Origin of the sequence: Paenibacillus sp. RC67 (assembly GCF_030020805.1) — a bacterium.
Classification (GTDB): Bacteria; Bacillota; Bacilli; order Paenibacillales; family NBRC-103111; genus Paenibacillus_S.
Genome location: NZ_CP125098.1, coordinates 2329677 through 2387347, shown reverse-complemented (window position 1 = coordinate 2387347; position 57671 = coordinate 2329677). Strand labels below are relative to the sequence as shown.

58 protein-coding genes and 1 pseudogene (2 of these 59 cut by a window edge) are annotated in these 57671 nt (G+C 45.4%); 10 read left to right on the top strand and 49 right to left on the bottom strand.

The window, feature by feature from the left end; all coding sequences use genetic code 11:
• The 3 genes from QMA13_RS10750 to QMA13_RS10740 form a co-directional block, all read right to left on the bottom strand.
• On the bottom strand, window positions 1-819 hold the 5' portion of the coding sequence (locus QMA13_RS10750) for an aminopeptidase (RefSeq protein WP_282941365.1). The gene continues 297 nt to the left of window position 1, outside the view; the window shows 819 of its 1116 coding nt (coding positions 1-819); its start codon is at window positions 817-819; its stop codon lies beyond the left edge, outside the window.
• Window positions 820-1060: 241 nt separating this feature from the next.
• Window positions 1061-1504: a nucleoside-diphosphate kinase gene (gene ndk, locus QMA13_RS10745; protein ID WP_282941364.1), complete on the bottom strand. Its 444-nt coding sequence runs from the start codon at window positions 1502-1504 to the stop codon at window positions 1061-1063.
• Window positions 1505-1840: 336 nt separating this feature from the next.
• Window positions 1841-3661 (bottom strand): ABC transporter substrate-binding protein, encoded by a 1821-nt coding sequence (locus QMA13_RS10740; RefSeq protein WP_282941363.1) that lies wholly within the window; start codon window positions 3659-3661, stop codon window positions 1841-1843.
• A gap of 104 nt (window positions 3662-3765) precedes the next feature.
• On the opposite strand from QMA13_RS10740, the gene QMA13_RS10735 reads away from it, so the two are divergent.
• Together QMA13_RS10735 and asd are read left to right on the top strand one after the other, a co-directional pair.
• Window positions 3766-3912 carry a hypothetical protein gene (locus QMA13_RS10735; protein WP_282941362.1) on the top strand — a complete coding sequence of 49 codons (147 nt, stop codon included), beginning with the start codon at window positions 3766-3768 and terminating at the stop codon, window positions 3910-3912.
• Window positions 3913-4032: 120 nt separating this feature from the next.
• Window positions 4033-5100 (top strand): aspartate-semialdehyde dehydrogenase, encoded by a 1068-nt coding sequence (gene asd / locus QMA13_RS10730; RefSeq protein WP_282941361.1) that lies wholly within the window; start codon window positions 4033-4035, stop codon window positions 5098-5100.
• A gap of 71 nt (window positions 5101-5171) precedes the next feature.
• On the opposite strand, the gene QMA13_RS10725 is transcribed toward asd, so the two are convergent.
• Both QMA13_RS10725 and QMA13_RS10720 read right to left on the bottom strand, forming a co-directional pair.
• A complete protein-coding gene (locus QMA13_RS10725; protein ID WP_282941360.1) occupies window positions 5172-5726 on the bottom strand; it encodes a DJ-1/PfpI family protein in 555 nt (184 codons plus the stop codon).
• 97 nt (window positions 5727-5823) lie between these two features.
• Window positions 5824-6021 (bottom strand): alpha/beta fold hydrolase, encoded by a 198-nt coding sequence (locus QMA13_RS10720; protein WP_282941359.1) that lies wholly within the window; start codon window positions 6019-6021, stop codon window positions 5824-5826.
• A 231-nt stretch (window positions 6022-6252) separates the two neighbouring features.
• Here QMA13_RS10720 and QMA13_RS10715 point away from each other — a divergent pair, with 231 nt between their 5' ends.
• A complete protein-coding gene (locus QMA13_RS10715; protein ID WP_282941358.1) occupies window positions 6253-6396 on the top strand; it encodes a hypothetical protein in 144 nt (47 codons plus the stop codon).
• A 97-nt stretch (window positions 6397-6493) separates the two neighbouring features.
• On the opposite strand, the gene QMA13_RS10710 is transcribed toward QMA13_RS10715, so the two are convergent.
• The 8 genes from QMA13_RS10710 to ytaF form a co-directional block, all read right to left on the bottom strand.
• Complete coding sequence (locus QMA13_RS10710) at window positions 6494-7750, bottom strand: ATP-binding protein (RefSeq protein ID WP_282941357.1); 1257 nt, start codon at window positions 7748-7750, stop codon at window positions 6494-6496.
• Between the two features lie 27 nt (window positions 7751-7777).
• Window positions 7778-8170, bottom strand: a complete 393-nt coding sequence (locus QMA13_RS10705; protein WP_282941356.1) for an MmcQ/YjbR family DNA-binding protein — start codon at window positions 8168-8170, stop codon at window positions 7778-7780.
• A gap of 109 nt (window positions 8171-8279) precedes the next feature.
• Window positions 8280-9191: a sugar phosphate isomerase/epimerase gene (locus QMA13_RS10700; protein WP_282941355.1), complete on the bottom strand. Its 912-nt coding sequence runs from the start codon at window positions 9189-9191 to the stop codon at window positions 8280-8282.
• Window positions 9188-9676: an NUDIX domain-containing protein gene (locus QMA13_RS10695; RefSeq protein WP_282941354.1), complete on the bottom strand. Its 489-nt coding sequence runs from the start codon at window positions 9674-9676 to the stop codon at window positions 9188-9190. The genes QMA13_RS10700 and QMA13_RS10695 overlap by 4 nt, the downstream gene beginning before the upstream one ends.
• Complete coding sequence (locus tag QMA13_RS10690; protein ID WP_282941353.1) at window positions 9677-10528, bottom strand: alpha/beta fold hydrolase; 852 nt, start codon at window positions 10526-10528, stop codon at window positions 9677-9679.
• Between the two features lie 12 nt (window positions 10529-10540).
• Window positions 10541-11314 (bottom strand): DUF3891 family protein, encoded by a 774-nt coding sequence (locus tag QMA13_RS10685; RefSeq protein ID WP_282941352.1) that lies wholly within the window; start codon window positions 11312-11314, stop codon window positions 10541-10543.
• Window positions 11315-11329: 15 nt separating this feature from the next.
• Window positions 11330-11776 (bottom strand): NUDIX hydrolase, encoded by a 447-nt coding sequence (locus QMA13_RS10680; protein ID WP_282941351.1) that lies wholly within the window; start codon window positions 11774-11776, stop codon window positions 11330-11332.
• Window positions 11777-11997: 221 nt separating this feature from the next.
• Window positions 11998-12633, bottom strand: coding sequence for a sporulation membrane protein YtaF (gene ytaF, locus QMA13_RS10675; RefSeq protein ID WP_282941350.1), 636 nt, complete (start codon window positions 12631-12633; stop codon window positions 11998-12000).
• Between the two features lie 133 nt (window positions 12634-12766).
• On the opposite strand from ytaF, the gene QMA13_RS10670 reads away from it, so the two are divergent.
• On the top strand, window positions 12767-13447 hold the full coding sequence (locus tag QMA13_RS10670) for a DUF1232 domain-containing protein (protein ID WP_282941349.1): 681 nt from the start codon (window positions 12767-12769) through the stop codon (window positions 13445-13447).
• A gap of 44 nt (window positions 13448-13491) precedes the next feature.
• On the opposite strand, the gene modB is transcribed toward QMA13_RS10670, so the two are convergent.
• Window positions 13492-14151 carry a molybdate ABC transporter permease subunit gene (modB, locus tag QMA13_RS10665; protein WP_282941348.1) on the bottom strand — a complete coding sequence of 220 codons (660 nt, stop codon included), beginning with the start codon at window positions 14149-14151 and terminating at the stop codon, window positions 13492-13494.
• Window positions 14151-15005, bottom strand: a complete 855-nt coding sequence (gene modA, locus QMA13_RS10660) for a molybdate ABC transporter substrate-binding protein (RefSeq protein WP_282941347.1) — start codon at window positions 15003-15005, stop codon at window positions 14151-14153. Before modA ends, modB begins: the two co-directional genes overlap by 1 nt.
• 112 nt (window positions 15006-15117) lie before the next feature.
• On the opposite strand from modA, the gene QMA13_RS10655 reads away from it, so the two are divergent.
• A complete protein-coding gene (locus tag QMA13_RS10655; RefSeq protein WP_282941346.1) occupies window positions 15118-16068 on the top strand; it encodes a substrate-binding domain-containing protein in 951 nt (316 codons plus the stop codon).
• Between the two features lie 90 nt (window positions 16069-16158).
• On the opposite strand, the gene QMA13_RS10650 is transcribed toward QMA13_RS10655, so the two are convergent.
• From QMA13_RS10650 to QMA13_RS10565, 18 genes and pseudogenes are all read right to left on the bottom strand, one after another.
• Window positions 16159-16713, bottom strand: coding sequence for a ribonuclease FAU-1 family protein (locus QMA13_RS10650; protein ID WP_282941345.1), 555 nt, complete (start codon window positions 16711-16713; stop codon window positions 16159-16161).
• Window positions 16710-17504, bottom strand: a complete 795-nt coding sequence (locus tag QMA13_RS10645; RefSeq protein ID WP_282941344.1) for a phosphotransferase family protein — start codon at window positions 17502-17504, stop codon at window positions 16710-16712. The genes QMA13_RS10650 and QMA13_RS10645 overlap by 4 nt, the downstream gene beginning before the upstream one ends.
• Window positions 17505-17548: 44 nt before the next feature.
• Window positions 17549-18007, bottom strand: a complete 459-nt coding sequence (locus tag QMA13_RS10640) for an NUDIX domain-containing protein (RefSeq protein ID WP_282941343.1) — start codon at window positions 18005-18007, stop codon at window positions 17549-17551.
• A gap of 26 nt (window positions 18008-18033) precedes the next feature.
• A pseudogene (pgsA, locus tag QMA13_RS10635) lies at window positions 18034-18585 on the bottom strand (CDP-diacylglycerol--glycerol-3-phosphate 3-phosphatidyltransferase).
• Window positions 18586-18631: 46 nt separating this feature from the next.
• Entirely contained in the window at window positions 18632-19117 is a 486-nt protein-coding gene (coaD, locus tag QMA13_RS10630) for a pantetheine-phosphate adenylyltransferase (protein WP_282941342.1), read from the bottom strand.
• A gap of 123 nt (window positions 19118-19240) precedes the next feature.
• A complete protein-coding gene (locus QMA13_RS10625) occupies window positions 19241-20218 on the bottom strand; it encodes a phosphotransferase enzyme family protein (RefSeq protein ID WP_282941341.1) in 978 nt (325 codons plus the stop codon).
• A gap of 19 nt (window positions 20219-20237) precedes the next feature.
• Window positions 20238-20831: a GNAT family N-acetyltransferase gene (locus tag QMA13_RS10620; RefSeq protein WP_282941340.1), complete on the bottom strand. Its 594-nt coding sequence runs from the start codon at window positions 20829-20831 to the stop codon at window positions 20238-20240.
• Window positions 20832-20921: 90 nt separating this feature from the next.
• Entirely contained in the window at window positions 20922-21395 is a 474-nt protein-coding gene (locus QMA13_RS10615; protein ID WP_282941339.1) for a GNAT family N-acetyltransferase, read from the bottom strand.
• Between the two features lie 68 nt (window positions 21396-21463).
• Entirely contained in the window at window positions 21464-21637 is a 174-nt protein-coding gene (locus QMA13_RS10610; protein WP_282941338.1) for a hypothetical protein, read from the bottom strand.
• Between the two features lie 58 nt (window positions 21638-21695).
• Window positions 21696-21869 carry a hypothetical protein gene (locus tag QMA13_RS10605; RefSeq protein ID WP_282941337.1) on the bottom strand — a complete coding sequence of 58 codons (174 nt, stop codon included), beginning with the start codon at window positions 21867-21869 and terminating at the stop codon, window positions 21696-21698.
• Between the two features lie 40 nt (window positions 21870-21909).
• Window positions 21910-22434 (bottom strand): GrpB family protein, encoded by a 525-nt coding sequence (locus QMA13_RS10600; RefSeq protein ID WP_282941336.1) that lies wholly within the window; start codon window positions 22432-22434, stop codon window positions 21910-21912.
• Between the two features lie 29 nt (window positions 22435-22463).
• Entirely contained in the window at window positions 22464-23219 is a 756-nt protein-coding gene (locus tag QMA13_RS10595; protein ID WP_282941335.1) for a hypothetical protein, read from the bottom strand.
• Window positions 23220-23329: 110 nt separating this feature from the next.
• Window positions 23330-24301 (bottom strand): GNAT family N-acetyltransferase, encoded by a 972-nt coding sequence (locus QMA13_RS10590; protein WP_282941334.1) that lies wholly within the window; start codon window positions 24299-24301, stop codon window positions 23330-23332.
• Window positions 24302-24330: 29 nt separating this feature from the next.
• The gene (locus tag QMA13_RS10585; RefSeq protein ID WP_282941333.1) at window positions 24331-25794 is read right to left on the bottom strand and encodes an amidase; all 1464 of its coding nucleotides are present in this window, start codon (window positions 25792-25794) and stop codon (window positions 24331-24333) included.
• A 194-nt stretch (window positions 25795-25988) separates the two neighbouring features.
• On the bottom strand, window positions 25989-26756 hold the full coding sequence (locus tag QMA13_RS10580) for a DeoR/GlpR family DNA-binding transcription regulator (protein ID WP_282941332.1): 768 nt from the start codon (window positions 26754-26756) through the stop codon (window positions 25989-25991).
• A 323-nt stretch (window positions 26757-27079) separates the two neighbouring features.
• Entirely contained in the window at window positions 27080-27976 is an 897-nt protein-coding gene (locus QMA13_RS10575; protein ID WP_282941331.1) for a pectinesterase family protein, read from the bottom strand.
• A 294-nt stretch (window positions 27977-28270) separates the two neighbouring features.
• Window positions 28271-29422 (bottom strand): DUF2087 domain-containing protein, encoded by a 1152-nt coding sequence (locus QMA13_RS10570; RefSeq protein ID WP_282941330.1) that lies wholly within the window; start codon window positions 29420-29422, stop codon window positions 28271-28273.
• A gap of 162 nt (window positions 29423-29584) precedes the next feature.
• Window positions 29585-31591: a heparinase II/III domain-containing protein gene (locus QMA13_RS10565; RefSeq protein WP_282941329.1), complete on the bottom strand. Its 2007-nt coding sequence runs from the start codon at window positions 31589-31591 to the stop codon at window positions 29585-29587.
• A 235-nt stretch (window positions 31592-31826) separates the two neighbouring features.
• Here QMA13_RS10565 and QMA13_RS10560 point away from each other — a divergent pair, with 235 nt between their 5' ends.
• Window positions 31827-32450, top strand: coding sequence for an MmyB family transcriptional regulator (locus QMA13_RS10560; protein ID WP_282941328.1), 624 nt, complete (start codon window positions 31827-31829; stop codon window positions 32448-32450).
• A gap of 3 nt (window positions 32451-32453) precedes the next feature.
• On the opposite strand, the gene QMA13_RS10555 is transcribed toward QMA13_RS10560, so the two are convergent.
• The 3 genes from QMA13_RS10555 to QMA13_RS10545 all read right to left on the bottom strand — a co-directional run bounded on the left by QMA13_RS10555 (window position 32454) and on the right by QMA13_RS10545 (window position 37378).
• Window positions 32454-33518 carry a Gfo/Idh/MocA family protein gene (locus QMA13_RS10555; RefSeq protein ID WP_282941327.1) on the bottom strand — a complete coding sequence of 355 codons (1065 nt, stop codon included), beginning with the start codon at window positions 33516-33518 and terminating at the stop codon, window positions 32454-32456.
• Between the two features lie 327 nt (window positions 33519-33845).
• A complete protein-coding gene (locus QMA13_RS10550) occupies window positions 33846-35630 on the bottom strand; it encodes an ABC transporter ATP-binding protein (protein WP_282941326.1) in 1785 nt (594 codons plus the stop codon).
• Window positions 35627-37378 carry an ABC transporter ATP-binding protein gene (locus tag QMA13_RS10545; protein WP_282941325.1) on the bottom strand — a complete coding sequence of 584 codons (1752 nt, stop codon included), beginning with the start codon at window positions 37376-37378 and terminating at the stop codon, window positions 35627-35629. The genes QMA13_RS10550 and QMA13_RS10545 overlap by 4 nt, the downstream gene beginning before the upstream one ends.
• A gap of 332 nt (window positions 37379-37710) precedes the next feature.
• On the opposite strand from QMA13_RS10545, the gene QMA13_RS10540 reads away from it, so the two are divergent.
• Entirely contained in the window at window positions 37711-39297 is a 1587-nt protein-coding gene (locus QMA13_RS10540) for a sulfatase-like hydrolase/transferase (RefSeq protein WP_282941324.1), read from the top strand.
• 41 nt (window positions 39298-39338) lie between these two features.
• On the opposite strand, the gene QMA13_RS10535 is transcribed toward QMA13_RS10540, so the two are convergent.
• Entirely contained in the window at window positions 39339-40505 is a 1167-nt protein-coding gene (locus QMA13_RS10535) for an alginate lyase family protein (RefSeq protein WP_282941323.1), read from the bottom strand.
• Window positions 40506-40576: 71 nt separating this feature from the next.
• Window positions 40577-41533 (bottom strand): AraC family transcriptional regulator, encoded by a 957-nt coding sequence (locus QMA13_RS10530; RefSeq protein WP_282941322.1) that lies wholly within the window; start codon window positions 41531-41533, stop codon window positions 40577-40579.
• 261 nt (window positions 41534-41794) lie between these two features.
• Between QMA13_RS10530 and QMA13_RS10525 the strand changes: the two genes are divergently transcribed.
• Window positions 41795-42871, top strand: coding sequence for a Gfo/Idh/MocA family protein (locus QMA13_RS10525; RefSeq protein ID WP_282943367.1), 1077 nt, complete (start codon window positions 41795-41797; stop codon window positions 42869-42871).
• Window positions 42872-42931: 60 nt separating this feature from the next.
• On the top strand, window positions 42932-43780 hold the full coding sequence (locus tag QMA13_RS10520; protein ID WP_282941321.1) for a sugar phosphate isomerase/epimerase family protein: 849 nt from the start codon (window positions 42932-42934) through the stop codon (window positions 43778-43780).
• 73 nt (window positions 43781-43853) lie between these two features.
• Here the strand turns inward: QMA13_RS10520 and QMA13_RS10515 are convergent, their stop codons facing one another.
• The 10 genes from QMA13_RS10515 to QMA13_RS10470 all read right to left on the bottom strand — a co-directional run bounded on the left by QMA13_RS10515 (window position 43854) and on the right by QMA13_RS10470 (window position 56260).
• Complete coding sequence (locus tag QMA13_RS10515) at window positions 43854-44489, bottom strand: SGNH/GDSL hydrolase family protein (RefSeq protein ID WP_282941320.1); 636 nt, start codon at window positions 44487-44489, stop codon at window positions 43854-43856.
• Window positions 44490-44549: 60 nt separating this feature from the next.
• Window positions 44550-46640: a TIM-barrel domain-containing protein gene (locus QMA13_RS10510; RefSeq protein ID WP_282941319.1), complete on the bottom strand. Its 2091-nt coding sequence runs from the start codon at window positions 46638-46640 to the stop codon at window positions 44550-44552.
• A gap of 65 nt (window positions 46641-46705) precedes the next feature.
• A complete protein-coding gene (locus QMA13_RS10505; RefSeq protein ID WP_282941318.1) occupies window positions 46706-48349 on the bottom strand; it encodes an extracellular solute-binding protein in 1644 nt (547 codons plus the stop codon).
• Window positions 48350-48394: 45 nt separating this feature from the next.
• Entirely contained in the window at window positions 48395-50266 is a 1872-nt protein-coding gene (locus tag QMA13_RS10500; RefSeq protein ID WP_282941317.1) for a cache domain-containing sensor histidine kinase, read from the bottom strand.
• Entirely contained in the window at window positions 50267-51289 is a 1023-nt protein-coding gene (locus QMA13_RS10495; RefSeq protein ID WP_282941316.1) for a response regulator, read from the bottom strand.
• 288 nt (window positions 51290-51577) lie between these two features.
• On the bottom strand, window positions 51578-51904 hold the full coding sequence (locus QMA13_RS10490) for a DUF6506 family protein (protein WP_282941315.1): 327 nt from the start codon (window positions 51902-51904) through the stop codon (window positions 51578-51580).
• A gap of 35 nt (window positions 51905-51939) precedes the next feature.
• The gene (gene ku / locus QMA13_RS10485; protein ID WP_282941314.1) at window positions 51940-52815 is read right to left on the bottom strand and encodes a non-homologous end joining protein Ku; all 876 of its coding nucleotides are present in this window, start codon (window positions 52813-52815) and stop codon (window positions 51940-51942) included.
• Between the two features lie 78 nt (window positions 52816-52893).
• Window positions 52894-54147, bottom strand: coding sequence for a DUF445 domain-containing protein (locus QMA13_RS10480; RefSeq protein ID WP_282941313.1), 1254 nt, complete (start codon window positions 54145-54147; stop codon window positions 52894-52896).
• Between the two features lie 388 nt (window positions 54148-54535).
• On the bottom strand, window positions 54536-55498 hold the full coding sequence (locus tag QMA13_RS10475; protein ID WP_282941312.1) for a bile acid:sodium symporter family protein: 963 nt from the start codon (window positions 55496-55498) through the stop codon (window positions 54536-54538).
• A 147-nt stretch (window positions 55499-55645) separates the two neighbouring features.
• Entirely contained in the window at window positions 55646-56260 is a 615-nt protein-coding gene (locus tag QMA13_RS10470) for a fumarylacetoacetate hydrolase family protein (RefSeq protein ID WP_282941311.1), read from the bottom strand.
• A gap of 171 nt (window positions 56261-56431) precedes the next feature.
• Between QMA13_RS10470 and mraY the strand changes: the two genes are divergently transcribed.
• Window positions 56432-57388 carry a phospho-N-acetylmuramoyl-pentapeptide-transferase gene (gene mraY / locus QMA13_RS10465; protein ID WP_282941310.1) on the top strand — a complete coding sequence of 319 codons (957 nt, stop codon included), beginning with the start codon at window positions 56432-56434 and terminating at the stop codon, window positions 57386-57388.
• Window positions 57389-57454: 66 nt separating this feature from the next.
• On the opposite strand, the gene QMA13_RS10460 is transcribed toward mraY, so the two are convergent.
• Window positions 57455-57671, bottom strand: partial view of an adenine phosphoribosyltransferase gene (locus tag QMA13_RS10460; RefSeq protein WP_282941309.1) — the final stretch only. It continues 296 nt past the right edge of the window; 217 of the gene's 513 nt are visible here — the last part of the coding sequence; its start codon lies off the right edge, out of view; it ends in the stop codon at window positions 57455-57457.

Below are 57671 nucleotides of genomic sequence, written 5' to 3'. Positions count from 1 at the left end.
CGTATCCAAAATTTCGTTCAGCTTCTTCGTATTGTTGCTCGTTGCTTCTACGATTTTACCATTCTCAAAGCGCAGAACCACATTCTCAAAGGAGGTTCCTTGGTAGATCGTTGGCGTGTTGTAGGACAAGGTGCCGTTAACCGTATTTTTCACAGGTGCGGTGAATACTTCGCCGTCCGGGATATTATTTTTCCCTGCACATGGAATGGCCGGGATATCCTTGATGGAGAACGTCAGGTCCGTCCCTTGAGCTACGAGCCTTACTTTATCCGTACGATTCATCAGATTAACAAGCGATTCCATCGCCTTTCCCATTTTGCTGTAATCCAGGTTGCACACTTGGAAATAAAAGTCTTCGAAAGCCTCGGTGCTTGTATTCGCTAGTTGCGCCATAGACGGATTAGGGTAGCGCATGACACACCATTTGGTATGATTTACACGCTGATCCGTTACTGGACGCTGGTATTCTGTGACGTACAGCTTCATTTGCGCTTCAGGAACATCCGATGTTTCAGTAATGTTGTCACCGCTGCGAACAGCAATATAGGCTTGCATCTGTTTCATTCGGTTCAGTTCCAGCTCTTTAAGCGTATGATACTGCTCTTTGGTACCATGCAGCATCAAGCTGCGGGTTACGGCTGGGTCGCGAAGCTCGATAAACGGATGTCCGCCGGCAGCATGTACTTCTTCAATTAAGCATTTGGTTAACTCTTGATCTTTGATCCCAATCATTTCAATCAAAATATTTTCACCCGGCTGAAGGTTCACGGAATATCGAATTAAATTGCTTGCCAATACTTTTAATCTTGGATCTCTCATCTTACAAATCTCTCCTTATCGGTTCGTATAACATAGCGGGACTAACCATACAAAAGTATATTTTACTTACCTGATTTCTATGGCAATACCTACATATCAATGTAACCAATTTTTAATAAAACATCAAACGAGCATTTTTTAGAGAGAGAAATGAGCTGTATCCTGCCAGAAAAAAAGCCACTCCCGATGTTCCCATCAAGGAGTGACTTTACTTCGACTCACAGATAAGACCTATAAAAGTCTAAATCCAGGTTTGAATAGCCCGTTCGTAACTCAATAGCTCTTCCGGTTTAAAAAACAAGGAGATTTCCCGTTCAGCGCTTTCAGGCGAATCCGATCCATGAATAATATTGCTTTCGGTGCGGACCACATAATCCCCACGGATCGTTCCAGGAGCAGCCTCCATCGGTCTCGTCTTCCCCATCATTGACCTGGATAAGGCAACGACCTGTTCCCCCTGCCATACCATGGCGAATACGGGACCTGAAGTGATGAAATCCACGAGCTCACCGTAAAATGGTTTGCTTGCATGCTCCGCATAATGCGTCTGTGCTGTCTCCGTGCTTATATGGATTAGCTTAGCTCCTATGAGCTGAAATCCTTTGTCCTCGAAGCGTTGAACTATTTTACCTATTAATCCCCGTTGTACACCATCGGGTTTGACCATCAAAAATGTTTTTTCCAAGATTACTGCACCTCGTCCCGCCGTCATTGTTAATGAATGGATTAACCATTATTACCCAATCTCACCTTTATTATAATAAGACTCTCCCAAAAATGTTATTATGTCGATTGCGCAAAGCGATTGCCGCCTGTGCCGCTGCGATAAAGACAAGGAGTACACGGAATGGGGCTCGTATATAAAGTTACTTATTGTTGATGAATTCACATCATTTCAATCAATCCTACTTTTAAATCAAAGAAAAAAGGAGCTTAGCAAACTCCATAGGAGTCTTTAAGATCCTTGACTTCGTTCTCATTTTTGCATTCTCGAATTCATAACCATCGTAGTGCTCGCCAATTAGGCTTCACGATGCAGTGCAACCGGCTCAAACCATACATCGCGAAATGGCACCCAACCTAAGGCATTCAATGAAACTCCTCTTAATGACGGATGGTAAAAGGTCCTCTGCTGCCAACGATACATAAAAAATACTGCGGCGTTTTTTTTCACTAATCGTTCCAGCTCGTTTATCCATTCCATTTGACCATCTGAACCGTACTCTAAATCGATTCTAAATATATTCCCGATGATCTGCTTTAACTCTGCAAATAGTTCATCGCTAAGATGTCTGCGAACGAAGCTGTTATCTGCCAAAAACAATTCCAATATCGACAACACCAAATCATCATCTAATATGATGACGTACAAACAAAGATGGCTTCGCTCTACCGTTTCGATCCGCTGCTTAGGGTCGTCACTGAAAACCTCCAACTGCAAATGGATGCCCATTTCACCCATCAGCTTTTTAAGCGCCTCCGCTTCTTCCACATTAGCTTGTGATACAGCTAAGAGAATTGGTTCTCCTTGATACCCACTTTCCTTAAGCAACTGTTCCGACAACTCAGGATTGTACAGCATATCTTGGCTAGAAGTATCCTGTCGAGGGACAAACCAGTCCGCCAAATAGGCATCGTCAGAATTTAGAAGTTCACTCCTCCTGCGATCAATTCCATGTATAATGGCTTGACGGAAGCAAAGCTGCTGTTGAGGGCCTTTCAGCTTGAGATTAAAGGTCAGCATTTTGCTACAGCCATCTGATAGTATTTTTATGTTATTCCGCTGCTCCTGTGATTCTTCCCCTCCGCGGGTTCGAATCCGATACATGGTACGTTCTTCGCAGCTTACTTTGCATTGTAGATCGGGAGTATACCATATTTCAATCCGATCCAGATGAGCCCTTTTATCGAAATAGCGGTTAAACGCTTCACACACTAGCATATTATTGTCATGCGAAACGACTTGAAACGGCCCCGTTCCAACAGGGTTACGTCCGAATGCATCGCCAAGAGAAAGTACCATATCTTCAGGTACGATAGAAGCTCTATCAAAGCTTAAACAATGCAAAAATAAGGAATTCGGCTGTGAAAGCTTAATCCTGACGGCATACCGGTCATATACTTCAATCTTTTCCACATTTTCAAACATCCATCGGTAAGGGGAGTCTATACCTTCATCACGTATTCGATCTAACGAGAACTTGACATCCTGCGCTGTCATTTCTCTTCCGTGGTGGAACAGAACGCCTTTGCGAAGATAAAAGAGCCAGCTTGTTCCTGTCTTATCGTGGCACCAATGATGAGCCAGATGGGGTTCAATGGTTTTGGTTTGCCTATTGTAGCGTACAATGTTGTCAAAAATTTGTTTGGCCATATGGGACTCAACAACAAAGGTGATGAATGGAGGATCAAGACATTGAATCGGCTTGTGGTATGGAACGCGAAGGGTATCCGTCCTATCCTCATCATTTCCTTCCGGTCGGTATCCGAATTGGCTCTCCAGCCAGTAGACAAACTGATCCCTCAAATTAGGTAAGTAATCATGCTCATCGATACAGGCAAACGCTTTTTGCAGATCCCCTTTCCCCACATGGCCCTGGGCCATCCGCAGAATGAGTGTCTCGCGACTAATCTGGAATACGATTCTGGAACGATGTCCTCTTCCTCGACCCGGAAGCCACTGAATCCACGACTGTTCTTCCATTTTTCTCAATACCAAATTCACATTTCGACTTGAGAAATGAAGCCATTCCGTTAATTGAGGGAGCGTAACTTCTATTTCTTCTTTTTCAAGCGCATTCGGAAGCTGCTTTCGAAGGGTCAGATAGTAATGTTCGAGCATGAATATCCCCTCCACAAATAAAAGATGAAGAATCCATTCCACATTCTACACTTTTTATTCATCTTTATCCAGCTATAATCAATAAACAAAAGGAGTGGATGACCATGATGAACTTATTTGAACTTGAAATGCAAATGAAAGAACGCCAAGTGGAAGTTGAACGTACAGCCAAATATCATTGGGCTTCTCAGATTTCTATGCTGGATTGGATTTTAGGCACTATAGCGTTTGGCATGATCAGTATGCTATAAAAGCCTGTGACAATTGATCGCAAATGAATAGCTTCACTTTCGGCTTTTTACTAATGAATTCAACATTTCATTGTGGTAGAATAGGATAAATTATCCATATCCAGGAAGGAGCCTGTTTTTATGAGCCGTTTAAAAGCTGCAATCGTGGGTGCAACAGGTATGGCTGGACAGCAGTTCGTTCAAGCGTTGACCGGCCATCCTCAATTCGAGGTCGTTCAGATGGTCACTTCAAGAAATGCTATTCATTATGAAAAGGCATTACTAGAATCTAACGGCAGTTCTCGCTGGACGCAAAATTCGCCGATTCCCGAAGATATGAGACGGATTCCTGTCGTAGCTTCGAAGGATTTTAAACCGGAGTCGGTCGACGTCATTTTTACTGCAATCGAATCGGACTTAGCGCAAGAGCTGGAACCATGGTTTGCCAAAACCACCCCTACCTTTTCTACCGCTTCTGCCTTCCGCTATGAAGAGGATACCCCCTTGTTAATCACAGGCATTAACGATGATCATGCTCATCTAATCCGAACGCAGCAAAGACGCAGAGGCTGGAAAGGCTTCGTGCTGCCTGTTCCGAACTGCACTGTGACAGGCCTCGCAATAACGCTTCAACCTCTACAGCTGCGTTTCGGAATCGATAAGGTGCTCATGGTATCTATGCAATCCATCAGTGGTGCAGGGAGAAGCCCAGGCGTTCGTTGCCTCGATATTTTGGATAATATCATCCCCTACATTCCCAAAGAGGAAGGCAAGGTCCGTAACGAGCTGTTGAAAATATTGGGGAATGTAACGGAAAATCAGCTCGCTCCCGCAGATATCAATATCAATTGTATATGCACAAGAGCCAATGTTCTTGACGGCCATACAGAAGCTGTCTTTGTCGGCTTGAAGCAAAAAGCAAAACTAACCGAAATTAAAGAAACGCTCTCTGGATATAATCCTTACCGCACACGTCCCCTTCATTCTGCTCCTGCTGAAATGATTCACATTTTTGATGATCCGTATCGTCCTCAGCCCAGACTAGACCGGGAACTAGGTGACGGCATGACAACCAGTATCGGCCGATTGGAGGAAGACCCTGTTTTAGGTGGGGTTAAATACGTCCTCGTCTCACATAATACGAAAATGGGTGCCGGCAAAGGTGCCGTACTGCTCGCCGAATCCATGCTGGATAAAGGTTTATTCTAGCTGCCAGAAAAAAAGCGCCGGAGTCAGAGGCGATCCCTCCGTTAACCGGCGCATTTTTTATAAGTTTATATTTAAGAAAGCTGCTTCAAAAACTCTCTCATGAATCCTGGTAAATCCGGCCACGCATGTCCCGACACGATATTTCCGTCCACATGCAGCGTATCTGAGGTAAACGTCGCTCCTAGCTGCTCTACATCGAACCGGCAGGCTGTATAAGCCGTCATTGTTCGACCTTCAAAAAATGATTTGTCCTTCAATGCTCCTAGCACTAATGCCGCATGGCAAATGGCTCCAACCGGTTTATTCGTCTCAAAGAAATGCGCTAAAATGCCCGGGACATTCTCATCAAGACGAATATATTCAGGAGCTCTTCCCCCCGGGATAATCAGTCCGTCAAATTGTGAAGGATCTACTTCCGAGAAGGAGATATGGGAATCAAGCTGATAACCCGGCTTCTCCGTATAGGTATCCCAGCCTTCAAAATCATGCACAACGGTACGCAGCGTCTTCTTCGTCGGCGAGGCAATCACGGCTTCATAGCCAGCCTCCAGCACACGATAATACGGATAATACACTTCAAGCGCTTCTACGGCATCTCCGGTGATGATAAGAATTTTTTTGGACAAGGGAATCCCTCCCGCAATATATTGTACTCCATTTCATTGTGATGCAAGTCCAATTAATTGTAAACGGGTGGAAAATAGCGTATTTTGTAGAAAACCATCAAAGTCCGTCAAGAAATTGTATCGTATATCGATTAAAGCAGTCCGGATTTTCCATATTGGCTAAATGACCGGCATCCGGAATTTCTTGAACAATCGCCATTTCAAGCTTTTCTGCTAATATAGCCGCCATCGCTTTGAAATCGTCCAGATCGTATTGACCGCTCAGAACTAAACAAGGAACTTGTATTTCCTGCAAACGGTTGATAGCCTTCTCACTCGGTCTAATGATGGGATTTAGCTTACACACCTCCCGTTTTTATGGATATGAATTTCATTTTGTGTGATTTTTTAAACAGAATCTTTCTTGAGGAAATGCTAGAATAATGTGTACACAATAGATGTATACATCTCTCATAAAAAGGAAGTTATAATGATGCCGAAGAAAGTTCTTAGAAGTCAATCTGCACATTATCCATTTCAAGTGTTGTTGAACAAAACTAAGGTTTTAACAAGAGAAGGTAAAGGGACGGTCATAGATAAACAGACCGAATGGATTTATGTTAAACTTGAGAAAAATGGAACGGTTATTAAAACGAGCATCTTTTTAACCGAGCTTATAGAAACCGCCTAAACCGGTTCAGACAAAAAGAGAAGCCCTGGTATCACTTTAATCTTCAGGGTTTCTCTCCGAACTGACCGCAAAGAGCGGTTTTTATTTATTTTTAATATCAAACCCTCGGAAACACGATCGTATATTCGGTTCCCTTCCCCAGCTCGCTCTTCAGCTCAATTTTCCCATTCATCTTTTTAATAATTCCAAAGGAAACCATCGTCCCGAGGCCTGTCCCCTTTTCCTTAGTGGAATAGTATGGCGTTCCAAGTCGACGAACCTGTTCCTCTGTCATTCCAACTCCTGTGTCGCTTACAACGATGGAAATATGGCTCTCCTTACTTTTGACATTAATAGCCAAGAGCCCCCCGTTGATCATCGCTTCAATCGCATTTTTACCGATATTGATGAATGCCTGCCTAAACTTATATTTATCTCCAACTATAAACAGAGATTCGTCTTGCAGCACATTCCCATCGATCTGGATATTGTGGTAATTGGCATAGGTAAGAAGCACATTGGATAAATACCGCACCTCTTCATTAACATTGATTCTTTCTATCACTTCCGGATCCGGTTTAGCCAGGGAAAGGTAATCAGTAATAATAACCTGAGCACGATCCAATTCCTCAAGGCAAAGCTTTTGATAAAATTGCTTTTTTTCTTGATCCAAGCTTGCCGATCCGAGCAATTGAATGAAGCCTCTTACTGTGGTTAAGGGATTGCGAATCTCGTGGGCTACTGACGCCGCCATATCGCTGACGATTTTTATCTTTTCACTGTTAATAACTTCTTCTTGCATATAAAAGTAAGAATTCAAAAATTCAATCAAGTACACACATAAGCCGGCAATAATCCCTTGAAGTAAGTAGGTTTCCAGCTTCGTAATAGGCTCGATCCATAATAGCTCCAAATGATCTGTCAATGAAAGATACATCGTAAAGGTTATCAATTTGATGAAGCTGCATAATAGGATGGCGCACCATACTTTCTGATGCAGCTTGAAAGACGAATACCTTTTGACGTAATACAAAAGAATTAAGAAGCTCGGTGCTAATGAAACAACATAAATAAGATTATTAGGGTTCCCCATAATAAAGCGGTAAGCCATAAGGGTTATATACAGAATGGCTGAAACAACAGAACCCCCATACAGCGAGCCGAGAGCTAGAGGAATAGACCGAAAGTCAAAGAGCAGCCCGTCAAGATGCGTAGGAAACGACATCGTCACGACCAAAGCGCATGAAAAAAGAGTATAGACCAGGAACTGGTACAGCAGAGGCTTTCGCTTCGTCTTATAAATATAAGGGTACAGTACGAATGGAGAAAAAATAAAAAATAAGTTCAATAAATAATCTTTAAAATAGATCAGCATACGTTCTCCCAGTTCTTCCCGCGATAACTACCTGTGCTCTGCTCGTTTAAGCATATTCACATATTTCTTTGGAGCGGTTCTAAAGTAACCCTCGATGATGAGCTCTTCAATTTCTTTCCAATCAGCTCGATCAAGATCCAGCACCGTAACCCATCCGTGATGCCCGATATAGGGCGTTTTCACATAATTAGTGTCTTCTTGTTGCAGAAGAAATTCCTGCGTATGCTTATCTGCCTTGATTGATAAGGAGACCGTTTCCTTCTCTCCCAGCATGACGAACGGCTTATCACTTATACGAAACGAAGTATGGCCGAATGAATCAACGTTCTCCGTTACTTCAGGAAATTGAGAGCAATGCTTCCTTATCTTCTCTACTAGCTCTAGTCCTTCTTTGGACGTTATTGGTTTATGATAAGTCATACTGCACTCCTATGTGCATCCCCTATGCATTGTTCGATCTGTTGAATATGATGCTTGTCATGAGGAATAAATTCAGAAAATTGCTTTAGCCATTTTGAGTTTGAAAGGCTCATAGCTCCTCCTTATCATATTCGTTCATGATTTGGTCAACCCATCTGTAACAAGCATCCAGCTCATGATCTTCAATTAAATCCGATCGATGCTCGAACAGAATTTTCACATCGCGGTTTTGCCGCCTAATGATGTTCAAATACGTTTCGATAGGAGCCCATCCCTCTTCGGAACGGAGAGTCGGAAGTACGGGATAGTGCCTTTGTATTATCCGATCCGTGAATTGTGCATTGCTAAGATGAATGATCTTCGCATATCGGGCATAGGTTTGCAGGATATACTCCGCATCGAAATAAGGATCGATTCTTGATTGGAGATAAAGTCTGGCCGTATCCAGACATAGCTTAATTTTATCGTACCTGTTCAGCAATTGTTCCAGCATATCAGTGTCATATATGTATCTGTTCAGCGCATCGATCTCCAACACCGGGGTAAAAGCATACTCTTCGCTCTTGATTGTCAGCCATTGAAACCACTGCTCCGTTTGCTCCCTGAACTGATTGAAGCTGATCTCGCTTTCGTATACATATTCTTCAGGTTGATCGAACTTCCACAAACTCCAATCAAAACGATCATCGAGAATAACCGGCTTTGGATAATGGAACAGTACATAATCCGGACGAATATTTCCTATATATTCCAGTTCTTTCTGGGCATAACGGTATGCCTGCTCTCTTAATGGAGGAACCATGGATAAAAACAGCGCATCGCGCACCTTGGATTGTCCTGCCCTTAGCGGAAAATGAATTCCAATATGAAATTGCTGGTTCTGAGCCTCTCGAATCAAATGCTGCGTATCTTCTTCCTGCTCGAATAAACAGGCTTCGATCCCATAGAAACCGTCCCGGAAATCCCGATTATATTTGGTATAACTGAATGAGCCGTGCTGGCCGATCATGAATGAGTTCATCGTATTATGCCCAAGTAGCTGTCCAGCTTATGGTCTTCAATCATTTCGATCGTTCTTCGTTGTTCTGCATATTGCTGGATATGACTTTTAATGTTGGGGTATAGAACAATAGAATCGAGACTCGACAACGGAACCCACTTCACCGCGGTTTGATGCAAGTCGGGCTCGGCTGGCAATCTCGGAACCTCATTTTCTTTTAAAGAGCATTCAAAAATAACGGACAACGTATGAGGAGAGTTCGGATAGTCCCCTGACTGCTTATGAGGCGTCATTTCATAGACAAAAGCAATCGGTCCGACGTCTACGGAGGCGCAAGTTTCCTCCAACACCTCTCTAGCTACGCCTTCCACAAGCGTTTCGCCCGGTTCAGCGCCTCCACCAGGCAAATTGTAGTGAATGCCGTTCTTGTCTTCATATTCGACCATTAATAAACAATTGGATTGAATGATTAAGGCACTGGGTCTTACACGAATATGATAAGCCATCTAAACATCTCCTCGATGATGAAAAAATGAGTACACTGCTTTCAGAAAAGATTCGGGTTCTTCCAGATGTGGACAATGATTGCTATCTTCAAGGATCACAAGGGTAGATTCGTGGATCAAACGGTGAATTTCTTCCGAGAACGACACAGGACATTGCGCATCGTAGCGGCCGCACATAATAAGGCTCGGCGACTTGATCCGAGATAAAAGGGAGCGTATATCGTAGTTCTTTAAATGCTTGTTGTAATAGTTTAGTCTAGACTGCACCGTTCTTCCGCTGCTCGGTCTGGAGAAATAACGGTCCCATCGTTCAGGGTGATGAAGCGACATCTCCGTCCACTCACGAGCCGCAGCTGCTATCTCTTCCTTCGATTCAGATTCTCTTAGTATAGTAAAAATTTCCTTGAGCCTCTTATTGTTGCTGTTAGCAATACAGTAAATGCTATCTTCATGCCTCATATAATCGTCAGAAGCTGCAGCTCCAACAGCGATTAATAAATGTAGACTTGCACCATAATGAACCGCATACAGCAGCCCGAGCATCCCACCTGTCGAGTGGCCTGCAAAGGACCATGAATCAAGCTGAAGCGATTCCCTTATTTCTTCCAGATCCCGCACAGACTCCAGCATACTGAGCTCGGATTCATCGTTCGGCTTATCCGAGTTGCCCGCATCCTTCAAATTAATAAGATAAACCTGGAATCGCTCACAGAACATGTCTGCAAAATAATTACCTTTGTCCGTGAAAGCAGAGTAAAAATGCGTTACACAAAGAGGGGGACCTGTACCTGAAACAAAATATTCAAAGGCTCCTCTATTCGTCGTAACCCTTTTTCTTTCCCAGCCAATCATCAACTACCCCCTTTACGATGACTTTACACAAGTGATTTCCTGCTCCTGCATCATTGTCTTAGCGTACGCTTTGTTCATCCCAAGCGTTCGTATTGCATCCTTTGAAACGCGCTTGATAGGTACAATCATCTTAAAATCGTGTTTAAACGGGAAAGGAGTCATCTTGATTTCGTTCTCGCTTATCCACTCTGCCATAAGCCTCCTACCGCCTTCTAGTAGAAGCGGCTCTGAACGTTTGAAGCCTTCCCGATACCAAGGATGCTCCTTTTCCTTGCTTGCTCCAGGGTTATTTAAACATACGTACAAAGAAAGATCGTCACAGAGCTGAAGCAGGTGGAAATGTCTTTCCAGCACTTCCTTTGGAACTTTAAGATTCTCCTCAAGGCGCGCTTGCCGACTAGCCTCACCGCTGCAAAAAGCAATACAGTCAGGGTGCAAGGAATTTCGTATATGCTGAAAAGAAGCATAGTGCATACTGCAGAGTAAAGCTGCGTAAGCATTTATTTGCTCCACTTCATCGATTCCCAGTTTATAAAGAACCAGCTTGGGCAGCATAGGATAATCGCTAAATGAAAACGGGACATGATCCTCATCATTCCAAATCGGTGTTTGATCCAGTCGGATCCAAGCTCGATCATGTTCATGTATAGCCTGCAGGACAACTGGAATATAAGCATTCCCAAGAAAGAGATCATCGCAAAAATGCGCCGCAAATTGACCGGATAAACCAGCATGATTATGCTGAGTTGTCATTATAAATTCATGTTCCGTTTCACGAATGATCATCGTTTTCCCTCCATTCTATTGGTAAGCCAGGTATTTTCCCACCAGTTCCTCCGCTCTAGCTATAATGTCCGTTCTCGCTCCATTACCTTCCAGCTTGGTTAACAGCTGAACTGCTGTTTCAAAATTCATAATGACATAGCCTGTTTTTTCAAAACCATCCGGTATCGGATGAAAGCTTTCAACCCTTGCTAAGAAGAACACGGTATATGTATCCGTTTCTTCCCAATACCAGCTTGCAAAAGGCATTGCCTCATCCCTGATCACAATGCCTGCTTCTTCCATCACTTCTCTATGTAAACCTTCTTTAATCGTCTCGTTACCTTCCAGCCTTCCGCCAATGGTCGTTAAGGCTAGTTCGTCTTTATCCCACACCATCATCATATCTCCGTTGTCCAATACGGGCACGCAATGAACTCCCGCGATGGGCTTGTCAGTAGGAAGATCCGAAATAAACGTTAGCAAAGGTTCTCCTCCTTAATGAATACAGGTCGTTATACTTGAAATTCACCAATCCCCTATATGCTACCACAAAATGACATATTGTTGCAGTAAATTCTTTCCTTTCCATACCTTATTAATTGTCTTTAATCAAAAAAAGTGCCCGCTATGCGAGCACCAAACTTCTGTCATAATAAGCATTCGTTGTCAGTAAAATAAATAGACAAGTTTCTATGCAGCCTTCGTTAGCCGAATAAAGCATTGCATGCGATCAGCAGCAAGATAACACCGCTCAATAGCGTACCCATTTGGCCTAAATTAAAGGAACCGATTCGAATTTCAGCAACTTTACGTCCTAAAGCCGTACCCAGCCATACGGTTATAAAACTTCCGATAGCAGCTGTTAAAGATATGGCTAAAGGCGATAAGCCGAGAAGTCCCGCTCCCAATCCATTTGTTACAGCATTAGCAGAAAGTGCCAAGCCAAGAATAACCGCTTCACCATACCCGATTTCGCCTGATTTATCGAGATCCGCTTTTTCCGGATTTTGCAATAGGCCTTTTAACGAGGCGGTTTCCGATTTCTCTGGCTCCAATGCTTGAGGCGAGTGCTTTTTCCGTGGGACGGCCAATAATACGATGCGAATCCCGATAATGATCAGCACAAAAGCCCCAACCAACGAAGAAAATATACCTGGTAAAACCTTGGAAATCCATTGACCGCCAATAATCCCAACCTCACTCAGCAAAAAACAGATGAGAGCCATAATGATATTAGATATAAGACCTATTCGAATTCCACGAATTCCGTAGGATATCCCTACTCCCAAATTATCTAAACTCGATGAAAAAGCGAATCCTAATATAAAAAGCCATGCCATTGAGCTCCACTCCTCTTTTCTTTATACACACATAGTATTGAGGATGTTGAGAAAACGTGCTTATCCACCTCAATTATTGTTGAGAAATATCAACACCCGTCAACACAGCTTGACTAGGGAAGGAGTTACTCTTATGAACAATAATGAACAAGAGCAGGGCCAGGATCTGGGCGAAATGTTAAAAGCGTTACTGAAAGAGCGAGCCCTGTCCATGCGTAAATTAAGCGCTCTTACCGGTATTGATACGGCTATCATCTCAAGAATTATCAATGGCAAGCAAAAAGCGAAAATGGACCATTTGCATCTTTTTGCTGTCCATCTCGGCATTCCATCGGAGCAATTGTTTCAAGCAGCAGGACTCGAGACCGGCGTCCGCTCCGTTCCCCACTATTCGGATATTCACGCTTCAGTAGACAGTATCAAGGACGTTCTCTTGAATTACAATTTGTTTGATTCCCAATTCACAACAGAGCTGGTTCGCAAGGAGTTGAATAAATACGAGCAGTATGCACTGACGGAAGAAGGACAGCGAATTATTGTAGATGATTTTCAAACTAAAGTCGAGAGTGTCAATAGCGCCGGACCGTTCATTGACGAGCTCAGGCAGATGTATGAGCTATTTTGCAAAAAAGAGCTTCCAACGCAAAAAAGAGCGATCTTGGGGAGCGCTCTTCTTTACTTTATTTTGTCAACGGATATCATTCCGGATTATGTTTTTCCCATTGGGTATTTGGATGATGCTATAGCGGTGCAAATCGTATTGGATCGACTATCTGAACAAGATCCGAAAACTCCAGCAGCAGATAACCCATAATCTTGAAGAGATGTGTTCATTGTGAATGGCAGCACTACTCCTGACTAGCTTCTCTTCCTGCCGGTTAACAGAAGCATAATGAATGAAATTAGGATCATGCTCCCCGTCCATGCCCACGCTAATGGCATATTGCCGGAATCTACGGCTACATAGATCGCTGTCGGAATCGTCTGGGTTTTGCCCGGAATATTGCCTGCTATCATAAGTGTGGCTCCGAACTCCCCAAGCGCACGAGCAAAGCCGAGAATAAAGGCTGTCATTAAGGAATGGGCAGCCAATGGAAGCGTCACATGCCAGAACACCTGCCACTCACTGGCTCCCATGGATCTACCTGCATCCTCCAGGTTTTTGTCTATGGAGGCAAAACCGACTTTCATCGTTTGGTAGACCAGAGGGAAGGCAACAACAATAGAAGCAACGACGGCAGCCCACCAAGAAAAAATAATCGGCGTCGAGAAGATCCATTCAATCAAACGGCCCAGCCCGCTTTTTCGTCCAAGAAGTACAAGCAGCAGAAAGCCGACAACTGTCGGCGGCAGCACCAGCGGCAGCATGAAAGCCGTCTCTATGATTATTTTCCCTCTAAACATCCTCCGTGACATCCACCAAGCTAACCAAACCCCCAGTATCGTAACCACCACACTGGACAATAGTGCTACTTGCAGCGATAATTGGACAGGTGACCAAAACTGAGCACCGTTCATTATGAGCTCTTAGGTACCGTGAAGCCGTATTTCACGAATACATCTAGAGCTTCCTTCGACTGCAAATAGGTGTATACTTCTTCGGCTTCCTTGTTGTGCTTTGTTGCCTTAACAATCCCAATCGGATATTCTACGGGCGTGTACCATGAAGGATTAACGGCGAATGCAACCTGTACCTTCTTCGAGGTCAGCGCATCCGTCTTATAGACGAAGCCGGCATCGGAATTGCCTGTTTCCACATACTGAAGTACTTGTCTTACATCCTTGCCCTGAACGGTTTTCGGCTGAATTGTATCCCACAGCTTTGCGTTCGTCAGTGCCTCTTTGGCATAATTTCCGGCAGGCACGCTTTCTGGAATCCCTACAGCTATGCTTTTCACGGACGGATTCACTAAATCCGCTTCCTTGCTAATGGCTTGCTTGGCATCAGCTGGAACGACAACGACCAATTCATTGGTCAGCAGGTTCTTTTGCTGCCCCTTATCGATCAGCTGCTTATCAACTAGCGCCTGCATATTCTTGGTCGCAGCCGATAGGAATAAGTCTGCCGGCGCCCCCTGTTCAATCTGCTGCTGCAGTGATCCGGAAGCCCCGAAATTAAAGTTCAATTTGACGTTGCTGTGCTTAGCTTCATATGTAGTCTGAATCTCTTTCAACGCATCGGTTAAGCTGGCTGCGGCCGAAATCGTCAATTCAACCTTTGTTACCGGTGCTGGACTTTGAGCCGCTGGAGTTGGGCTCGAGGCGTTTGAATTAGCGTTAGAGCCTTGCTGAGTTCCACAGCCGGAAATCACAACGGCAAGCCCGACAAGAAGTGAAATGGCGATGTTTCTTTTTTTACCATATTTAACCATTATATATTCTCCTTTGTTATAATTAGATATAATTAGTTATAATTAAATATCATTATAACGACAAGTTATTGAAAATGTAAATTGAAAACTGAAAATGGCAGGGAGGATAACCATGTCCAGCGATATGTCCTATACGACAGAAGAGATCGCCAAGCTGTTGAAAATATCGAAGCTCACCGTTTATGATTTGATAAAAAAAGGCGAACTGCCCTCTTATCGAGTAGGCAAACAAATGCGTGTGGACGCTGCCGATCTGAACCTTTACAAACAAAGAGCCAAGAATGCTCAATTTATAGAACCAAACATAGGACAAGGCCCCTCCATATCCTCAGCTCCATTGCGTTCTCTGGGCGATTCTCGTTCCATCGTAATAACAGGACAAGATATAAGCCTAGATATATTGGCTAAGCATATGGAGAAAAAAATACAGGGAATTCGCCCTCTCCGCTCCTATGTAGGCAGCCTCGATAGCCTGATGGCGATGTATCGCGGTGAATCCGACATCGTCAGTACACATTTATTGGACGGGGATACCGGGGAGTATAATATCCCTTACATTCGCAAGCTGCTTGTAGGGTTTTCTTACACTGTTGTCAATATGCTTTCGAGGAAAGCCGGATTGTATGTCCAACGGGGGAATCCGATGAACATCAGCGGTTGGAGCGATCTCAGTCGACCGGGCCTGCGTATAGTCAATCGTGAGAAAGGCTCTGGAGCCCGAGTTCTGCTTGACGAGCAGCTTCGTCTTCATCATATTCGCGCCAATCAACTGGATGGATATTTGAGAGAAGAATCGAACCATATGGCGGTTGCAGGCAAAGTCGCTTCCGGTGAAGCTGATATTGGGGTCGGGATCGAGAAGGCGGCGACTATCGTCGGCAATGTCGATTTTATTCCGTTAATTCAAGAACGTTATGACCTTGTCATGGTTCGTAAACCGGATAATCAGGAATGGATTGATGCCGTGATTCAAATTTTACAATCGGAATCGTTTCAGAATGAGCTTCGCTCCATTCAAGGTTATGATTTATCGCTCACTGGACAGCTCTTATATGAGAGCTAGAACGGTCCCTTTACAGCCCAAAAAAGTCGCGTTCCTCCTTATACTTAGGAAGAGATGCGACTTTTCTTTTACCCAAAATATTCAATAAGTTCATTTGTACTCATGCAATCTCTGGTTTCTTAACTGCTCTATGTACTTTCCCGTGTGAAGTATATACTTATTATCTCCGCTTTCAAGACTTTGCTGAATGGCTTGCATCTCTTGTACGGCTAATTCATAGACATCCTCATTGATAATACCCTTATGACGTGCATCCAGCAGCTCGTCTTCATCCAAAACAAAATGGTTTCCATTCGGCAGCTGGACGAGATCCAAATACAGATCATGGATGACAGGCACTCCTTCATCGTTCAGCTCTGTCAGCCAAGTCACATCAAAGTACCACTGCAGCACCTGATCGTTACTATCTAGCATAATCGTTACACTATGATGACTGTCCCTGGGGAACAGCATAATCCATGAATAACCATGATCTGCGATACACACACTCTCACCAGCGTACTGTATAAAGAGAGGCTCTCTTACTTGATCGAGATAAAGAAAGCTCATATAGCCCTCGAACACCTCGTCGCTTACATAGTGTTGGTAGTATCTTTTTTTTAATATACGAGTCCAATTCGGTCGATTTGCGATTTTTTGCTTCATACACTGCTTAGTCCCTTCTTAATGATCCTGACCAAACGTGAATGCTCCGATTCGATTCCTTGTTCTAGACGGAAGATCGCCGCAAACGGAATCCATGGCAAGATATCTGCTTTGTCCGTGGGCAGCTCACTCAAGTAAGTTTGAGTGTAAGCCTTGAATAGTATAGACCTTGAATTATGAAAGTTTTCAAAGTGAGGAATAAAATCCGGTAGCTCTGCAATTTTGAGAATCAGGGCGCTTAACACAAAATCAGCCAAGCGATTCCCTCTTTTGGCATTAATCCAGTCGATGACGTTCGGTCCGCTCGGCGAAAGCAAGATATTATCTGGATGGAAATCTCCGTGACATACCTCATTAGATTCGGGCAGCATATCCAGCAATCGAAGCGCCTTGTCTTTCAAGACAGACTCGATCCTAACCGCTCTTATTTTCTTCTCAAAATCTTCCTTCTGTGAAGGAAGGCTATCGCTGTGGCTCTGATGCACCTTGGCATGCAGACGCGCACTCACCTCACCTATCCATGCTGCTTTGGAAATATCGCTTAAGAGCACTTGCAACAGTGTCGGACCTTCAAGCTTTTCGTAAACGATTCCCGTCCTCCCGCCAACTGTAATGATCTCGAATGCTTTTGCAACGGGCAAACCTGAATCTTGTACGACTGAAGCTATTTTGTATTCATGTTCAATAATATAGAGAGGAGTATTGGGATAAAACAGCTTAATAATCTGCGCCTTGTCATAACCAAAAACCTCGGCTTGCCGTCCCTGTCCGAGCTTTTGTCCTATTTCCATACAAAACGCTCCCTCCTCTATTGAATCTACTTTAATCTACAAGCTCACGTTCGAAGTAACGCCTGTTCTCCCTTTTTCAAATCCTCAAATAACGGGCGCTGTACACTGCTAACTTCCCCAATGTAAACTTCTTCCAAATGCTTAAACTCCAGGACCAGAGATTCATTATGGCTGTCTTGGAACAATAATGTTTTCCCGTCTGCGGCAATCCGATTCTCTAAGTCTACTCTAGCATCAAAAATAAACATGACGAAGACCACTTCATTCCCGTCAGGGTACCGATACTGCATTCTAGGACCACTGTAGACCGCATAGATCGCACACTCTTCTACAGCAAGCCCGGTTTCTTCAAGAACCTCCCGCTTCATCGTCTCTTCTACCGATTCACCGGCATCCATTCCACCTCCGGGAAGTCCCCAATTCCCATAATCCGATCTTCTTTGCATTAATATTCTGCCATGCTTATCCTTAATGACAGCTCCACCTGTGACGATAATTCGCATCACACAACTTCCTCTCCAAGTTGCAGCTACAGATGCAGCTCCAATCTTTTCATATTGTTCTTTATGTAGTTGTAGCCAGAGTATATCGTTAGCGCAGCGGCACTGTACATGAGGATCTGATCGACGGGGATTCCTATCCACCATTGAAACGGCTGATTGTTCAATATGACAGCCGTCACCGCGGCTACCTGTACAACAAGCTTGATTTTTCCATAACGGTCAGCAGCAAGCGCAATGCCTTTACTAGCTGCAACGATTCGAATGCCCGTTATGATCATTTCCCGCGCAATAATGACGACGGCGATCCAGGAAGAAAGCTTATGATTCTAAACCAAAATAATTAATGCTGCACATATTAATAGCTTATCTGCAAGCGGATCTAGCAGCATCCCGAGGCGAGTAACCTGGTTATAGGTTCTTGCTATGTATCCGTCTAATTGATCCGTAACTGCTGCAATCAAAAATATCGCTGCGGCAATAATGCTGGAAGTGTCCCAAGAATTAGTCGGGTATGGATACAGAAATATAATGAATAGAGGGATCAAGCCGATCCGAAAGAACGTTATCTTATTTGCCAAATTCATCTTCGGCACAACTCTTCCATTTTTTTCCATAATAGGGTTGTTAACGGCTCTCAAGTACAGTTTGAATGTAATTCAACGCGTTATCGGTCATGTACGCTGACGCCAGCTCGATCCTCTGAGTCTGCAAAAACATTTTGACTAAAGTGCTGCTAGTGTTCAAATGCTGAGTGGTCGGCGTTAAATAAACGGTTTCGGCTAAACAAGCCTTTTGGTTGTACTGCTCCAGCTTAATTTCGTAATCCAAATCGGTCGATCCTCTAATGCCCCGTATAATGACATCGATATGATGTTCTTTAATATAGTCGGCAATGATGCCAGAATAATGGACTACACGAACGGCTTGGTTCAGATGAATGGTTGACAATCGGGCAATCCGATACCTTTCTTCTGGAGAAAACATATGCGACTTCGATTTGTTGCTGGCTATAACGACGTCAATTTGCTCAAACAGTCGTGTCGCTCTCTCCAAAATGTTCAAATGCCCTAACGTAAACGGGTCGAAGGACCCCGGATAGATAGCTCTCATGCTGTTCCCTCTTTTCTAGAGAATGATAGGACCGAGGCTTATTGTATCCTACAAATATGGAAGTAATACCCATAAATCTATACTATCCGAATACAACCCTTTTTGTAAAATGATATGTCCATGTTAAAGCTGATAAAAAATCGGTTTGTCTTCCAAAAATGGTTTACAGTGCATATCGCATAATCGCGGCAATCTTTCACGGATCCATCTGTGTTTCTCCGGGTTTTGCATATGAAAGGCATAATAGCCGAATATTGCAAGTAGCATAAAGCCCTCAAGGAGTTTGACAGGATCGTCTGGCAAAGAACAAGCATCCGTATAGCTATTCAGAAAAAGCTCTTTCTTCTCTTCCTTCATCATAAGGGCCCCTGCACCTACATCCATTAAATAAAAGCCGTAACCGGATAAGCAGAAATCAATAAACGACCATCCCTCATCCGACACTATGATATTACTCAGATTGATATCGGCATGAACCATACCCCAAGTGCCCGAATGGATGTCAAGAGCAGCTAGCCTATGATGGATAAGCTTAAAAACCTCCTCTAATACACTCCGTTCTTTCATTCCAAATAATCCGATTTGCTCACCGCAAAGTATTCGTCCCAGCATTTTCTCATTTCGCTCCAAGCCATACTCTGGTCTACTGCTGTAATACACTCCCTCATAGCTACGGGAATATGTATGCAGCTTAGCCATATCGGTTCCCAATCGACGAACATTCTCATCTTTAAACAAATCTTGATCCGATAGGATGTTACCATGGAGCCATCGCAGCAGTGTACAGCAGATCGTTTCCTCATCTATTTCACATGTTGTTACGTATTCTCCTGATCGGTTCAGGACGGGGGTCTGGACAGTAAGCTCCGTTTGCTCCGCTAATGTCTTCAGAAGCTTCATCTCTGAAGCTAGTCCTTCACGAGTATGCTGCACTCCCAGGAAGCTTTCTGTTACAGGTTGATGAATGCGCAATAAAAAAGCCGCTCCTGTCATTGTATCCGTTACTTTATACGTCCGATTCTCATTATGTCTAATAAACTCAATAATGGGAGCTGATAGATCATAATTAGAAATAATGCTAAGAAGAAGTGCTGGTTCCACGTCACCACCCGAGCCTTTCTTATAGATAGTCCTTAAATATGCGATTTTTAATGGCTTCCCATTCCGAGTGAATAATACTGAAATACACATCATCCCTGCTCTCTCCAGCTGCGTTAATGTAATTAGCACGGAATATGCCTTCTTGCTTTGCGCCAAGCTTGAGAATCGCTTTCTGAGAGCGAAGGTTATCAATATCTGTACTGAACTGTACTCTGCGAAAACGCATTTGTTCAAAAACATAGTTCAGCAGCTCGAATTTACAAGCTTGATTCAAACCGCTCCCTCGAAACTTGCTTCCGTACCAAGTCCAACCGATTTCCAGCCTCTTATTAGGGAATACGATATTCCCAAATCGGGTTGCCCCAGCCACTTCATTAGTTTGCTTATCAATAACAACGAAAGGATACGCTCGGCCTGCTTTCCTGTGCTCCATCGTTTTATTAATATAGCTTCTAACATCCTCTTCCGATCTGCATTGAATAGAAAACTTCCACAATTCCTCGTCAAAAATAATACTTCGAAGCCCCTCCTCGTGCTGTTCCGATAAAGGAACAAGCTTGACGCGTTGATTTTCAAGGATAATCGTTTCATGAAAAAATACGTCTTCCCTCATTCCCCTCACCTCAAAATACATAATTAAGATAATAAAAAAGCCGGTACGAAAAATGCATTCTCGTTCCGGCCATGTTGTGTATGATCCTATTTATAACAGAAGCTTTAGCTTCTCCCCACCCGTTATCACGAAGCCTTCCCTTTGATAAATAGCTAGGCTTCTTTCAAATTCAGGCAGAGGAGGAGTGCTGACCTCTAATCGTTTCCAGCCTTTGTTCTTAGCGTACTCTATGGCGGCGCCTACTAAATTTTTTCCGACGCCGTGAGAACGATACTCGCTGCGTATATACAGCTCTTGAATGATGCCAAAATGTCCGTTTGCATACAAAGAGCTGCTCTCACACATCGACAGAAACCCAACGATTTCTCTTGTCTCCTTGTGTACAGCCTTCAATATGTTTAAGGCTCCCATGGAGATAAGCATTTTGCATAACTCAGGTGCGCCGTTGGGATTAAGGACGCTTATATCGCCTCCCGTAGAACCGATAATTTCATTCATTAGCTCTATGTACAACTCGGCAACCTTCCAACAATCCTGTTCACCGCATAGCTGAATCTCCATCATCTCGACCGTTCTCCGCACCGCACCTTTATTTTCGAGTCTCTCCCGTTTGCCACGAGCTCCTATATCACTTAGTCTAATGCATCAAACTTGCCTTGTTCCAGCTGTTCTTTGATTAATTCCAATGTTTTCATGCTGCCCAGCAAATAATGCTGCTTTTCCTTCGTATCTACGACGCTAACCGGCGTATCCTTAATTTGTTGAATTTTTTCTTCGAGCCATACTATCAATAGTTCCTTTTTCATGTGAATATCCTCCAAAATGCTAATCTTTTATTATCCATCTTATATATTAACACGAAATCTAATCTGCGTTTCTAACAAAAATATAGGCAATGAAACCGATAGGTCCCAAAATAAGAACTACCAGTGCCCAAAGACAACCTATATTGGCTCCCCGTTTGTCTGAAGCATCAGACCAAACCCAAAAAGTAGCCAAGATCGATAAAATCCAAAGAAGGATGACAACCGTTGTCATACGTTCCGTCTCCTTTCGTTACCCATATCCTGCTTCTCGCTTAGGTTATTTCCTCTGCTTGTTGTAAAATTCTTTGAATAAAAGGAGCCTTCGCTTTCGTGTAGGCTTCTCTGTTGTAAGCATATATTTCATTAAGCTTACTTTTTAATTCGGCATATTCTACTGCTGTCTCCGGATACATGCGCAAGTAATTTCTAAATCCCCTATTCGCTTTCCAATGCTCTCCCTCATACAGATAAATATGCAGATGATGAGTCCCTGCCCCGCGCTTCCCTTTTCTAAAAAACTTCCTTTCCGGAAAATGCACATGCTCCACATGTTCATAACCGATAAGTTCTAGTCGTTGGATATGTACCGTTGAAAGCTGTTCCAGCCCGGCAATTCCAACCATAATGTCAATAACAGGTTTGGCGGTCATGCCAGGTATCGATGTACTGCCAATATGCTCTATCCCGATCAGAATGTCCTGCAATAACGGGACAATCTCCTTTTTCTCTAACTCGAACAGGTCAACCCATTCCGGGTCGTATTCCGACAAGATGACCTCTTGCTTGCTTCCAGACATCTGCTGTAATCCTCCTAACTAAAGCAATATTATGGACCCGCTGCATACAAAGCTAAAGCTTTCATGACGATTTCCCGATTCATTCCTGTTTGTTCATGAATTCGTTCAGCCCACTGCTCGTTATCCCCCAGTTTCGACTCATGAACCAAACCGTCATTGCAGCTTATAAAGCTGCTCCAACGATCAAACTCCCAGTGTACGATTTCATTCGCTTTCTTCAAACGAATTTCCACTAACGGATGTCTCAGCAGCGATTGAGAATAATGACCAGCAGCTACCAGTTCATTTTCTTGTATTGGCGTTAAATTGAAAGATTGATAGCTTACTTTGCCGTTAGGCCTTATATAGGCAAAACGGATTCCTTCAGCGATCGTTTCTGGTTTCACTTTTCCTCCGGTTACAAAGCCTTCGAGCGCTTCTTCGCAATAATCTGCACTTGTGGAGTCTACTAAGATAGGTTCAATCCATTGATCGCCCAAATCGCAAAAATAACGCTGTCCCCTATAATTTACAGCAACTACAGCTACATGAGCTTTAGGCGTATGCAGGTTATGTCCTACTCCATAGGCGTTCATTCCGTTTGCTCTATAGGCATGAATGAGCCAAAGCGCCAAGTCAAAGCAGTTACCCGACAATCCGTACCGATGTCGGTGTTCTTCCATAGTCTCCACGCTTCTTTGCTTGCCTTCTCCTGAGATCGCAGCGTACCAAGCCTTCGTTAATGTCTCCATTGGATGGGAATCAAATAGGTTCCATATCTGAAGTATATCCTGAGTTGCTCGCATCGCACCCTCCAGCAGTTTTCCCACATTTTACCACATTCCTCGTTATAAAATATACCAATTTGATCACAAAAAAGCAGATGCTTCATGCACCTGCTTGGACTTTAGTCTTTTTATAATACATCAAACTCAACTGGCCAAAGAATACTGCCTGGAGTCGTCTTCCCATTATCTACTTCATCACAATAACGGTGAAGCTCCTCATTCTTATTTAACACACGAAGCATCCTGACTTCTCCTGTTATTATGTTTGAAGTGTAAGGGAGATTAACGATACTACGAACTCCCTTGCTCAAGGGATGCAGCGGCAGCTCCAACGTTTCAAGTTCAGTGGCTCGAAGCAATGACTTCATATAACTGCTCATATGGGTAAATGCAATTGAATCTTTCGCCAAGAAGCTAATGATTCTCGAGGGGTTGGATGTATCATATCGAATATATCCGACTAATTCTCCATTCATACTCAATGCAGAAGCCCGGACCCCTCTGTCGCAGCTGATCCAGTCCAATACGGAGTCGCCTGGTGCAATAGCCATTTCGCTATCCACGAACCAGTCCTCCCACATCGCACGTAGTGCAGGCACGTCCCGCTCCTCTAAGCGCCGTTCTGAAACGGTGGTTTGAAGTGTAGGAATATCCGACATAGCGATATGTAAAGAAGCCGAGCTCCACATGTTAGGCCGATACCCAAAACGAGAATAATATTCAGAATGTCCCAATACAAGGGACAGGTCGAAGCCTTTTTCAATGCAGCGGCGGATGCCCTCTTCCACCAGCTTCGATCCAATACCCTGATTTTGAAACTCGGGATGAACGACCAGAGGTGCAAGAATGACCGCTTGAAGCAATTTCCCTTTGAAAAGAACAGGTTGAGGAGTAAATAACACGTGTCCTACTATTCGACCATCGATTCGACCATCGATTCGAGCAACGATAGACAAATCAGGATCAAATGTCTGTCGGTTACGAAGCAGGCTAATTAAGCAGGTCTCTCCCATACCATAACCATAGTTAAAGGTTAGAGCATTCAGTTCAGCTATTGCGTAATAATCGTTACGATCTTCTGAGTGTAAACTAACGTTCAACGTTCATACCCTCTTCTTTTTATAAGCTACTATTGCTCATTTCCTTTTTCAAGTATCGGCGGTTTTCGGCGAGCCCGAAGCTGTTCAAATGCATAAGCCAGCTTAATAAGCACAGGCTCAGAGAAAGCGGCTCCAACGAACATGATTCCAAACGGCCTTCCATCTTGAAGATACCCCGCAGGCACAGCCATAGAGGGATACCCAGCTTTGGCCGCAATAGTATCTCCTAACGTCTCTGGAAAAAGTAAGGCATCAAGGCGATGCTTTTCCAACGTTCGATCTATGCCTTCTGTTCGAGACAAGCGAATATCTGTCAAACGATCCTCTATGTATTTAGGTTCTTTTAAAAGACCTGATGTTTGCTCCGCAGCAATAAGTCTTTTTTGACCGTATTTCAACGCTTGGTCCGCATTAGCTTCATTAAAAGCAATAAGCTCCTTAAGCGAATGAACGGGAAGCTGCGGGGGAAGCTTGCTCAAAAAGGCATTGATATCCGCTTTGAAATCGTGCTGCAGCACGCTGGATCGAAATCGAGATAGCTCCTCAGCCGAGGCGATATCAGCAGGATCTATTAGTTGGGCGCCTGCGTCGGCTAATTCTAGTAGAACCTGATCAAAGAGTTCATTTTGTTCTTCATCCAATTCATCATGAAAACCATTGCGCGGCACGCCGATACGAGCCCCTTGCAAACCGCTTTTGTCCAAAAATTCGGTAAAATCGGAAACTTCAGTACCTGCAGCGCATCGGGTAACAGGATCTTTCGAATCGATTCCGCACATCGCTCCAAGCAGGATAGCAGCATCGGCAACCGTACGAGCCAGCGGTCCCGCGGTATCTTGACTGTGGGACAAGGGAATGACGCCACTTCGGCTAATACGCCCCAAGGTAGGCTTAATGCCGACAAGCGAATTGTTAATGGCAGGACTGATAATCGATCCCGATGTTTCTGTCCCGACTGATACCGCTGTTAGATTGGCTGCTACGGCCACAGCAGAGCCCGTGCTTGAACCCCCTGCAAAAAAGTCATGCCCATACGGATTCAACACTTGTCCGCCCCTGGAGCTATAACCGGCAATCATCCCCTCGGCCATAAAATTGGCCCATTCCGTCATATTGGCCTTACCTAAAATGATAGCACCTGCTTCTCTCAAGCGGGTTACAAGAAAAGCGTCTTCACTAGCATAATGGTCTGCTAATGCAATGGAACCGGCACTCGTGTGCATTTTGTCCGCCGTCTGGATATTGTCTTTAAGCAGTACCGGAATGCCATGCAGCGGACCGCGTAGCATACCTGCGCACCGCTCCGCATCAGACGCTTCCGCCAAATGAAGCGCATCCGGGTTTAGCTCCAATACGGAATTAATCTTTGGTCCCTGCTGATCGTACGCTGCGATGCGTTTCAAGTATTGCTGCACAAGCTCGAAAGACGAGCATTCCCCTCGCTCCATTGCCTGCTGCATCTCAGCAATAGTAGCTTCCTCAAGCTGAAACATAAGCATCTCCTCCTCATCCTAGTTGCATCTCCTAATTCTAATATTTTACCACGAGCTTTCTTGATCCACTGGGTAAAGAATAACTATGACTGAACTCTCCAAGGCAATGTAGGTCAGGTAAAATACACAAAAAAGCTTGATTACTCAAGCTTCTTATCATTATACCTTTTGCAAACCCGAAGTACCCCTTCGTCTTAATTACTGTGAATCTGAATCACATTGACAGACTGCTCCGTTAGCTGAGCTATAATCTCCGGGTCCGTCTTCTCGTCCGTAATGACATATTGAATGTCTTCCCAAGATGCGACCTGGGCTAGTGATTGCTGTCCAAACTTACTATAATCAGCAAGCACATAGGTGGTATCGGCAATGCCTATCATTTTTTGCTTAATCAATGCCTGCAGTTCATTGAACTCGCTCAGCCCCCGTCCAATATGAAGGCCTTTACAGGAAATGAAAGCTTTGTCCACATGATACGTGCTAAGCGAACGCTCGGCCAGCGGACCGACGTAAGATAATGAACGAGAGGAGAGCAAGCCTCCGGTGGAGATGACCTTGATCTTCTCTTTCGTACTCAATTCCATCGCAACCTTGATCGAATTCGTCAATACGGTTAAAGAAATATCCGGCAGCAGCTGTGCCATGTACCAAGCAGTAGAGCTGGCATCAAGAATGATCCGGTCAAGCTCGTTCACATAGCTGACCGCCTGTTCAGCAATTCTGCGCTTCTCATCCGCATTTGTCGTTTCCCGCTCCATATACGGTGTTTCATACTGCGAGGAAGGAATGCTGATGGCTCCGCCATGGCTGCGCAGCAGCTTGCCTTCGCTTTCTAGCTTATCCAAATCCCGGCGGATCGTTTCTTCCGTCACTTCGCATATTGCACTGAGCTCCGTCACCCGGATACTGCCTCGTTCATTGACGAGCTGTACGATTTTTTGCCATCTTTGAGCAACCAACATCCTAATCCCTCATTCAATTCTAATATTCAAAGCGCGATTATCGCTATGCCTGCTCCCGTCCTTCTTGCAGTTGCACTTCGTAGCCTTGTATAGGAACGACTCAAAATAATTGACTTCATGTCAATTCATAATAAGTCCCAGCGCCATATATTGTACAACAAGATTGCCAATTGCACTAGCTTTCCATCTGTCTGTCTTACGGGCCATCCGTTAACAAGTGCCGTAATGGATGAGTATGTATAAAAAAATCCACGCAAGCGCAGAAAAACTGCTGCAAGCATGGATTATTTTGTAATGAGATGCTGCCATTGATAGGGCTTCCGCTAACGTTCCGGATTCCATCCGTCCCTTCCGCTCAATATTGCGCTAACCGTATAACGATCCGCTTCTTCAGCTGACAGCTGCTTCGACCAAGCCACTCTCGAGCCAGGATTAGCCCCCGGCCCACGGCTGGAAAATTCATAGTAACGACTTGTGGTTTCCCGTTCAGGGTCATTCCAGTTGTGCCAGCCCTCCGGCTTGATGGACGCGTCCATTTCCGTCCTAATCCAGACCACATTGGCGAAAGGTCTCCACGGTCTGCCTAGATATACGTCGGTCATCCCGGGATCAGCGGTTACTTGGCAATCCAGAAAAACATATCCGAACGTTTGCTGCTCCGGTGTAGAGGCCGCGGTCAAATAGCCTCCTTTCCGTTTACTATGAATCACACATCTCTGAAACACAGCGCAGGCAGGGCCGAATATAAAATCCACGTCCCCCTCAATCCGGCACTCTTCGTAAAATTGTCTACTTTCCCCTGTATAAAGCGTATCTTGAAAGCCTAGCATCGTTACATGGCGGAACACCGCCCGGTCTCCAGTTACGAATACGGCTACCGCCTGCCCTGTCCCCTGACCCGAAGTATTGCGAATGGTCAAATGCTCTGCTGTGAAATCATCTCCGTGAAAGTAAGAGCTGGAGCTGCGGAAGGTACCTAGAGGCTCCCCATCGGCACCTAAAGTTTTGGCATTATCCGAATAGGTCAATATGACCCCATCCCGAGATTCCCCAATAAAATGCAAATTACGCTTCTCCTTAGGTACAACAAGCTTTTCCTCATAAATTCCGTTCCTGATAAAGATCGTAATCTTATGCTCGCTGCCGTCCGGTGATGCGTCAACCGCGGCCTGTAAAGTACTGAAATCTCCCTTGCCTTGCCCATCTACAACAAATTTCATTAGTTTCGCTTCCTTTCAAAACCTGATATATCCGTTCCTACGCTTTCACATGCCTCGATCTATAACTTAACGGCAACATAATAGCACATGCCAAATGAAGTATCTTTATCATTTAATGCTTGATTCAAGAATAAATTCATTATTTTTGTCATTTGTATCTCTGTTTGAAATTAGCGTAAACGTATTAAATAGATGCGTGGGAGATATACATAGTTCTGCAAACAACAAAAAGAACCTTACTGTCGTAATGACGGCAGGCTCTAAGGATTCAATCCAGCGTTTTATATCGGCAAATCACTCATTATAGCCTTTCTCTTCAAAAGGCTGCAGCTTATCTATCCATGTGGCTTCCAACTCGGCGAGGCGTTTCAACTGTTCTTCCTGACCGCCCTTTGGTTCTTTGAGCTGCTCTAGCACTTCAAAAGCAAATGCTTCTTTACCGAATTCCTTCCAATCCTTCTGTAACTGCTTGTTGCGATAGCCCTTCATATCGAGCTCGAATTGGATACGATTCCAGATCGCATCCAAATTCACACTGCTGCCAACTAATATCTTATCATTTTCCATATTGCGAATTGCATAGACGCCCGATTCACGCTTCAACTCTTTATATGCCTGCAAAAGCTCCTTACGACGGTCTATGTTCACCGCTGGCATTCCTTCCTTAACCCAGTAGGCACTACCGTCCTCCTCACGGTCCATAAAGCCATATTCAATTAAATAGCGCCGCAGCGTAACATAATCAACAAACGCCTTTTCCAGCACCTCGTTGACTTCCTTCTCGGAATATCGATGGCCCGGTTCAAAACGGGTAATCAGGTGACTGAGTACGACTATCTTACGTTTTTCCTTTTTCGGAAAGAGACTGAGCGGACCATCCAGTCCCTCCTTAAAGTACGACAGTACGATGCTCTGATATTCCTCTTCCGTTACTGCATACCGCTCATCCCGAATCGTTGCCGTTCGATGAACCGGTACCAGCTGCTTCTTGGCCGTAGCTTTCTCATGCGTTCGAGGTTTGCCGTTCTTTTGCTCCAGAAGCTCCATAATGGCAAGAAACAGCTTCGCCTGCTTCTCCTTCTCACGTAGAGCGAAGCGGTGATTACGGATGGTCGAAGCGCTTCCTCCATCCAACTGCTTAACTATCTCATTATCGCTATACCCGTCATAGAACATTCTGAGCAAATTTTTTTGCAGATCGGACAGCCCGGTCAGCTTCTTGTTCAAGCCGAGCAAATAATCAAACATGGAGCCGTGTTCTTTAGTCATATGGAGACTTGCATACTTCTCCGCTTCATACATGGTATCTTCATCTTTATAGATGATCCCTTTCTCAAAAGCTTTACCGCAAACAAGACATATATATTGTTCTGTGCTATCTTGATAACTATAGCCTTGCTTCAATTCCTTAAGAGGAACCTTCCAAAACAATTCAGAATATTCCACAATCAAACACTTCCTTGCAAAATTTATTAATATATAGATATTTTATATTTTTGTTTATTCAATGTCAATCTGGACCAAGTAACCAGAAAACGGACAAATAAGCCGGCAGCCGTCTTATCTCTAAGATAGCCTGCCGACTGTATTTGAGCTTCTATAATCCGCTCAAATTATCCTTGTCGATAATATGAACGGAGCTTTCCCTTCGATATGAATGACAACTTCTTCTGAAGATGCATCATAATTCGCCTTACAAGCAGCAGCTTTGCTGTCGATTCCATTTGCTTGGAAGACAGCTATAAATACGGTTTCCTTAACCTGCTTCCTTCTACGAAGGAACGTGCTTCTCTTGCCGATAGAAGGCATTGCCATCGATTCAGCCAGATAGAGTTCTTCCCCCGCCTGAACATCCAATGCTATCAGTGAAAGACGGTCCTTATTAGCGGATTCTACGTTCCACATCCATTGCATCGTACATTGGCTCTCAGCAACCTCAATTGATTTAGGATTGTGCAGATACTTATAACCATCCTCAGTACCCAGAACCTCTCCAGCAGCCCTACTCCAGCGCGGCGCTTCCTCGGCTTCCCCATCTGCCACGGGTACTCCTTGCGTATGAATAATCCAATCAACATCCTGCTCTTCCGCGCATTGGACATGAAATACGTCCAGGAGGAAGTCGTCCTTTAAAATAATTTTACGTCTAAGTACAGCATCAGGATAAGCGCCACTAACTTCCATGGCAGCTTCCATTGCTCCATCCGTATTTGTCCCCATATGCAATATACGGCCTTCGGCCTCTGCTTGTGATCTACCCCCGACGACAACCGTGTTATGCGCCACCGTCTGTTTGAAATAGTCAAAATGGATTGGATTGCCGTAGGGCAGCATCCCCGCATCTGTCAGCCAAGGATGGCCTCCGCCATAGTAAAGCAGGTTTAGCTTATCCTGATGCCCGTGCCACCCGCCATGCTCGCCGTAATCGATCATCGCAAGGCGCCCCTTCTCGGGAGAGTCCGCCTCCTGTTTAAGAAATAGCATCCCCGCTTTTTCAAGATGAACGAATCCGTTTTGCGCTATAGAGCGGGTTGACTCGTTTCGGGATGCCATATCTTCCTCAAAACCGAATAAAAGGCTGTATAACGATTCTCTAATCCCGCCCCTGTGAATAACTTCTTGTCCTACGCCGATATATTTCGCTGAAAATTCAAACAGATGGGAATATTTCTCCACCTTCACCTCACCAGAATCATGAATCGGAGGGAGTGTTCCATCAGGGAACATGCATTCCAGCGGAGCACGGTACATCGATTGAAAACGCGAATCTTCGTAAAGCTGCAGACCAAAGCTTTCTGCCGCTAGCACGATCAATGTTTGAGCCTCCAAAGTGTAGAAATGATACCCCCATGCCCCTTCATACCAAAAGCCGTCCTGACCCAGGCTATTTTCCATTTGAAAGTAAAACCCGTTATTCGGATCACTCACGACTTGCTGCATTAACTCCTGATCATCCAAAGCAGCAGCAACTAGAGCTTTGGCCGCATTATGATAAGTTTGCCAATTCGATATCCCTGCGGGATTGTTCGCAATGACATCCAACGCGGGGAGCAGCAGATTGTTAGTAATGTGATTGATTTCTTTGGAAGTAAACACATTTTGAAGCTTGAGAATGTGAAAACCCTGCGCCAGCAGACACAGCCAGCTCGCCTCTGAAAGAGTCTGGCACATCACCTTGCCGGAGGTATGGCTGGCACCCCCGTGGCGATCGTGCAGAGGAAACCGTTCATAGTGATCAGCGTAGAACAATAGCACCTGCTTAGCCCAATCTGCCCAGCGGCCTTCCCCGTCTATTCCGTATAATACAGCCGCATTTCGGCATGTTTTACTATAATTCCAATGCTCGTTAGCTATGGCTACTTCATCCCATGGCGAGCCACTCCAGACGCTATCACAGGTTGGACAGCGATGATGATGTCTGTCGATCAAGACAAGGCGGTCTCCATCCGTAGGGCAGTTATAGTCATGACTCCATCCACCGCCAAGAAGCGGTATGTCAAAAGGCTGTGCCAGCATGGTCTCCGGCTGAGCTCGAAATCGCTCATAAATCCTCTGAGCCTCTGGGTAACGCTTACATTTTTCACGGATACGCTCAAAAAAATCAATGCTCCACATAGACTAATCCCCCTGTCCTATCGTTAAATCAACTTGGTGTTCTATGATCAGAGTACCAGAAATTGGACCCTCAAAGTTACGGTCTATTGTGTAAAAATGTCGTTATTTTATGTATCCTATCGAATGCCGTAAAACAGAGTTAAAATTTACAAAAAAATTCGTCGAATTCAACATATTGTTTTTTACTTCCGTATATTTTATAATCACTTGTACGTCTTATTACGGAGTGACGAAAGTGACATTAATAGAAGATTATGAAATAGTAGAACAACCTTTACATAGATTAACGGATTATCCGTTTCCATATCCTGATTTCACCGGAGACCAGCCTATGATGAGTCCCACATTACAGCGCATTCTTGACTACTTGTGCCCCTGTCCTGCCTTCATCGCCGATCGGCGCTGCAACATTATAGGATGGAATAAAGCAGCTAGCGCAGTCATGAGCGGCATTGGACATATCGGCAGTGATGAGCGGAACATCGTCTGGCTTTCTTTTATGAAGCAGGAAATGCGCGAGCTTGTCGTTAATTGGGAAGACTTCGCCAAAGACTTTTTGACAATATTCCGCAATTATTATGGTCAATATGCCGGCGATCCATGGTATGCAGAATTCGCTGAGCTCTGTGGCCGGATCAACCCGCAGTTTACAAAGCTTTGGGAGCGTGGCGAAATAGCTTCATCCACAGCCCCTGTTACGGTACGAGAATTCAATCATCCGCATGCCGGAAATATGAGATTCGAGATTACCTCTTTTCAAGTGTATGCCCATGCCGACCTGCGCTGCTGTGTTTATACGCCGCTGCCAGAGTCTGAGACCGAATCCAAAATGAAACATCTGCTTAGCAGTGAATTGTAAACCCTAGTCTATCCTTCCATTCTCACGAGCAAACGTTTTGACATTCACAGGTATTCCCTGCTTACTGCTTTCCATAGAGGCGAACAACAATATCATAGAGTGGAGATTCGATTCGATATCGGTCTCCATTTTTTGTCCTCCATGGACCCATTGAATAAAGGCTTCGAGCAAATAGTCATTTCCCCATTTTGCACTTTCCTTAAACTCTACGGGCTTGCCGATGGGATTACCTTGCATACGATTGTCTTCCTCTAAGAATACCTCTACGCCTCCTCGATTCAGTACAATGGTGGCTTTCTCGAATTCAGCGCGGATGTACTCTTGCTCCCAGCTATGCTGAGGAGAAGCGTTACACCAAGCTGTCTCATACGAGGCCCGGACCGAATTCTCAAACCGCATAGTCAGCAAAGCCTGCGCACTCCCAGTGTAGTTCCCCCATTTAGGAGTCCATGAATCCATATACACGCTTTCGCAATGCGCTCCAGCTAAGTTCTCCAGCAAATCCAACTGATGAATCGCTCCCTCAATGAGCATTGTATTCCACATTTTGGCTTGTCTTTCTTTAAGACCGTCGCGGCGGTGCCAGTTAAAGTTCATAATGAGGTAGTCCAGCTCTCCATAGGCCCCGGAACGAACTAAGTCACGGAACGTCCAGATTGGGCGTCTAAAACGATGAGTCATCGTTATACCCATTTTTTTATTTAATCTGCGCGACGTTTCTACAATTCGCAAAGAAGACTCCAATGTATCGGCAATCGGCTTCTCGCTCAGCACGTCACAGCCGTATTCCATGGCCAGAATCGCCGTTTCCTCATGCGTATGAGGCGGAGAAGCTATAATGCATATTTGCGGCTGTGTCTGTTCCAAGGCTGCCTTAACATCCGTAAAGCAATGATTATCCTTCAAGCCAAGATGCTGCGCAGCTATTCTTAAATGATCCTGATTGACATCCACCGCCGCTACAACCTCAACCATTCCTTCTTGAATGGCTTTAGGAAGCGTTCTCGTACACCAGGTTTTTCCCCAACCGCCTGTTCCGACAATGATCGTTTTTAATGGTATATTCATCTTCTCGCATCCCTTTTAATATTAATAGGTGAACTTCTTAACGCCTGGTAGCCTTAACAGCTCCACTCTATTATGCTAGCATTCATAAAGGCAAATCTATGTCTTCATGTTGTGAATACATGGTTTTATGTCGGATTTTTTCGGAGAAGAAGCAACTCGACCACCATCTGGAAGAAGTAGCAACCTGACATTACTAAAAAAAGATCGCCCCTTCCGCAGGACCCTTAAGGTTTTGCAGAAAAAGCGATCTTCTCCGAGCTATAGAGCGTCCAAGCTCCGCTATTAAATCTTCTAACGCAGCATACTTGGGGATTTATCTCCTATACCTCACCCTACGCTTTCCTTACCTTCTTCCCGATTCCACAAATGACGAAGCTCCTCACTTGTCTGAAGAAGGAATTCCAGCGTTCCTTCGGCCTCCACACGACCATTCTTAAGAACTATGATGTGATCGGCATGCGCCAATGCCGTCTTGCGATGAGAAATGACGAGGCAAGTCGCCTGGCCCTGCCGCTGCTCGTAGATGCGCTCCCAGAGCTTGCGCTCGGTCTCGACATCTAGGGCACTGGACAAGTCATCGAATACTAGCAGCTCCGCATCACGAACAAACATCCTTGCCGCTGCCGTACGCTGTGCCTGCCCTCCAGACAGCTTGACGCCTCTCGGTCCGATCACAGTGTCCATCCCATTCTGCAATTGATCGATATCAGGATCGAGAATAGCAGAACGGACAGCTTCTTGGAGCTGTTCCGAATCCCGATTCATCCCAAGCAGAATGTTGTTTCTTAGCGTGTCACTATATAAACGCGGAACCTGAGGCGTGTAAGCGCTATGTGGTGGAACAAAAAACTCGCCTGGCTGGTCAACACGCTCATGATTCCAAAGAATGGTGCCAGTATCCATCGGCAGCAGTCCTAGCAGTGTTCGGACCAAGGTAGTCTTGCCCGAACCTATTCTGCCAGTAATAACCGTAAACGAGCCGCGCCGAATTCGGAACGAGATATCTTCTATCCCGCGTCCTGTTTCTGGATAACGATAAGTTATCCCGCGGACCTCCAGCTCTCTGAGCCGATCCGCATCGGATGCTTTTTGCTCCTCTGCTCCTGGGTCCTTCATCTCCGAACGCAAATGTAGCGGATGATATTCTACAGCGGCACTAATATCGGAGCTTTGCAGCAGCTGCTCCAAGCGCTGTTTGGCAACGGAGCTCTGTTTGAAATAAGTCAAAAACTTTCCGAAATTTTGAATGAACTGTGTTATGAATGTCAAGTAATAGACAAACAAGGCAAAATCTCCTACTGTAAAGCTGCCATCTCGCATCGACTGAGCCGCCAACAACAATATAAACCCTGTTCCGATGTTGACTGTGTTCGAAAATACGGAATCAAGCACTTGATTCAGCAGCTTATCCTTCAGCATCGCCTGACGCCGGTTATCGTTCAGCTGCCGGAACCGGTTGATGACCCGCTCTTCCGCTCCTGCGACTTGTATTGATTGTACGGTGCTGAACATCTCGCTAATCGCGCCTGTAACCTGGCTCGTCGCCTCCCGGCTGGCCGCTCGATACTTTTGCAGCAGGGTTGTCGAAAGTTGGGCAATAGTCACTACAATCACCAGAGGTAAAAACACCCACAAAGTCATGGTCGGATTGATTCCATACAATATATAAAAGGAAACGACCGCAAAGCAGGTCATTCCGAATGCGTCGACCGACCAGCTCACCGTCTCTTCGATTTGATCCACATCATCCCGGAAGCTGCTAATGGCTTCTCCAGGAGAACAGGGGATAGCCTTCGCTCCCGGTTCCTTCAAAATACGCATCAGCATATTTCGGCGCAGCAAGGCACCGATACGAAATCGGAACTGTACATCCGTAACAAATCCGAATAGGATCAATACCCCCTTAGCCAACGCCGATGCAATCAGCAGAACGATAAGCATCCCAATGCTGAAGCCGTATACGGAACCTCCAGACAGCGTGTCGAAAAACTGCTTCGTAATCCAACCCGGAGCGATAGGAGCCAAGTAAATTAACGACCAGGCAATGGCATTAATCGTATATAAGATCGGACGATAGCGCATAAGCCGCCATAAAAAAGTAAATGTACTCATGCGAGCATCTCCTCCATTCCGACTTGCAGCATTTGGTTATAACGTGAACGGTGATCGGCGGCAAGGCGGGTTCTCTCCCCAAACTCCATAACCCTACCTTGATCCAAAATAAGAATTTGATCTGCGCGCTGAATCGTCGCTAACCGATGAGCGATAATGATGCAGGTCCGATTCTCTAACAAGCGGCTGATGGCCTGCTCGATTTTTTGTTCCGTAGCAGGATCTAGTCTTGAAGAGGCTTCATCAAGAATAATGAGCCCTGGATTCGTCAGAAATACTCGAGCGAATGACAGAAGCTGTGCCTCTCCAGCTGATAGTCCGCCTCCACCCGATTCCAGCTGGCTGTCTAAGCCGCTCGGCAATGAATCGAGCCATTCTTTTAAGCCTAATTCCTCCAGCACTTCAACAATTCGCCGATCCTGAACATCCTCACGGAAGAACGTCAGATTGTCGCGAACCGTTCCTTGAAAGATTTCGATATTTTGCGTTACCATACCGACTCTACCTCGAAGATCTCGCAGCGTAGCATCCCGTATGTCCACATTTTCTAAAGAGATGCCACCGTCACGCACATCATAAAAGCGCAGCATAAGCCGTGCCAGCGTCGTTTTGCCACTCCCGGTGCGACCAAGCACTCCAAGCACTTTTCCTCGCTCCAGCTTAAAGTCGATATGATGCAGCGTCGTCGTATTGTCTTCATAACCAAACGCGACATGGTCGAACGATACGGATAGCGGACCTGACGGCAGAGGTAAACCAATTCCGTCCCGAATAGCAGGAACTGTAGCCAACAGCTCGCGAATGCGGATGATGCTGGCGTCCGCTTTTTGCAAATCCTCCATTTGCGTCCGGATTTTCTCAATCGGTTTGCCCATCAGCTCCGTATAATAGAAGATCATATAGACGGTTCCAAGCGTTATAGCGCCTTCTTTCCAGAAATAAGCGCTGAGGGCAAACGCTATGGCATTCCCGATAGTAAAGACGACTAAGGTTGTAATCCACATACTAGCCCAGCCAAAAAAGGCTTTGATTCGAAGCGGCAGCCACTCGCGGATGAGCAGGTGAAAACGATACATGACATACCCCGTAGCCCCGTTTGCTCTTGTATCCTCCGTGCCTTCCAAATGCTCCCCGAGAAACCCGTAAAAACGGGAGCTCATTTGACGCAAGGCTCCCCAATGAGGGACAGCAAACTGCCTTATGTATTGAATAGCATAGATCGCAAGAAAGACAAATAGAGTCATTCCTGTCCCGATAATCCAACCCTCACGGAACAAAAGCACCAGCATTCCGACAACAAGCAGCAGGTTGCTGAGCAGCGTCACCACAAAGTTGGAAAAGAAATTGGCCAAATTGTTAATGTCCCCGTCCACTCTTTCAATAATTGCCCCGGACGTATGTGACTTATGGAACGACATATCAAGCTTCATGCAGTGCTCAGCAACATCTCCGCGAAGCTTGTTGGTAGCTATCCAGCCAATGTTTTCACCTATATAGGTCGCAATTACCGTAATAACCTGCTGTAGGAGCGATACCCCAATAAACAGCCCTGCCGCATACAAAAGGGGCGCTGTGCTTTCCTGTGTTTTGGCTGTATCGATAAAGTATCGAATGATTTGCGGGTTCACGAGCTGCATAATAATGCCGCCTATAAGCAGCACCGACAGCCATACGATACTCCCCCGCTGCTGCCGCAAATAGCTGGACAGTAAAATAGCATAATCCTTTATCGGTATTTTTTGCTTCATCCAAATGCCTCCTTACTTACATCCCTTTTTACGAAAAAGCTCTGTCTACATCCTTTCATAGATGCACGACCGCGTTCATCGGTAGTTTTTATCACCAATAGAAAATCTTCACACTCCGTTAGTACTTTAGCGAACTCAATCTTTCCTATATGGTAAAAAAGCGTATGAATGTAACTTTAGTGGATACTCTGAGGGACGTCAACGGATTTTTCAAATAAAATCAAGAAATCTACCCATGAAATGGAATAATGATAACGCTTTCTAAAGTGGTTTTACCCCGTAAGGCTCCGTGCTATAATAGGAACAGTTATGTTGAAATAGGAGCCGTGTCCATGTCGTTCAAATCATTTCGCCGCTTCCCTGCTTGGATGCGTCTGGCCGCATTCTTCATTGCAGCAGGGTTATTCGCACTACTTCGCACTTCCTCTACGGAAGAGGCTCCTGCACCTAGAAAACCGCTTCAGCTGGATATTACTACAGAGGATTGGAGCAAAGAGGAGCTTGAGCGAAGCCCCAATGTGATCGTCGTTCTAAGTGAAGCGTTCTGGGATCCAACCCTCATTGAAGGCCTTACCTTCAGCAGAGACCCTATCCCGACCTATCATGCTCTGAAAGAGAAGTATACGAGCGGGTGGATGCTGTCTCCTCAATTCGGAGGAGGTACTGCTAATGTAGAGCTTGAGGTGCTGACAGGCAACTCGATGCGTTTTTTGCCAGAAGGCTCGATTGCTTACGAACAGTTTATTAAAAGGGACGTTGATTCCCTGGCAAGCATTTTAGCAAGACAAGGTTATACGACTACGGCCATCAGTCCTTTTTATAATTGGTATTTTGACAGCCGCAACGTGTACAGGCATTTCGGCTTCTCCCGCTTCATCAGCTTTGAATATTTCGATCCTAACGAATATGTTGGGCCTTATATCGGTGATCATGCCGTAGCCAAACGAATTATTGAAGAAAATGAACGCAGTGAAGGACCCGATTTTATTTTTGCCAATACGATGGAAAATCATTATCACTACTGGTCTAACAAATTTAAACGCAATACAATTGAAATTAAAGATACGAAAGGCAATATGTCGGGTGAAGCGTTAAGTCTTTTGGAAACGTATGCACAAGGAGCCAGCGGAGCGGATGCAATGCTTCATGAGCTAGTAGATCACTATAGCCAAGTGAAGGAACCGACTATTATCGTCTTTTTCGGCGATCATCTCCCTTTTCTGGAAGATGATTACTTCGTATATCGTGAAAGCCAGTATATTCAAGGTGAGAAAGATCCGAATTTTCTGGAGAAAATGCACAATGTCCCGGTAGTCGTATGGAACAACTATATGCCGAATGCCAAAGAAACGCTGCATATTAGTCCTTCCTTTCTCGGACCGTATGTTTTGCAGCTTGCCAAGCTCAAAGGTAGCAGCTTTACCGACTACCTATCGCGGCTGTCCAAGCAAATCCCTATCATTCCACCGACACAGTACTATGAAGCCATGAACATCAAAGAAGAAGATTTGACCGAATACAAAGCAAGACAAGAACAAATATTGTTTGGGACCAGCGGTCAGGAGCAATCCGAGGAACCTGCTACCTCCACATTCATCATGGGTTATGGCGACCCTTTCATTACATCTGTAACTCCGGACAAAATAGCGTCAGGAGACAGCATTGTCTCCGACCTTAAGAAGACAACGACGGTTACCGTCAAAGGAGGCCGCTTCGGAATTGCTTCTACTATCTATGCCAACGGCAAACCGCAGACGACAACATGGATTTCCGAGGAAACGATGACAGCCGTTATTCCGAAAGAACTTATAGAGAAATCAACAAGCCTTGAGCTGCAAGTCAAAGTTGTGGATGAAAAAGAAACCGTACTAGGTCAATCACAGCCCTACTCCATTCCAATAGCTAGTAAAAAGCCCTGAGCGACGATTCAAGTCTCTCGGGGCTTTCCCTTTTCCTTTGCTTATATAGTAACCAAAGGATAAATCAAGTTGTTTCGATTTGAAGATAATTCTCCGCGTAGTCTCAGCTCTCGAACAGTGCTAAGATACGATTCCTTCGGATAGATCATCGCCGCAGCGCTTATAAGCTCCAATCCCCAGCCTGTTTTCATCGGCTTAATCTGTTCATATGGCCAACGTTCCTCCGAAATAAGATACGGAAGCAAGTAATCCATTCCTTTCTCGATACTTCTTCCGTCCCCCGATACATAGCCCTGTATATCAGATTCGAGGCGTTGACCCATTCTTGAAAGGAAGCAAAACCCGAGAAGATTCATAACCGAGTAGCTTAAGCCAAGCGTCCTCCCCGCCTCATGAGGCTGGAGCCCATCCGGTTCAATCTGCGATTGAATGCGTCCATACACGTTAGTCCTTAGCACCTCCCAAGCAAGCTCCTTCTGCTCCGAGAATAATGCAAATTGGACTACCTGCAAATCGTAATAGGTGCCGTGATTATTATGCTCCTTCGCTTCCTCTAATCCGTAGGTGCTGCTGAGGAGCCACTGCAGGAAATCGCGGAACCACTGCTGCAGTCTTTGATGATCTGCCCGGCTCCATGCAGGAGATTGCTCCAGCAAACCTACCGCCTCCACCAGCTTGCAATAATTCCAGGTTTCAATAATGCCGATACCTCGCCCATCACAAATTCCCGGTATCCCCTGTCCAAAGTTCAAGTTCGGATTCACTTTCGTCTCCTCATCCAGAAACCACGTCCGCAACAGCACTGCCGCCCGTTCCCCGTAAAGCTCCGAATCAAGATAATAGTAGGCAAGAGCCAGCGTCTCGACTTGATCGCATAAAGTCTCCAACTTGGGCAGATCGAATAACCTTGAAGCCGGATTGACCTCTCCGTCGCGACGAATATACGGAAGGCCATCAGCCGTATCTGGATTGGGCCACCAATAAGGCCCCATGCTCATGTAATCATGCTTATCCCCGCTAGGAGGAAGCTTAGGCTTGTTAACAACAGTAGCTGGCTCACTCAAGAGAGCTGCTTCTGCATCCGAGCGAAGCCGATTCAGTGCTGGAAGCAAATCTTCGTCTCCGTCCTGCAAGCGAGTCTTAGCGAGTTTCAGCGCTTCCGCATTCCAGATAAACAGATTCGGTGTCTTATCCTCAGTTGTTCTCATAATCGAGCTCCTTATCCATGACAGCCAGCTAACGCTGCTGTTTTGTGTATATTGATAGTTAGAATGAACAATTATTGTTGTATCCCCTTCAGCTTGCGATAAGCTGCAGGAGTCATTCCCTTCATTTCCCGAAAAATTCGAGAAAAGGTGTTATAAGATCCATAACCTGTTTCCAAAGCAATGTCCGAGACATTCATTTCGGTAGAAATAAGCAGTGCACAGGCTTGACGAATTCGTACCTCATGTACAAAAGCTAGAAAATTTTGTCCAATAGCTTTTTTGAACAGCTCACTCAAATACGGCACACTGAATCCGAATCTCTCTGCAACGCCCGTTAACGTCAGCTCATCTTGATAGTGAGTGTGGATGTAACGAATGACCTGCCAAATGTTCCCCTTCGGCTGTGATCTATCCCTCAGGCACAGATATTCTGTCTTTGCGGCGGAGAGTCCTGCACTTCTGCGGAATCGATCAAAGCGGACTAACACTTCCGTCAGCTTGGCTTTGAGCAGTGCGTGCTTCCACACACCTTCCCCCACATATTCCCTGAGCATTTCCTCCAAGGCCGCAACAAAATAGGCATGCTCCGCCTCGGCTATTTGAGCAAAAGGCGGCAGCGATTCCTCTGCATGGAGCCAATCGATTCCCGGCATTTGCTCCCCTTGACCATACAAATGAATCCCAAAATTGCAATTATATAAAACCAGCGGAGTGCCTGGCTCTGAGATGATCTCGTGATATTGATACGGCAAGACAAGCGTAAACGTACCCGGCATCATCCGGTGCTCCACTCCGTTAATGATTTCCGAACCGTATCCCTCAATCACATACGAGAACTCCATAAAATCGTGCCGATGCGATTCAAATCCGTTTTCCAGCCTATGAATTTTCACATGAAAAGGAAGCGATGAATCCATATTCGGATAGTGGGTTACATATCGCGGAATGACAGCCATAGCCAATTTCACCCCTGCTGAAATATTGGGATAACTACCGTAATAAATGGGACGCATTTTATTCCGTTCCATCTTACTATAAGAAAGAAATCGCTTCCTGACAATATTCGGTTTCTAAGCTTATGCTTTCGAAGTTAGTTTTTCTTCGAAAAACTCTAAGTCTATGCTTTCGAAGTTAGTTTTTCTTCGAAAAACTCTAAGTCTATGCTTTCGAAGTTAGTTTTTCTTCGAAAAACTCTAAGTCTATGCTTTCGAAGTTAGTTTTTCTTCGAAAAACTCTAAGTCTATGCTTTCGAAGTTAGTTTTTCTTCGAAAAACTCTAAGGAGGGTCCAATCATGAAATCAGAAAAAATCCGCATCGGCGTCATAGGAGCAGGCAACATAGGCCGAGTCCATATCGAAACCTTTCAAAAGCTCCCGCAAGACGCCGTTGTAACAGCCGTTACGGATACTTATTTACCTCTCGCACAGCAGCGCGCTGTCGAGTATAACATTCCCCACTGTTACGAAACGGCAGAGCAGCTCATCTCCGATCCGGAAATCGACGCCATTGTGATCGGAGTTCCTAACAAATGGCATGCTCCGCTTGCCGTTCAAGCTCTTAAAGCCGGTAAGCATGTATTGTTGGAAAAGCCGATGGCCATTGACGTCCCGTCAGCGCGAGAAATCGTTAACGCTCAACGCGAGAGCGGTAGGGTGCTCATGATACCTCATCAAATGCGCTGGGAATGGCTTCCACTTCAGCTGAAGCAGCAGGTTGATAAAGGCTCATTTGGGCGTATATACAACGCTAAGGTCGGTTGGTTTCGACGTAAAGGAATTCCTGGCTGGGGAACATGGTTCACCCAAAGTGAGGAATCCGGAGGAGGCCCCTTAATCGATATCGGGGTACATATGCTGGACTTGGCCTTCTTCCTCATGGGTAATCCGAAGCCTGTTTCCGTTTATGGTTCTACCTATGCGGAATTCGGACCGAAAAAGCGTGGTATCGGTACTTGGGGCACACCTAATTGGAACGGTCGCTTCGATGTCGAGGACCTGGCAACCGCTCTTATCAAAATGGAAGACGGCAGCACGTTGTCCCTAGAAGTCAGCTGGGCCGTTCATATGGACACGGACAGCCAGCATTTCATTCATCTGATGGGCTCTGAAGGCGGAGCTTCTATTCGCGGCAATCAAGGAAAGCTGCTCACGGAAACATTTGAACGTGCTGCAGAAGTGAGCTTAGCCACTCCTGATAAAGACGAAGGTGGCAGAATTCGCTTGAGCCGACATTTTATCGAGTGCATTCGCGAAGGCAAGCAGCCTGATACTTCAGTCATGACCGGATTTACTAATAATCTGATTCTTGATGCTATCTATGAATCATCCCGAACCGGTCACGAGGTTATTTTGGATTGGACTGTATAACCCGTCCTATATGTTGGCCGTACGGATTAGGAATACACATGAACTAAAGGAGGCTGCACCATGTTAAAGGGTTTGACACGTGCCGGGATAGGCAATGTAGGTTCCATTGAGCCGTTTATTCAAGCTGCTGCGAATTACGGTTTCGATGCCATCGCTGTCGATGGAAAAGAACTTGAGCAATGGATAGACCATAGAGGTCTCACCGGCGCTCAAGCTATTCTAAAAGAGTACGGCATACAAATAGCCACAATAGGACTTCCCGTTCAATGGCGGACTACGGAGGAGGAATTTCTTGCTGGGCTTCCAACCCTAACTCGCCAGGCAGAAGCTGCCGCATCTCTGGGCTGCACAGCCTGCTGCACTTATGTGCTGCCGTCTACAGACCATGACTCAGCCCATTTTATGGCCCTAGCTACCCGGAGATTGCGAACCTGCGCTCAAATCTTAGCCCCCTTCGGCATTCGCCTTGGTTTGGAATTCGTAGGCCCGCATCACCTTCGTACGAACTGGAAAAATCCTTTCATTTGGGGATTGCAAGAAACGGTGGATTGGATCGAGACCATTGGGGAACGAAATGTGGGCTTGCTGTTTGACAGCTACCATTGGTATACAAATGAGCTTGAAATAGATGACATCCTAAAGCTGGATGCATCGCAAATTGTCCTTGTACATATCAACGACGCTCCAAACGTCGCTGTCGCCGATGTATTAGATAATGACAGACTGTTTCCCGGTGAAGGAGTCATTGACCTTACAGGATTTCTTCAAGCCTTGCAGCAAATTGGGTATCGAGGGGTCATTGCTCAAGAGATTTTGACTCCGAAGCCTTTGGAGGAGCCTAGTGAGCTGCTATTGAAGCGGTCACAGGAAGCCTTCCGTACAGTGTACCGTGCAGCAGGACTAGAATAATACAAAAAGCCCCGACAGGCAGGACGCGCTGTGAAATTCAACGCATCCCGTTCCCGTCGGGGCTTTTTTCAAATTACAATTGTACCGCTCCTACGGCTTGAAGCCACGCTCTAGCGATCAGCGCATGACCTGCCGGAGAAGGATGCACACCATCCGGTGCCCAGTAAGCCGAATTTGCCCTTATGGAAGCTTGCGCAAATAAGCCGTCTAACGACACTAGCTTGGCTCCGTATTCACGTGCCAGCTCCCGAACGACATGAATTTTCGGGTCCAAGTCTTCTCTCCACAGCTTACGGTCCTCCGGCACTGGGAGCACGAACGGCTCGATCAGGATTAGCTTGGCTTCCAGCTTTGCCATCTGGCCCAGCAAATCTCTGTATCCTGATTCATACTGCTCTGTCGAAGTAGGATCATTGCGATCATATCTTCTCCATGTATCATTAATTCCGATGTAAATGGATACTACGTTCGGTTTCAGATCAAGGCAGTCTTCAACCCATCGTGATTGAAGATCCTTAACCCGGTTGCCGCTAATTCCGCGATTAAGAAACTGCACCTGCTTCTCCGGATAAAGAGCAGAGAACTGAGCAGCAGCCATAAGGGCGTATCCTTTTCCCAGATCGTTCCCGTCTTCCCTGACTCGCTTGGCATCCGTTATACTATCCCCTTGAAATAATACGATATCTCCTTGCTCAATCCATGTCGACATGGTTGCATCCACCCCAATATTAAATGATATTGTAATTCAATTTTCATAAACGTTTATCGTCTATTTTTCTGACTGATGATGAAATACCCAATCCAATGTACTGTAGGCCGAGCTCCAGTCTTCCCCTGCATCAGAAACCGATCCGGTTAACATACCGTCTGCTCCTGCTTGTACTTCCAAGGTTATCCAACGATACTCACCCGATTCATAAGCGAAGCTAACGCCATCGTCATCGAATAGTTCAAACCGTCCGGGAGCATTACCGTAATGATGCAGCTCTAGTGCAACAGCTTCTCCTGCTTTAGGAGCATGCTGCATCACCGGCATCATAGGGATAATCGCACCGTTCTTCACAAACACAGGAATTCGCTCCAAGCCTGCGCTTACCCGGATCGTACGGCCTCCTTCCAATCGCTCACCGGTTTCAAAGTCATACCAGACACCAGAAGGTAAATAAACATTGCGCTCGCTTTCCCCCTCAAATAGAGGCGCAACTAGCAAGGAATCACCTACCATGAACTGGTCGTCCACATCTGTATCGCTCACACCTCCGTAAGCAAAGTCTGTGGAGTCAAGAGCATGTTCTTGTCCTGCAGCTTCCACAGAAGAGCCCGCCTCCAGCTGCATGGAACGAATCGGTGGAATTCCTTCAAAGCAGTATCGAGCAAACGCAGAATATAAATATGGAATAAGCCGCATACGCAGTGTAATATATTTTTTTACAATCGCTTCCACTTCAGGATATGACCATGGCTTCGTTCCGTCCGCCCAAGCATTGACCATCGCAAGCGGCGAGAAGCATACGACCTGCATACGCCGCACCCAATCCTCCGCATTCCGTGCCTTGCGTACCTCCGGAGTCCAGAGAAGCCCGCTAAAGCTGGAGCTGCACATCCCTCTCACGAATTGACGATGATCGTATAAATCAGAGTAGAGAACGTAAGGCAGCGAGGAAGCCGCAGCTGAGGAAGCTCGAGCCAGTCCATATGTGCGACGATTTTTGCTGCGATATACATCATCCGTCATTTTCTGAATCATAAGACCGTACAGCTGTCGCATCTGCTCGCCATCTGCTCCCGAAGGGAACTTTGCATGCGCCGGATAAATCCATGAATTGCGGGTTAGCTCACTACCATCGCATTCATCCAGCTTGTAGCCGGATACACCGATATCAACATGCTCGGTCCCGTGCTGCTTCATATAGATTTCTCTGGCTTCTTCCAGTGTGTAGTCCGGTACAAGCCCATGCCATACCGTATGGGAACCGGATAGCGGTACTAACGGCTCATAGATGGCTGCATCCGGTGAGACATAAGGATGCTCCCACAAATTGATTTGAAAGCCTTGCTCGGCCATGCCCTTAACGAAGCTTTCGGGTTCAGGGAACCTCTCGCGGTTCCATTCATAAGTGACAGGGTAGCTTTTGCTGTGCCAGCCGGGCTCTAAGCCGATAACATCACATGGAAACTCTTTTTCGCGGAAAGACATAGCCTCATCCATGACCTGCTCAGCCGTGTATGCTTTCGGCACACGATGCCAGAAGCCCAGACCCCACTTGGGCGGCAGCACCCCGCCTCCATGGAACAGATTATACCTTCTTACAACGTCCAACGTTGTCGGCCCGCCGAACAAGTACAGCTCTACGCCAGGCTCATCGATCACAATTTCTACCGTATCTGAAACCGGTGTAGCTTTCCAAGACCGATCCGCATTGCGATCCTTAGCTTCCCCGCTTAATCCGCTATAAAGACGAACAGCAGAACCGCAGTATATGGAAACAATCCGTGATGTATTAACCATAACTCCATATCCCCGGCTCGATACGTAGAAGGGAACCGGAGCATGAGTTTCTCCCGTATCCTGTTTAGGATCACTGTTCACCCGCAAATAGCGGGTACGCCCCCGATGGTTAAGCTTTAACAGCTGAAGTCCCAGCCCATACAGCCCTTCCTCCCGCTCCAAGGGCAGCGTAATGACCGTTTGCTTTCCTGTAACCTGCACGTGGATTTGTTCCGAATCCAATGGAAAAGAAGCCGTGTTCATTGCTTGCAAAGCTTCGGTTTTAGGCTCCTTCCTATCACGGACATCGGAGATAGAGAAGCTGTTTCTCCAGCCTTCAAGGTCCAAATGCCGGGTGCGGTTTGTTTCCATTCCTTGTTTAACATAGTTACACTCTCCTTATAAGGTATCGTCTATTTCAGCCTAAGCCACAATGTTTACGACTTCTTTAGACGGTTATCGTACGCCTCTTGGTAGATTTCCAAGTAACGCTTCAAGTTCAAGCTTTTATCCAATGTCTGGACATAGCTATCCCATTCCGCATCAATGTCGGCATCCCCCATGACGGCTCTCGCTAAAAATTCCCTGCGGTAGTTATCAATAGGGCTGATTAAATCAGTTAGTTCTTCCGCTTGATCATTCGTAAAAAACATGGGCGGAACGACCTTGGAAGCATCCATTTTAAAAGGCTCATAATTCTTCTTGGTTTCCTGATACAATACAACTTCCAACGGATTCTCAGCATCTGCCGCCTGACTCAACCGCCACTCGCTGGATCGGAAGGAGGGCCCTGTTTGAGACCAGTGAACGTTCTGCATCTTGCCGAAGCTAACAAGCTGCTTCCATCTGGCGTGGTGACCGTCAATCCCGTTGTCGGTTTCCTCGGCCCAGGTCCATTCCTTCCCCGGACGGCCAACTGTTCCTCTTAACGCAGCTTCCCCACTGTAGAGCAAATCAGCCAATCGAAATGCAGCTTCCGGGCTTCGAGCTTTATTAGTAATAATAAAAGCGCCCTGTGCGACCGAGCCATAAGGATTAGTCACAGCCGTTCGCCAGCCACCTGGTCCCTTTAGCGGAGGTACGGTCACATACTGCTTCCACCGGCTCTTGTCCATGGAGCTGAATACTGATGGGTTCTGTGCAGGCGTTGCTCCAATCAGCGCGTCGTTCGGGCTATCACCTAGTTGCTTCAGTTGGTTGCGATCCTGCGTAAAGGATTGGGCTGCAAGCAGACCTTCATCGTACAGCTTATGTAAATATTTTAGACCGTCCTTCCATCCCGGCTGGATATATGCCGCCTGAATGGTTCCATCCTTCACAAACATATGATTGCCGTCACTTTCAATGAAAGATTCCATTATGAACGATTCGATATTTCCTGAGGGAGCATTCGTTGCCCCTACTAGCGGAATCTCGTCAGCTTCCCCATTCATGTTCGGATCCCTCTCCTTAAACGCTTTCAGAACCTCGAAGAACTCATCCACCGTTGTCGGCACTTGTAATCCCAGATTGCTCAACCATACCGAATTGATCCACATCTTCGTTCCCATTGTGCAATGGTAGCATTCGTTGATTAAGGGCAAGCCGTATATACTGCCATCCGGTGCCGTTATCATATCTTTAACATACGGCGCTTCATCAAACATTTTCTTCGTCTCAGTTCCGTATTTATCGATCAAATCATTAAGAGGAAGAAATACTCCGTCCTTGCCATACAAGGATTGCAGCAATGGTTTTACATTCAATCCCAGAAAAATGTCCGGATAGTTGCCGCTTGCTAACGATAAAGACAATTTTTGTTCGGCGCTTTTTGCAGGCACGACCTCCCACTCAATACGCAGATTTGTTTTTTCTTCGATCCATTTGCTAAATTCATTTGTGGCAAAATTCTCAACTCGGTTATTGTCCATGACCATGATCCTGATCTTGGTCGGTTCTTTCGTTATAGGGAAAACACCGGCAGGACTAACGGTAATAGCCACATTCTCTTTGTCTTTCCGCTCCTCCTCGGGCTCACATCCGTTGATTAACATAAGCGTGCCAGCAAGGAGAACAAGCATTGCAGTCTTATCTTTATGCATCGCTTTTACCTAACCTTTTCCAGATGAAATGACATTCATCCATCGTTACCCGCGCATTTCTAGAGCGCTTTGAAGTGACCGCACTTCCTTCGGAGTACCGGAGTTGGAGAGTATTTTTGCCGTAAAATCAAATGGACGCTTGTCCGGCATTCGTAACGTTATCGTCGTTCCTTGTCCTGACACGCCATGAATTGAGAGGCCGTATTGCTCTCCGAAAACCATCCGAATCCGGTTATGCACATTCAGCAGTCCGATCCCTCCATCCGGCCCCTCTGCCCCTGCAGCTCGTTGAACTGCCATTCCGGATAGCAGCTCTGTCAGCTCCTTTTGCCGCTCTTCAGTAACTCCTATGCCATTATCCGCAATCGTTACCAGCAGATCGTTCTCTTCGACCTTCATCCCGATACGAATATAATGATGTTCCTCGATCCCGTCGGGAAACGCATGCTTAAACGCATTCTCGACCACCGGTTGCAATGAAAGTCGCACCATGGTTTTCAGCAAATATTCCGGCGGGATATCGACTTGAATCTCGAACTGCCTCTCAAATCGATGATTCATAATCGTCATAAAATGAAGAATATGCTTCAACTCGTTCGCTACGGTTATTTCCTCTAAATCGGTTCGGATCGAATATCTCAGCATGTAGGAAAGCGATCGAACGATATCTTTGATCTCTTCTGAATCCTGCACCACTGCATAACAAATAACGGTTTCTAATGTATTGTACAAAAAGTGTGGATTGATCTGCAGCTGAAGCGCTTGAAATTCGGCTGCCTGCCTTTTAAGCTGATCCTCCTGATTTTTTAGCTCCGCCGCGTAGACCTGATCAACCAGATCCGATAGCCTTGCTACCATCACGTTATAGCTTCGAATCAAGCGGTCAATTTCATCCTTATCTCCTGTCATCGGAACTTGTGTCCAGTTCCCCTTCTCCGTCTGACGCATTCCCAGTTCCAGGCGTTGAATGGGTCGAATAATGGTTTTTCCGAACCGAAACGCAAGCAAGAATGCGAGGCATAGTGCTACCGCACATGTAATAATTGTCGTCTGCCGAATATTCAAAACCGGCTGCCTCAGCTCATTTAATGGCATGGAGGCGACAAGCGTCCAGCCGGAATAATCGGAGCGCCTGCTAAAGTTCATTCTCTCGCTTTCATCCTCGGATACGAAGAAGCGATTGGAGTTCTCCTGCAGCTGCTTGAACAATTGACCTTCGAGCTGCTTGCCGATCTTGGAAGCGATAGGATGATAGACGATGCGCCCCCGGTCATTCACGATATAAAAATAACCGTTCTCCCCAAGGTTAATCCCTTTCCACAGCGTGTTCAACTCTTCAATTTTCAGCTCGATGCCGAGAATCCCCTTAAACGCCTTTGAGGTCTGTCTGCCAGAAATTTTACGAGCTAATGCCAAATTCCCATTAGTAAAGCTCCAATCCAAGATGGTCAGGCTGCCGTCTTCCTTCGTCATATTTTTCAATTCATCCAAACTATCGGCTATCATCGACCCGTTAATCGATAGGTTTGCTGCATTCACATCCACAACACTAGTGCCGTTGTAGCCGACGAAGTACATTAAACTGATTTCCGGATTGTTGATGAAGCTAGGCTGCATGACTTTTTCTTTAATCTGGTTTGGCAGTGTGAACATGGAATAGAAGCTTTTGTCATTCACATCCAGGAACTCCTTGACCGTCGATGAAGCCAGCGCCGATAAAGTAACTCGTTCATAGTTTTTTAAGTATAAGTCCGTGTGGTGCATTCCATTGTCAACAATCTGGGTTAATAGCTTCTCTGTTTGACGATCGAGCTCCTTCGAAGATTGGAAGTAAAGCGTCACTCCGATAATGGAGGATGATAACACGATGACAATAATAAAATAAAAAAACATTTTTAAGGCTAAGCTGGATTTCATTTATTTGATCCCTAACAACTGCCGATATTCCGAAGGAGAGATACCGGTCATTTTCTTGAAAATTTTAGAAAAATGAGGATAGTTTTGATAACCGATTTCCATCCCTACATCCACAATTTTATAATGCGGCATCTCAAGAAGTCTTTTTGCCATTTCGATTCGCTTTTTCATCCGGTATTGGACGAAAGTTTCATTGGTCATTTTTTTAAAATAATAACTGAAATAGGTAGGAGCAAGCCCAACCTTCTCCGCAACCGCCTCTAAACTGATTTCTTCCGTTATATGTTCATCAATGTAGGCTTTGGCCTCTTCAAATACATTCTTCTGATTGCCTCCGCGCCATTGAACCAGTTGGTCACATAAATGAATGAGCTCTGACTCGAAGCGTTCAAGCACTTCGTCATGATTAAGCAGCGTTTTAAAAGGAGATTGCAAGTTGAACTGATACAGCTCGCGCCCGTTCAATTTCTTAATCAAAACTCTCAATGCTTCCGCAACCGTCTGCTGCAGCTGCTCTGTCGTCAATCTGCCGGACAGATCGTCTCCCCTCCAGCGCGCAAGCAAACGATCGACGACCTCGAAATCAGACGCCCAAATAGCTGCTTCAGCCTGCTCCAGCCACTCCTCATAAGCGGAGATCGAGATAGAATGCGTTTGCTCCTCATAAAGGAAACGGTCTAATACAGGATACAGCTCCACTTCAGTTACCGGCTTTAATAAATACTCTTTCACACCGTAAGTCAAGCATTTCTGAGCATACGTGAAATCTCCGTAACCTGAGATGACAACCGTACGTAGATGCAGATTCATTTGGGAAATTTCTCTGCACAGTTCCAAGCCATCCATTTTGGGCATCCGAATATCCGTAAATACCATATCCGGATTATGCTTGCGAATTTCTGCCAAAGCCTCGACTCCATTAGGAACCGCTTGAACTTGAATGGCCTGGTTATACTGCTTGATCAGCTTCATTAATCCAGCCCGGATCATGGGTTCATCATCGACGATAAGGATTTGCTTCATCCATTCATCCCTTCTCTTCCATCCGTTTCTAAGATGCGATTATGTTTCCGATGCCAGTTCATATGAGCCGAGAATGATTGAAAACGTTTAACTTAATATTATAGCGCTTACATTATTCATGCAGAATTTGGTGCTTAAACATTATTTTACTACAAACTGAATCAATAGGACACCCTGTACTCACGATTTTCTGCCCTCTCGAGGCGTATACAAGAGCTAATCCAGTTCAAATCAACTGAAAAAAGCCAGCTCAGGATTGAGCCAGCTCTTAGTCTTTAGATTCGGGAACTATTTTTCGCTTGAAAAATCCGGTGCAAGCAAGTCTAGCATAGGTTTGCGTGCTTCCGGTCCATATGCGACACTACCAACAGGAACTTTATGTTGTAAAGCCTCACTTACTTTTGCTATCCATAGGGGTCCGAACCCCCCGCATAATTCAATCATTTGAACGCCATCTTTAACAAGCTGCTGAGCAATGGGAATGACACGTTCTTTTTCTTCAAAATCAATCCCGATAGCCGTAAATTTACAAGCTTCATTTCTAGTGCTGATTGTGTTTTTCTCAGGACTGAATTGGGGAGACAAGTATATGTAAGCCCAGTTATGGAGAGCCAATTTAGTTTCCTCCAATCGAAATCATTATGCTTTTACTATGATGCAGATTCCTCAGCTGATGAAACGGAGGCCGATTTCGTTTGGCGTTTTGATTTTGACTTGGCTTTTTTGGTGACAATTGGATCAACATCAGCTGCAGCGGGCTTTAATGCTTCCAAACTCGCTTGCAAAGCGCTCATTAAATCCATAATTCCTGCCTGCGGCGGCGTCGCAGGGGCAATTCTTATGTCTTCGCCGGCAATTTTCCGTTGTATGGCATCGATCAGATTCAAACGATAGTCATCGTGGTAAAGTGTTGGATCGAATGGGCTTGTAAGCTGCCCAATAAGCATTTGTGCCATTTGCAGCTCTTTCTCGTTAATCATAGGCTCAGCTGGCACATTTGGGACCAACTGAACCGGTCGGATCTCATCAGGGTAAAATATCGTTTCCAGCGCGAGACAGCCATCGACAATCCGGATCACAGCCAGGCTTTTCTTGGAGCGGATTGCTATTTGTCCGACAGCAATTTTACCGCTCAGCTGTAGTGCCTTCACTAATAAACTATACGCATTAGCACCAAGATCACCTGGTCCTAAATAATACGTTTTTTGATAATAAACCGGGTCTATTTCAGAAGGATCTACAAAGTGAAGTATCCGGATTTCCTTATTCGTTTCCGGCATGAGACTATCCAGCTCTTCCTTCTCGAACAAAACAAACTTATGCTTCTCGTACTCGTATCCGCGGCTCACTTGCTCCCATTCCACTTCACGCTGGCATGCCGGACAGTTGCGCAACTGGTTCAGCGGAGAGCCGCATTCTCTATGAACATATTTTAAAGCGATATCTTTGTCTTCCGTCGCGGAATACATCTTGACCGGAACATGGACCAGTCCGAAGCTGATAGCTCCTTTCCAAACCGTATGCATCTGCACGCCTCCTTGAAATGGATGATTACGTTTCTATCATTTCCATTTCATAGAGAACCTATACTTGATATAGTCCGTTTACCCAATTATCGCTTTCACAGCCGCGAGTCCAATCCCGATTAGAAAACCGCAAATGGCCCCGTTGACCCGAATCCACTGCAGATCCTTACCCACTTTATCCTCCATAAGCTCAATAAGTGTCTCATCATCAAACCGATCTATATTTTCTTTAATTAATGCCCCAATCTTGTGATGATTACCTTCGATCCAACGGGCGATCTGCTCACGCAGCCCACGCTCCAATCGGTTAAGAAGCTCTTCATCGGACTCAATTCGATGGATCATGCGCGATGCGAACGGAATGACGTATGCTTCGGCGAAATTCTCCTCACGAACCCATTCCAAGGCCTTTTGCTGAAGTCGCTGCAGAAGCTCAAGCAGTTTATCTCCCAGATTCCATTGGGTTATTAGCTGCTCCTTCCAGTTATTCATCTCTGCCGCGATATTATCCCGATGCATAGGATTATCCAGCCATTGATGCAAAGATTGAATGACTGCTCTCCGGTTCGCATTGTCCTTCATACGCAAGCCTTCAATACCGGTAAGAATAAACTGTTGAATCAAGCCACCCAGTTTCTCTTCATTAAAGTAGCCAACGAAGGCATTCAGAGCGAATTGCATAAAACCGTTCGTCTTGAGATGAGACAGTGCCTGAACTGCCATGACTCCCATTCTCTCGCGGATTTCTTCTTTCATAACCAATTGCTCGGACAAATCAAGGACGAAATCGAACACTTTTTCATCGTATCGTCTGTCATAGACTTGCTCCAGCAAATTATTCAGTAAACTCCTCATATCTAAAGCTTCCAACAGCTTTTGAATTTCTTTTTCTCCATAAGCCGCGATTTTCTCCAAAGGAAGCTGCATGATCAAATACTCACTAATGGACGCTATGCCTGCTTTGGCTCCCGTTGTACCTAATTGTTCCTCCGCTCCACGAAGAAGACGAATGACCAATGGGATTTGCGACAGCTTGTCCATAATGCTTTGCTTGCTCAGTAAATCATCTTGTATGGTGGAGATGAAGGCTTTGGCTACTTTGTCGCGGTTTTTAGGCAGTAATGCCGTATGCGGGATCGGAATGCCTAACGGATGGCGAAACAATGCAGTTACTGCAAACCAATCCGCAAGACCGCCAACGAGTCCTGCTTCAAAACCGCTTTGCGCGAAGCGCACCCAGGGCACTGTCCCATCCAAAAATAATGTGCCTACGAAGCCTGCGGCCATGACTCCGAGTGATAATGTTGCCGTATGCTTGGAATTTCCACTCACTTGAATTTTCTCCCTCTTGTATGCAGCCGGTCTGTCCGACTATGTTCTATTTACTCTATTATAGAACATGTTGAGGAAAAAAATCAAATCTGTTTCATTTATTTGCTATGACAGGCAGATAGACGTGCTTTTTTTACTATATAAAAAAATAAAGCAGCCATGTTGGCTGCTAAGTATTACGAATACCGAGGTGCTGACGGTAGGTGGGGTATCTTCTGGAGGAGCGAAGCGACCGCCTTTGTTATAGGGAAATCACCGCCGTAAAGCGAATAAATTGAAAATTTCCTTATAACAACAGCGGCCGGAGGGAGATACCCCACCGGAGTATCACACACGCACGCTTCCGATGCTTCATGGGTTTCTCGGCTTCCTAAATGGCTGCTTTATTTCACGCCGCCTGCGACGGCTGATTTTTCAAACGATACTTTTTATCCAAGTTATGCCCATACAATGCAGCCAACAGCTGCTGGAACAGCATGCCGGCAATAACCGGAAGAACAACTGGAGGAGGGAAGAAGTTGATAGCCAGTACAGCTCCGGCGCTCAGATTGCGCATTCCTGAATTGAAGGTCAGAGCTACCGTCACATCCCTATCCCACTTCATCCATCTAGATACAAGCCATCCGGCCAAATAACCTACTGTAGCGCATACGAAAGCGACCACAATAATCTCAACTAGTTTAGCGTTCATTTCCTTCAAGTGAGGCGCAACGACGGAACTGTTAATCGCCACAACGATGAACAAACCGATTTTCGTAAAGGGGGCTAAACGAGGGCCCCAGGTTGTTTTGATTTTCCCTTTAGTCAGATGATTAAGAATCATTCCAACAATGGAGGGCACGACGACCATCCACAAAAGCCCATTCATCATGGCCAACACATCCAAATGAACTTTGGCACCAACGATCCATGACAAGCTCAGTGGTACGATAAACGGAGACAAGAGAGTATCCAGCAATATCAAAGCCAAGGTTAACGCTATATTGCCGCCGTATATGGTCACCCATACTAAGCTGACTACCCCTGTCGGGATGACAAATAACAGAACAAATCCGGTTTGTGTCAGATCATCGCCTGGGAACACCAACGACCCGGCTGCCCAGCCCAATAGCGGCATGGCGATGTGTAAAATTAAGAATGTAGCGATGATAGGCAGAGGGTGCTTCATCACCTTACCTAAATCACGAAAGTTTGAACCGATGCTACCTGCAAAGGTCATAACCGCAAAAATCCAAGACACAAGAAAGCTTAATGAGTGAAGCCAAGCCGAGCACAGCAGTCCCACAAGCACAGCTGTCGGTGTAAGCAGCGGCATTACTTTTTCCAACGCTTTATTCAGTTTAAATAACATATCCAGCCCTCTTTTGTCGTCGACTTGTTATGCTAGCATATATTTCTTGCCAGAAACCTAAAATAATCCGATCGGCTTCATCAGCATCAAGTCTATTCTAGCACAATTTTGTTAACAAAAGGCTTCTTTTTTTCAAAATGGTGTCTGTCAAGTGCCCAAATGGAGTGTGTGCCGGATACGGCCAAGCTGCGGACTTCTCATTTCAATGACATCTCCGGTTCTGCATATCCGTGGGTTTGCCGGTGTTCCGCTCAAAATGATGTCTCCTGCCCGCAGGGTCATAATATCCGAAATATGTGCAACCAACCAATGTGCCGAAAACATCATCTCTTTCGTATTATCCATTTGAATACACTCCCCGTTAACCCACATCTCCAGCTGTACGTCATTTGGATCCGATAATTGGACCATTTCTCCAATTGGTGTCGTCTGATCATACATTTTAAATCTTCCCGATTCGAAATGCGTACTTGCCGTAATGTCATTGGAAATGGCGTACCCCGCCACAACAGAAGGAACGTCCTTTTCAGTGACATGCTTCACTTCTTGACCAATCACTACAGCCATCTCTACTTCACAAAAATATTCCGGCATTTGTGGTGACAAAAATAGTTCAGCCGCTGTGGTTAAGCTTTCAGGCGATTTGAGGGACAACGTTGGCGCCTCTTGATGAAAAATGCCTCTTTGTGCGCGAAAGGCCTTGAAGTTAGGCCCTACGCTGATGATTTTGCGAGATTGCTGAATCCATTCATTAATTAGCATGCGAAGCCTCCTCGTGTAAGAACGTTCATGATTTGTAAAAAACAAGAAAAATAATCGCTGTATTTTTCGCTTTTAAATTTCTACTTTTCCCATAACAATAAGGTAAGACTTGCCCAAAGTGGAATAACCATTTCAATATTGAGTATCCATTCGTGAAGGAAGTGAAATCCTGTGTTTTCGAACAGCTTGATCCTATTTGGCATGACCTTTCTGCTTGTAGCTTGTTTGTGCCCTGTTCTGATATTCGGTTTACGTACGCTCCGACTAACGCAACCCATCCGCTCCCAGCTTCCGTCCAGTCATCAGGCTAAACGCGGAACGCCATTGATGGCAGGTTTTATTCTTATTACAGGTACTGTCGTTCTTCTGATCATGCATCCGGGTCCGATCGTCTATTTTCTATGTACTGTTTATTTATTGTTTAGCGTAATTGGATGCATTGATGATATGAACAAAGCAGTGTACCAGAATCCAGACGGGATACGAGGCACTACCAAGCTGACTTTACAGTTCTTTGCTACCGGAATGCTTCTCTTTTATTACAGTCAACTCGTTCCGATCGACTCCAGCATTATGCTTTTTGGCGGTTACATTCTGGATTTTCATCCTATGCTGTACATAACTGTAATTCTGTTATTTATTATTGGGACAGCCAATGCCGTGAATTTTACAGATGGTTTGGACGGCCTGCTTATTTTCACATCCATTCCCACCTTTTTATTCTTTTTTGCTATTTCCCATTCATGGGAGGTTCAGCTGTTTTGCCTCGCAATGATTGCCGGACTGCTTGGTTTGTTGATATATAACATCTATCCAGCCAAAGCCTTCATGGGTGATACAGGCTCTCTAGCCATAGGTGGATCACTGGCCTTTTTGTCCGTGGTTGAAAAGGTGGAGCTGCTCATTCCTCTTCTTTTTTTCGTCTATTTCGCAGAGCAGATATCCGTCATTCTGCAAGTCATTTACTACAAGAAGACACGGCTGCGCTTGTTTAAGATGGCCCCGATTCATTACCACTATAGTTTAAAATACGGCTGGAGCGAAACGAAATTAGTGTGGATCTTCGGTGGTGTTTCAAGCTTTTGCTCTCTATTAAGCTGGATATTATGGAACTATGGGATGCAATAACGAAGCAGGCTTGGTACGAAAAAACTCCTGATACACCAATGTATCAGGAGTGAAGACATGTGAAAATTAATATTTCACAAGAGAAATAACATCAATGGAACCCAGCTTCTCGCGGCCATTCAGCTCTTCAAGCTCAATTAAAAATGCAGAACCCACAATTTCTCCGCCAAGCTGCTCAATCAGGTTGATAGAGGTAGCGATAGTACCACCCGTTGCCAGCAAATCATCTGCAATCAGCACTTTTTGACCAGGCTTGATCGCGTCATCATGCATAGCCAGCTTA

Excerpts from the sequence above, each read along its gene's own strand:
- QMA13_RS10495 (WP_282941316.1), bottom strand. The coding sequence starts at position 51,289 with ATGAAGCAAATCCTTATCGTCGATGATGAACCCATGATCCGGGCTGGA.
- QMA13_RS10700 (WP_282941355.1), bottom strand. The coding sequence starts at position 9,191 with ATGAACTCATTCATGATCGGCCAGCACGGCTCATTCAGTTATACCAAA.
- QMA13_RS10565 (WP_282941329.1), bottom strand. The coding sequence starts at position 31,591 with ATGTGGAGCATTGATTTTTTTGAGCGTATCCGTGAAAAATGTAAGCGT.
- QMA13_RS10740 (WP_282941363.1), bottom strand. The coding sequence starts at position 3,661 with ATGCTCGAACATTACTATCTGACCCTTCGAAAGCAGCTTCCGAATGCG.
- QMA13_RS10735 (WP_282941362.1), top strand. The coding sequence starts at position 3,766 with ATGATGAACTTATTTGAACTTGAAATGCAAATGAAAGAACGCCAAGTG.
- QMA13_RS10555 (WP_282941327.1), bottom strand. The coding sequence starts at position 33,518 with ATGAATATACCATTAAAAACGATCATTGTCGGAACAGGCGGTTGGGGA.
- QMA13_RS10510 (WP_282941319.1), bottom strand. The coding sequence starts at position 46,640 with ATGGAAACAAACCGCACCCGGCATTTGGACCTTGAAGGCTGGAGAAAC.
- QMA13_RS10705 (WP_282941356.1), bottom strand. The coding sequence starts at position 8,170 with ATGACTTATCATAAACCAATAACGTCCAAAGAAGGACTAGAGCTAGTA.
- QMA13_RS10685 (WP_282941352.1), bottom strand. The coding sequence starts at position 11,314 with ATGATCATTCGTGAAACGGAACATGAATTTATAATGACAACTCAGCAT.
- QMA13_RS10640 (WP_282941343.1), bottom strand. The coding sequence starts at position 18,007 with ATGCGAATTATCGTCACAGGTGGAGCTGTCATTAAGGATAAGCATGGC.
- QMA13_RS10500 (WP_282941317.1), bottom strand. The coding sequence starts at position 50,266 with ATGAAATCCAGCTTAGCCTTAAAAATGTTTTTTTATTTTATTATTGTC.
- QMA13_RS10545 (WP_282941325.1), bottom strand. The coding sequence starts at position 37,378 with ATGAAGCAAAAAATACCGATAAAGGATTATGCTATTTTACTGTCCAGC.
- QMA13_RS10550 (WP_282941326.1), bottom strand. The coding sequence starts at position 35,630 with ATGAGTACATTTACTTTTTTATGGCGGCTTATGCGCTATCGTCCGATC.
- QMA13_RS10475 (WP_282941312.1), bottom strand. The coding sequence starts at position 55,498 with ATGTTATTTAAACTGAATAAAGCGTTGGAAAAAGTAATGCCGCTGCTT.
- QMA13_RS10600 (WP_282941336.1), bottom strand. The coding sequence starts at position 22,434 with ATGTCTGGAAGCAAGCAAGAGGTCATCTTGTCGGAATACGACCCGGAA.
- ku (WP_282941314.1), bottom strand. The coding sequence starts at position 52,815 with ATGCATACGGTTTGGAAAGGAGCTATCAGCTTCGGACTGGTCCATGTT.
- QMA13_RS10580 (WP_282941332.1), bottom strand. The coding sequence starts at position 26,756 with ATGTTGGTTGCTCAAAGATGGCAAAAAATCGTACAGCTCGTCAATGAA.
- QMA13_RS10585 (WP_282941333.1), bottom strand. The coding sequence starts at position 25,794 with ATGTTTCAGCTTGAGGAAGCTACTATTGCTGAGATGCAGCAGGCAATG.
- asd (WP_282941361.1), top strand. The coding sequence starts at position 4,033 with ATGAGCCGTTTAAAAGCTGCAATCGTGGGTGCAACAGGTATGGCTGGA.
- QMA13_RS10655 (WP_282941346.1), top strand. The coding sequence starts at position 15,118 with ATGTCCAGCGATATGTCCTATACGACAGAAGAGATCGCCAAGCTGTTG.
- QMA13_RS10470 (WP_282941311.1), bottom strand. The coding sequence starts at position 56,260 with ATGCTAATTAATGAATGGATTCAGCAATCTCGCAAAATCATCAGCGTA.
- QMA13_RS10650 (WP_282941345.1), bottom strand. The coding sequence starts at position 16,713 with ATGAAGCAAAAAATCGCAAATCGACCGAATTGGACTCGTATATTAAAA.
- modB (WP_282941348.1), bottom strand. The coding sequence starts at position 14,151 with ATGAACGGTGCTCAGTTTTGGTCACCTGTCCAATTATCGCTGCAAGTA.
- QMA13_RS10575 (WP_282941331.1), bottom strand. The coding sequence starts at position 27,976 with ATGAAATTTGTTGTAGATGGGCAAGGCAAGGGAGATTTCAGTACTTTA.
- QMA13_RS10615 (WP_282941339.1), bottom strand. The coding sequence starts at position 21,395 with ATGATGGAGATTCAGCTATGCGGTGAACAGGATTGTTGGAAGGTTGCC.
- QMA13_RS10505 (WP_282941318.1), bottom strand. The coding sequence starts at position 48,349 with ATGCATAAAGATAAGACTGCAATGCTTGTTCTCCTTGCTGGCACGCTT.
- QMA13_RS10515 (WP_282941320.1), bottom strand. The coding sequence starts at position 44,489 with ATGTCGACATGGATTGAGCAAGGAGATATCGTATTATTTCAAGGGGAT.
- QMA13_RS10670 (WP_282941349.1), top strand. The coding sequence starts at position 12,767 with ATGAACAATAATGAACAAGAGCAGGGCCAGGATCTGGGCGAAATGTTA.
- QMA13_RS10535 (WP_282941323.1), bottom strand. The coding sequence starts at position 40,505 with ATGAGAACAACTGAGGATAAGACACCGAATCTGTTTATCTGGAATGCG.
- QMA13_RS10710 (WP_282941357.1), bottom strand. The coding sequence starts at position 7,750 with ATGCTGATCTATTTTAAAGATTATTTATTGAACTTATTTTTTATTTTT.
- QMA13_RS10520 (WP_282941321.1), top strand. The coding sequence starts at position 42,932 with ATGTTAAAGGGTTTGACACGTGCCGGGATAGGCAATGTAGGTTCCATT.
- QMA13_RS10595 (WP_282941335.1), bottom strand. The coding sequence starts at position 23,219 with ATGCGAGCAACTCAGGATATACTTCAGATATGGAACCTATTTGATTCC.
- QMA13_RS10610 (WP_282941338.1), bottom strand. The coding sequence starts at position 21,637 with ATGAAAAAGGAACTATTGATAGTATGGCTCGAAGAAAAAATTCAACAA.
- QMA13_RS10530 (WP_282941322.1), bottom strand. The coding sequence starts at position 41,533 with ATGGAACGGAATAAAATGCGTCCCATTTATTACGGTAGTTATCCCAAT.
- modA (WP_282941347.1), bottom strand. The coding sequence starts at position 15,005 with ATGGTTAAATATGGTAAAAAAAGAAACATCGCCATTTCACTTCTTGTC.
- ytaF (WP_282941350.1), bottom strand. The coding sequence starts at position 12,633 with ATGGCATGGCTTTTTATATTAGGATTCGCTTTTTCATCGAGTTTAGAT.
- QMA13_RS10645 (WP_282941344.1), bottom strand. The coding sequence starts at position 17,504 with ATGGAAATAGGACAAAAGCTCGGACAGGGACGGCAAGCCGAGGTTTTT.
- QMA13_RS10690 (WP_282941353.1), bottom strand. The coding sequence starts at position 10,528 with ATGATTGGCTGGGAAAGAAAAAGGGTTACGACGAATAGAGGAGCCTTT.
- QMA13_RS10540 (WP_282941324.1), top strand. The coding sequence starts at position 37,711 with ATGTCGTTCAAATCATTTCGCCGCTTCCCTGCTTGGATGCGTCTGGCC.
- QMA13_RS10605 (WP_282941337.1), bottom strand. The coding sequence starts at position 21,869 with ATGACAACGGTTGTCATCCTTCTTTGGATTTTATCGATCTTGGCTACT.
- QMA13_RS10695 (WP_282941354.1), bottom strand. The coding sequence starts at position 9,676 with ATGGCTTATCATATTCGTGTAAGACCCAGTGCCTTAATCATTCAATCC.
- coaD (WP_282941342.1), bottom strand. The coding sequence starts at position 19,117 with ATGAGAGCTATCTATCCGGGGTCCTTCGACCCGTTTACGTTAGGGCAT.
- QMA13_RS10620 (WP_282941340.1), bottom strand. The coding sequence starts at position 20,831 with ATGAGGGAAGACGTATTTTTTCATGAAACGATTATCCTTGAAAATCAA.